Source organism: Streptomyces flavochromogenes, assembly GCF_000717595.1.
In the GTDB taxonomy this organism is placed as follows: domain Bacteria; phylum Actinomycetota; class Actinomycetes; order Streptomycetales; family Streptomycetaceae; genus Streptomyces; species Streptomyces flavochromogenes.
Genome location: NZ_JNZO01000015.1, coordinates 57,287 through 114,327 on the forward strand (window position 1 = coordinate 57,287; position 57,041 = coordinate 114,327).

The following is a 57,041-nucleotide window of genomic DNA, read 5'->3' on the forward strand; positions in this document are numbered from 1 at the left end:
CCCTCCCAGCTCGAACGAGACGGGGGCCAGTCGCGCGGCGGCGGCCCGCATGATCGTCCCGCCGGTGCGCGACTCGCCGGTGAAGGCGATCGCGTCCACCCCCGGGTGCTCGGTGAGCCACTGCCCCGCGCCGTCCGCGCCACCACCGTGGACGAGGTTGAAGACCCCCGCGGGCACGTCCGCGTCGGCCATCACCTCGGCAAGCAGGCAGGCCGTGCCGGGTGTCAGCTCGGACGGCTTGGCGATCACCGTGTTGCCCGTGGCGAGCGCCGGAGCCACCTTCCAGGTGAGCAGCAGCAGCGGCAGGTTCCACGGCGAGATCACCGCGACGACGCCGAGCGGCTTGTGCACGGTGTAGTTGAGCGCGCCCCGGCCGTCCGGGGTGGTCGTGTGCCAGGACCGCTCACCGCGCCCGGCGAGGAGGTCGGCGTACGAGCGGAAGTTGGCGATCGCACGCGGGATGTCGACCGTCGAGGCGAGCTCGCGGGGCTTGCCCGTGTCGGCGCACTCGGCGGTGACGAACTCCTCGAAACGCCCCTCGATGCCGTCGGCGATCCGGTGCAGGAGTCGCGACCGTTCCGCCGGGCTCCAGGATGCCCACGGGCCGAGTGCCTCCCGCGCCGCACCCACCGCACGGTCGACCAGCTCCCGCGGGGCCGCGGGCGCTTCGCCGACGACGGTGCCACGGGCCGGGTCGACGAGCGGGAACGGGACGCCCGAGGCGTCGAACTCGCCCCCTACGTAATGCCGCACAGGTGAGCGCACCTTGCAGACCTCCGTTGCGTGGCCGGGGATTCGGTTCTGGTCCCCCGGCGTGTGCCGGTATCGTGCACCCACCGAGCCATACCGATCCAATGCCAAACGGCACTCAGCCCATACCGATTCAGGTATGCGTGACTCCGGCTCGGCTGACCGCTCCCGGAAGGAGCCCCGGCGATGGACCTCCTGGACGGCCGGCTGAAGTTCCGGCACCTCACCCTGCTCGTCGCCATCCACGACCACGGCAGCGTGGGGCGTGCGGCCGAGACCCTCCACCTCACCCAACCCGCCGCCACCCGCACGCTCCGCGAACTGGAGGGGGTCGCCGACCTTCCGCTGTTCGTCCGCATGCCGCGCGGCATGCGCGCGACGCTCTACGGAGAGGCGCTCGCGGAGCACGCCCGCGCCGTGATCGCCGAGATGCGTCGGGCCGGGGAACACCTCACCGCGCTGCGCCAGGGCCGGGAGGGCACCGTGACCGTCGGCGCGCTCCTCGCCGGCACGAACGTGCTGCTCCCCCGGGCCATCGCACAGCTGAAGCGCGAACGGCCCCAGGTCACCGTCGTCGTACGGGAGGGCACGCCGGACGCCCTCCAGCCGGCCCTGCTCGCGGGCGAACTGGACGTCATCGTCGGTCGGGTGGGGTCGGCCCCCAAGGAGGGGGACGGACTGCGCCACCGAAGGCTCTACCGGGAACGCATCCGACTCGCCGTCCGGTCCGGTCACCCGCTGCTGGAGACCGCCGGCGCCGCTCTCACCGACACCCTCGACTTCCCCTGGATCCTGCCGGTCGAACAGACCGCCCTGCGCCAGGAGTTGGGCGCCCTCTTCGCCGACCGGGGCCTCGCGCTGCCCGCCGACCGGGTCGAGTGCACGTCGATCCTCACGATGCGCGCGCTGCTCCTGCAGACGGACATGGTGGCGCTGCTGCCCGAGCTGGTCCTGCACGCCGACGAGCAGCTCGCCGCGCTGCCCATCGAACTTCCCTCGGTGGGGCGCACGGTGGGCACCACCGAGGCGGCTCACCGCACCCGCACCCCGGCCCTCCAGGCCCTGCTCCACCACCTCGACCACGAGGCGGCCCTGCTGCGTGAGACGCTCTGAGCACTGCCCCCTCGGTCGGCGGAACAGCGAGTCCTGGCCAGTTCGGCGCACCGGGAGGCGAGGGCGGCCTGCCGCTCCGCCTGCTCCTCACGTTCGGCGGCGTGGCTTGCGATCAGCTCCTCGTAGGGCCTGCGGTCGGTGAAGACGAGGACCTCCAGCGCCGTCTCCGACGGCTCTACCTCTGCTTCGGAGCGACGGACGGCGATTTCGGCCCCTTCCTGGAGGCCGCTCTGAGCAGTTTCCAACGCCTCCACGACATACCGGAGGAGCGAGGCGTGTACGGGCCCACGACGCGCGCCGCCCTTGAGGCCAAGACCGGACGCGGAGGCCGGGGCAGCGGGAGTGGAGGCCGGAGCGGCATCCGGTGAGCGGCGGGGCACGAAGGGCACCGGGAGCAGCCGGCGGACGTCACCGCGCGGCCCCGGGCCGTTCCGCCGCCGCCCGGCCGCCGGAAGGGCCGGACGTCACCGCCGAGGCCCTGCGGGTCAGTCGGCGACGACGCCCTCACCGCCCGGTGCTCCCTGAAAGCGGGATGGCGGCTCAGAACACGGGCGGCTGCCCGGGATTGAAGGCGGGGCGGGACAGTCTTCCCGCCCGTGAACGCGGTAGACCGGTACGGCCGCACCCGGGAGGGGCGGTTTGCGGCGGGTTGTGTGGGGAAGTCGTGCGGACTTCGGTACAACATTGCACGGGGCTGGTGGATGCGAGACGGTTGCGGTAGGAAATCTGTTTCCCAGCGGCAGAGAGGTGGTGGGGTGCGCGCGATGCGTTCCCCTGTTTGTGATCCGTTCCCCGGGTACCCCTGACCGTCCGCACGGTGGTGGCGTTCACGTCAGTACGGCGTGGGCCGAGGCCCCCTACCCCGTTCTCGTCACCGACAGCGTCGGCGACGTCGTCGAAACCAATGAGGCCGCCTCCCATCTGTTCGCCCAGGCGGGCGAGGATGTGTTCGTCGGCTCGCTGCCGGACTGGCTGGCCCAGGCCCACCGGCGGCCGACCCCAGCGGTCGGCCCGCCCGAGAGCGCCTCGGGCACGGTGGCGGGACGCACGTTCGAAGCGCATCCGTCGCCCGGCGAAGACGGGTGTGTGGTGTGGTGGCTGGTGGAGAACACCGATCTGCACCTGGCCCAGCAGGCACTGCAGGGCGAGCGCGAGCGCACCACGATCCTGGCCGACATCTCCAGCGCCCTGTTCTCGTCACTGAACGTCGAACGCTGCACAGAGGTGACCGTACGCATGGCCGCGGACCACCTGGCCAACGCCGCGGTCGTCGTCGCCCCGGCCCAGGGACGTCGCCACAGCCTGACCTACACCCAGGTGGGCGGCGAGGTCGCCCACAAGACGGCGGCGATCGATCCGCGCGCCGTCCCGGGTCTGACGGAGGCTCTGCAAGGTTTCCCCCCGGTGCCCACACGGTGGATCGACCCCGGTGACATCCCCGACTGGGCGGTACCGCCCGGCTTCACCGGTCCGATCGGATCGGTGATCGTCACGCCGCTGCCCGGTTACGGCATGCCCGCCGGCGTGCTCATCCTGCTGCGTTCCAGCACGCACCAGGCCTTCAGCGACGGCGAGGAGGTCTTCGCCCGCCTGTTCGCCGCACGAGCCGGCGCCGCTCTGTCGGCGGCACGGCTGTACGCGGAGCAGGCCTCCATCACGACGACCCTGCTGCGCGAGCTGCTGCCGCCGAAGCTGGAGAGACTTCACGGGGTGGAGTACGCGGGCATCTACCGGGCGGCGAAGGACCACGAACGCGTCGGCGGCGACTTCTACGACGTCCACCCCGGCACCGGCGACTCCAAGGAGACCTTCGTCGTCCTGGGAGACGTGGCGGGCAAGGGCCTGGAAGCAGCCGTCCTGACCGGCAAGATCCGTAGCGTGCTGCACGCGCTGCTGCCGCTGTCCGGAGACCACAAGCATGTCCTGACCCTCCTCAACGACGCCCTCATGAACTCCCACCACACCCGTTTCGCCACCCTGGTCCTGGCCTCCGTACAGCGCCGTCAGGGAGAGGTGCGGATCAGGCTGACCAGCGCCGGCCACCTGCCCCCGCTCATCGTCCGCACCGACGGCCGGGTGGAGGAGGCCGCGACCAGCGGCACTCTCATCGGCGCCCTCCCCGAGATCCATGCACAGAGCACGGAGGTGGTGCTGGCGCCCGGGGAGACCTGCCTGCTCTACACCGACGGAATCACCGAGGCCCGTGGCGGACCTCTGGGGGATCAGCTCTATGGCGAGGAAAGGCTGCGAACGGCTTTGCGTGAGTGCGTACGGATGCCGGCGGAAGCAGTCGTGGAGCGGGTGCAGATGCTGGCCTCGCAGTGGCTCGGCGGCCGCGAGCACGACGACATGGCCACCCTGGCGATCACCACCCCGCTCGGCGGAGGCGGCACACCGCACCTCGTGGGCGAGCACGACGACTCCCGGCCGCACGACAGGGAACAGTGATGACCAGTACGACAACCCCCCACCCCCTGCACGAGCTGTCCGAGCGGCTGTGGGCGGCGGCGATCGACCGGGACGAGCCGGCCGCGATGCGGCTGGTGACGGCCGCGGCCGATGCCGGAGTGGACGCCGAGGCCCTCCTGCTGGATGTCGTCGCCGGCGTGCAGCACAGGATCGGCGTCGAATGGGCCGCCGACCGGATCAGCGTGGCCGCCGAACACGCCGCCAGCGCGATCACCGACCGTGTCCTGGCCGCCCTCGCCCACCACCAGAACCCCCACCCACTCCACCTCCGCACGCGCGGACGTGTGACGGTGGCGTGCGTGGAGGGCGAGTGGCACGTCCTGCCCGCCCGGCTGCTGGCCGAGGTCCTCACCCACCGCGGCTGGCACGTCGACTTCCTCGGCGGACACACCCCCACACCCCATCTGGTCGCCCACGTCCACCAGACCAACCCCACGGCGGTGCTGCTCTCCGCCTCCCTGCCGACCCGACTGCCCACCGCCCACAACGCGATCAGTGCGCTGCAGTCCATCGGAGTCTCCGTCATGGCCGGCGGCGCGGCCTTCGGCGCCGACGGCCGATACGCCCGTCTTCTGCGCGCCGACGCCTGGGCACCCGATGCCCGGGAAGCCGCGGCCCGCCTTGACCAGGGCCTGACCCAGCACCACGCGGGGCGGCGCCAGCAGATCGACGACGACCTCCCCCACCTCACCGACCAGGAGTACACACTGGTCGTCACCCGGCGTACCGCCCTGGTGAAGCAGAGCCTGGCAGCACTGGACGCGCGCTGGCCGGCCATGCGGACCTACAGCACCGCCCAGCGGGAACGCACCGCGGAGGACATCGCCCACATCGTCGACTTCCTCGCCGTCGCCCTCTACGTCGACGACGCCGAGCTGTTCACCGGCTTCACCACCTGGACGGCCGGCATCCTCCACGCCCGTCATGTTCCCGCCGCCGGCCTGCACCTGGGCCTGGAGGTGCTGGCCGGACAGCTGCGCGACTTCCCCCGCACGCTGACCTTCCTCAAGACCGCTACCGAGGCCCTGCAGGCCGGCTCCCATCACACCGGCCCGGGAATCACCGCATGACCCCCTACCTGCCGGCCGACCTCACCGTGACGGTCCACAGCGTCGAGCCGTACTCGCTGTACCTGGCCATCGCGGGAGAGCTCGACTACACCACCACTGCGCAGTTCACGTACGAGGTCAACGAGGCGCTGGACAGCCACCGCGCACAGCAGGGGCCGGTTCTGAAGGACCTGCACCTGGACTGGAGCAGTCTCACCGGCATCGACTCCAGCGCCCTGACCGCCCTCCTCCTCCTGCACCGCCGCGCCCACCCTGAAGGCATCACCCTGCACCTTCATCGTCAGCCCGCTCAGATGACCCGCATACTCGAACTCACCGGTGTGGCCGGCTACCTCACGCAGGACGCCCCCACCGTCCACCCACCTGGTGACTCCACACCGGACGAGCCGACGGAAACGGACGTCACCTCGTGAACACCCACCGGCCGGTGCGCCGCGCTCGCAAGCACGGTGAGCACTGACTGCAGCCCATCCGCCCTCCGTACGGTCCCGCTCGTCGAGCCGCTCGTCATCCGGCCGACGCGGCTGGGCGGCGGCCTTCACAGCGTACGAACGTTCCTGACGCTCGCTCACGCCGGTGCTCCGCGGCGCACCGGCGTGCGGCAGCGCGCAAGTGGCGCGTTGTGGGTGTCCTGGTCATCAGGCCGGGATCGCCTGACACCGGGCCGCACCGCCCGTCAGGCGGGGAAGGAGAAGTAGAGAGCCTCGCTGTAGAAAGACCCGAAGTGCGCTTGCCAGTCGGCTCGGACCGAGGCCAGCCAGTCCTCGTTCTGACCGGCGATCGCGGCCTCGGCCTTGGCGACGGCGTCTGGGATGTCATCGGACGCCAGACGCCGCACACTCGCTGTCGGATCGTCGTCCGTCATCGAGACGATCTCCCCGGTCTCCAGGACGAAGTACTGTGCCTGCTGCTTGTCGAGGTGGGCCGTGGTCCGGGCAACGCATTCGGCGAACTCGGCGTCACTCTCCAAGCCTCTGCCGACCGCCTGCAGAAGGTCGCGGAGCAGGGCCGCCCCCTCGGCGTAGTCCGCGGCGATGCCGATCGGAGGGTTCCAGATCATGGACGGGACGATCGTCGTTCCGCGTCCCACCATGAGTTTGTGCGCGAGCGGGATGTCCCAGTTGTGCTCCGAAATGCAGCGGATCCGCTGGGGGACCTCTGCCTCATTCGGCATCGAGTCTGTGGAGTAGAGATACGAACGATTAGCCATGCTCACGACGCTAACACCGAGCACCGACAACGCCCGTGACTCAGGATCACTTCAAGGGGACGCCGCCTCCCGGACAGGTGCGCCGGCGGCCCGGCCCCTCTGGCGGGGTCGGGCCACCGGCACACGGTACGAGGTCTGTTGGGCTACCAGCGGTACCAGCGGCCGCTGCTGCCCTTCGGGCGGGCGACGAACCCGACAAGCCACAGCACCAGCACCGCGATCGCGACCCACCAGAGGACCTTGACCGCGAATCCGGCACCGAACAGGATCAGAGCGAGCAGAAGAACAAGAAGCAGGGGAACCATCGTTATCAACCTCCGCAACACCGCATGCCCGGCCGCTCTCCGTACATGCATCCGATCCTTGTTCGTCCGTCGACGGCATCGAAGTCCGAGTAGGCGGGGTGGCTGGGGTGCTCACACTGACGGCGATTGCCGATGATCCGCTGGTGTTGACGCGGCGGCTGGTGCTGAAAGGCGGGGCGGAGGTCGTGTTCCGCCCTCTCACCGTGGCCGACGCGGAGCGTCTGTCGGGCTTCCTCGAAGGGCTGTCCCCCGAGTCCAGGCGGTTCAGCACCCACGACGGGCACGATCTCGCGGCCGCCCGCGAGCTGTGTGCCGCGATCGCGCGCTACGACAAGCTCCGGCTGGTACTCGAAGAGGCATCGTCCGACAGGATCGTCGGCCTCCTCGAGTTCAGTCTCGATCTCCACCCCGACGACATCACGCGCTATCAGGAGGCCGGCATCCGCCTCGCGGCGACCGACTGCCGCTTCGGCCCCACGCTGGCCGACGACTTCCAGGGGAAGGGGGTAGGAACACACGTCTTCCCGCTCGTCGCGGACGTCGCACGGCGTCTGGGCAGGAACCGGATCGTTCTGTGGGGCGGCGTGCTCGCCGACAACCCGCGCGCCATCCGCTACTACGAGAAGAACGGCTTCCGCCGAGTCGGCTCCTTCACCGGGGCGGACGGCACTCGGTCGATCGACATGCTCCTGGACCTCGATCTGGTGCCGGGACCGTAGAGATCCACGACGGAGACCACACGGCTGAGCGTCATGCCGGCCGGGCGAGTCCCGCGGCCACGGCATCGAGAACCCGGTCCAGGCCGGTCTCGAGGGCCGGGCGGCCGCCCAGCAGGTCGGACAGCCACGTGTACTGCACCGCCACGGCTGCCCCGTCACCATCCTCGACCGCAACCCCGCCACCCGACATCGGTCCCCCGGCGGCACGCTCGACCTGCCCGAAGGACCGGGCCGGCTCGCGCTGAGCAATGCGGGGCTGCTGACGGAGTTCCAGGCGCTGCTGCGCCCCGAGCGACAGGCCCCCTCGACATCGGTGGGAGGAGCGTGACGGAGGTGGTGCCGGGGGCGGCAGGAGGCAGCAGTAGCCGTCCGTTTCGCCGACGGGCGACAGGCGGCGTTCGACCTCGTGGTCGGCGCGGACGGCGTCCGGTCACGGACACGCCAGGAAGTCTCGCAGGTTGCACCGCACTACGCCGACACCTCCGTCGAATCCGCCCTCGACGACGTCGACACCCGCCACCCCGACCTCTCCCGACGCTCCTGGGCGACGCGGCCCGTCCGAGGGCCCCAGTGGGGGCGGGCACGAACCGCGCGATGCTGGAGGGAGCCGGACTTGCCGAGTCCATCGCCGCCGGCTCTGGGGACCTCGACCAGGCCGTCCGCGCCTTCGAGGAACAGATGTGGGCACGAGCCGGCAAGTGGGCGAAGATCACCACGGCCGGTCCGGAACGCCTCGTCCGCCCGGATCCCGCCGCAGCCCCCGCCCTCTTCGATCGAGTCCAGCCAGCCTGACGGCCCAACACCAGCGCCGGCACCGGGGCGGCGAACCGGTGAACCCGGCCGCGTGGGAGGCGGCTGTTGTGGTTGTCTGTGGACCCAGCACCCCAGGCCGAAGGAGTAGCCGATGAGCAGCGTCCCCGTCCCCTTCCAGGTGTATGAGGAAGGGACGTACCTGCACGGCACGAAGGCGGACCTCGCCGCGGGGGATCTGCTGATTCCCGGCCATGCGTCCAACTTCGAGGAAGGACGCGTGTCGCGGAACGTCTACTTCTCCGAGACCCTGGATGCCGCCGTCTGGGGCGCCGAACTCGCGGCCGGCGACGGCGCCGGGCGGATCTACGTAGTGGAGCCGACCGGCGTTGTGGAAGACGATCCCAACGTCACCGACAAGAAGTTCCCCGGCAACCCGACCCGCTCCTACCGCACGACCGATCCCGTGCGCGTCCTCTCGGAACTCGAAGGCTGGGTCGGTCATTCCCCCGAGCAGATCAAGGCCATGCGGGACGGGCTGGCCGACCTTCGACGCCGCGGCATCGCCACGATCCTGGACTGACAGCCGTCGGCGCCATGAGCGCCCTCGCGTGGAGTGGCTGCCGAGGCCAGAAGCAGGAACGGTCGTACGGATCAGCCGACGGACCGTCGAGGCCGCCGTCGTTCTCCTCATCGGCCGCTTCAGACACAACCGGCCGTCGACCGGGCCGATCCCGCCTCACCGGGAGCCGGTCCGGCTCGCCGGCTCCGGGGAGTCCGTCGCGATCTCGGGCTCCAGGCCCTCGGCGGGGGTGGTGCGGGAGCGGCCGATGTCGACGCGCCATCCTTCGAAGGCGAGCGTGGTCGCGGTCACCACCGCCAGTCCCAGCAGCCAGCCCCCGACCACGTCGCTCACCCAGTGCACCCCGAGCGCGACGCGCGTGTAGCTCACCCCGAGCACCGCCACCGTCGCCAGGAGCCACGGCAGCGGCCGCCAGGGGCGCGGGACCAGGGGAAGCAGGACCAGCAACAGAACGGCACACGAGGTGGTGGCCGTCATGGCGTGCCCGGACGGGAAGGAGAAGCCGGGCGCGTGGGCGACGGGATCCGGCAGGTGTGGACGGGCCCGCTCGACCACGTTCTTGACCAGCAGCCCCATCAACCCGCCGGCGGTCGCGGTGACGGCCGCCCAGGCGGCGAGCCGGAACGCCCGCCGCCGCAGGAGCCACACCACCACACCTGCCACCAGGAGCCGCATCGTCACCGGCCCCCACGCGACGTGCGTGAAGAAGTCGAGCACCCGTACCAAGGCCGGACTGCCGAGTGCGGAACGGTGCAGCCGATCGGCCACGTCCTGGTCGAGGCGGTACAGCGGAGCCCAACGCGACTCCACCAGCACCAGGGCGAGGGAGAACGGGACGGCGGCGAGGGCAGTGAGGGCCGCACCCACCAGCAGCCGCGCGCCGAACCTCGTGTCGGGCCCGCCGTGGCCGGTCACGAGCCGTCCGAGACGGTGCCGCCAGGTCCGGGTGGAACGTTCGGTCATCGTCGTACGGTTCCTTTCCGTCGGGGGGTGGCCGGGAGGTCGGTCAGACCCCTGGGTCCTCGGTGATCGGCGTCGCCACCCCCGCTCGTACGGCCTCCAGCTGGGCGGCGAAGGAAAGCCCGAGGAACAGCGCGAGCGAGGTGAGGTACGACCACAACAGCAGCGCCACGAACGCGCTCAACGGTCCGTACACGGCGGTGAACGAACCTTCGGAACCGACGTACAGGCTCAGCGCCCAGGTCGCGCCCAGCCACAGGAGCAGATGGACGGTGGCGCCGAAGGCGAGCCAGGTGTAGCCCGGTTGGGCGCGCCTGGGCGACCGGCGGAAGACGGCACTGGTGGCGATCACCGCCAGCAGGATCCCCACGGGCCAGCGCAGCACGTCCCAGGCGCGGGATGTGGACGGGTCCAGGTGGTAGACCTCGATCAGGGCCTGGCTCAGGTCGGATCCGAGGACGGTGACGCAGAAGCTCAGTCCGAGGGGCACCCCGGCCAGCACTGCCATCACCAGCCCGCGGGCGTACTTGTGAAGGAACGGCCGGTCGCGCTCCACGCCGTATATGCGGTTCGCGCCCCGCTCCACCTGGCACATGCCCGTGGTGACGTTCGCGACGGAGAAGAGCAGGCCGAGCCACAGGGCCACCGCGCCGCCCTCTCCGGCGTGCCGTCGGCTCTCCTGCAGCGCGTCGTCCACCACTCCCTGGCTCGGACCGCTGATCCGGCGGATCGTCAGCTCGGCGATGCGCCCGACGTCCTCGGTGTGCAGCACTCCGGACAGTCCGATGACGGCGATGGCCATCGGCAGGATCGCCAGGACGGTCTGCAGGGCGAGGGCCCGGGAGTGGCTGAACCCGTCGGCGTACCGGAAGCGCACGAAGGAGTCCCGTACGAGGGCCCAGCCTCCGTAGTGGCGGAGCGCTGCCCAGGCCTCCTCACCCGACAGGGCGTCTCCCTGCTGACGCAGTTCGGCCTCGACGGCCCTGACCTCACTGCGCTGCGGTACGCGCGTCGCGGTGCCCACGGCCTCCTCCTTCCCGTCCGGCCCCGGCCGGGGCCTCCGACCCCGCCGGGGTGCCTGCCTGTGCCGGGATGTCCGACGCCACGTGGGTGCTTGCTCCCGTCGGCGCGCCTGTCCGGGCCGGGGTGGTGTCCGTGTCGGTGTCCGTGTCCGTGTCCGTCAGGGCGTCTGCCCGGGCCCGGGTGCCGGTTCCCCTCGGGCCGTCCGCCGGCGCGGAGGCCGGCAGGCACACCCGCAGCGCCGCCGGCTCGACGTCCGCGGTCAGCCAGGTGCCCTCGGGGAAGGCGTCACCGTCGATCTCGCGCGGCTGCGGCCGGGCGAAGCGGAGGTCGATCCGGGCCGCGCCGAAGTACTCCAGGGCGCCGTGCGCGCGGGACCGCTCCCGCGTGCCGGACGCACGGTGCCGCCGTCCGCCCGGTGCGCGCGAGGCGAGGTACCCGGCTGCGGCGAGCCAGCCGGTGACCCCGCGCGGATCGAGCAGGACGACCTCCAGGCTGCCGCTGTCGGGTCGGGCCTCCGGAAGGAGCGGCAGCCCGCCCTGGAGGGTTCCGACGTTGCCGATGACGACCATGCGGGCCCGGCGCTCCAACGGGGCGCCCCCGTCCAGCCGGATCGACAGCCGCATCCGGGCGTCGGCCAGATGCCGTAGGGCCGAGACCACGTACGCGGCCCAGCCCAGGCTCTCCTTGAGCCGTGCGGAGGTGTCGCGGACCATGGCGGCGTCGAACCCCGCACCCGCCATGACCGCGAACCGGGTCGGTGCGATCCCGTCGCCCCGTATGCGTCCCACGTCGAGTCCGACGACCTGCCCGCGGAGAGCCTCCCGCAGAGCGGGCACGGGCTCGGTCGGCAGCCGCAGGTTCCGGGCGAGGAGGTTCCCGGTGCCGCAGGGGACGATCGCCAGAGGGACCCCGGTCCCGGCCACCACGTCCGCGCAGGCGCGTACGGTGCCGTCGCCGCCGCAGACGACGACCAGATCGGTGTCCCGTCCCGCATCGGTGTCCGGTCCTTCATCCGTGTCGGTGTCCCGCTCTCCGAGGTGTTCGGCCAGGGCACCGGACGGATCCCCGACCGTGGTCTCCGTCCACCGCTGCTCCGCGAAACCGTGGTCGCGCAGCAGCGTCCGTACCCGGGTTGCGGTCGCCTCGTCGCACGCGCGCGGGTGGCGCACCACCACGGCCCGTCGGGCGCCGTGGGCGGACGGTTCCGGAGCGGGCGGTGCCGCCTCCTTGCGGGAGCGCGGCAGCAGGGCGGCCGCCACGAGGGCCAGTGTGCAGGCGCCGTTCAGCAGCCCTGCCACCACGTCGGACGTGTGGTGCATGCCGCGGTACACCCGTGAGTACGCGACGAACAGCGGGATCACGAGGAGCAGCCCCACCGTGAGGTGTCGCCGGAAGCCGTGCAGCCGCCGGGACGCGAGGACGGCGAGCCCTCCGAAGAGGGCGACGGAGGCGCCGACGTGGCCGGAGGGGAAGCCGGATGTCGGCGGCGCCGGGTCCACGTGGGGTACGTCGGGGCGTTCGCGGTCCACGACGAGGGTGACCAGCAGGAAGACGGCGGACTGCGCGGCCACCGCCACGGCGAGGAATGCCGCCTCACGCCATGGGGGCACCCGGGGCACCAGGAGCAGGACCAGCGTGCACACGAGGGTGAGGGCGATCACGCTCTCCGTGCCCGCCAGCAGGGACGCCACGTCGGTGAGCGCGGTGACGAAGGGGGTGCGACGGTCGGCGAGGGCATCGTTGACGCCGTCCTCCGCCGACAACGGCCAGTGGTGCGCGAGGGGCCCGGTGAGCAGCAGCCCCACCCCGGCGACCACGGCCGTCTGCACGGGCAGCAGAAGGAGCAGGCGAACCCGCCCGGCACCCGCCTCATGTGTGTTCGTCATTGAGGCCGTGTTACCTGCCGGACGTGGGTCATGCGCGCGGCGGGACGATTCGAACGTGACCAGGGCCTCGCGCCATCATGGACGACGCTGGCCTCCGGTGGATGAGAGCGGTGACACCGGGCAGGAAGGCACCGTGACATCGACCCTGCGCCGCACGCACCAGAAGACTCCGGGAGACCGGCTCGTCCAACCGCTGAGGCGGGGACGCTCGAACCTACGGACCACCGCCGTACGCCTCTGGGACGACAACGTCGCGGACTCCGCCGCAGCACTCACCTACTACGCGGTGCTGGCGCTCGTGCCCGCCCTGCTCGTCTCGGTCTCCCTGGTGGGACTGGCCGGGACCGACACCCGCGAGCATCTGATCCGCGACCTCACGTCCTACGTCCCTCCGCAGTCGGCCCAGGTGCTTCGGGAGGCCCTGGAGGGCGTCACCTCGGCGCCCTCCTCCCTGTGGGCACTGCTCGTCAGCGGTGTCCTGAGCGCGCTGTGGTCGGCCTCCAGCTACCTGGCGGTCTTCCGTCGCGCCCTGCACGCGATGCACAGGCTGCCCGACACGCGGCCGCCGCTGCGCGCGGCGCACGTCCTCGTGCTCACCGCCTGCGCGCTGCTGGGCCTGCTCGTCGCGGGCGCCGCCGGCCTCGTCGCGACCGGTCCCGTGGCCCGTCAGCTCGCCGCGGCCGTCGGCCACTCGAGCACGGCCGCCATCGCCGTGCTGCGTTGGCCCGTGTTGCTGGTGATCGTCACGGCGCTGATCCTCATCCTCTACCGGACCGGGCCCGTCCAGGCCCGGGGCGCGCGCCGGGGGTTCCCGGGCGGTGCGCTGGCGGCCTTCCTGTGGCTCAGCGCTTCGGCGCTGTTCACCGTCTACACACAGTTCGGGACCTACAGCCGCCTCTACGGTTCCCTGGCGGGGGCCGTCGTGTTCCTCGTGTGGCTGTGGTTCAGCAATCTGGCCCTGCTCACCGGCGCGCAGTTCAACGCGGTGCTCGCCCAGGCCGGTGAACGGACCGGTGAGGCGCCGGCGAACGCCGGGACCGCCTCCTCCTACAGGTAGCGGCGGATGGGGAGCACCGCGGTCTCCCGTGCGCGCTGCAGCAGCGAGCGCCGCTTCCAGCGGTCCGGCCGGATCAGTTCGCTGACCTTGAGGTCCTCGTCGTAGTGCGCGTCGAGGGAGGCCGTGAACTCGGTGTCCATGACGGCGAGCATGACCTCCTCGTCGTGGTCGAGGGAGCGGCGGTTGAAGTTCGTGGAGCCGATGAGGGACACCACGCCGTCCATGGTGATGATCTTCGCGTGCATCATGGTCGGCTGGTACTGGTGGATGCGCACGCCGCAGGCGGTCAGCGCCTCGTAGCGGTGCTGTCCCGCCAGCTGGCACACCCGCTTGTCGGTGTGAGGGCCGGGCAGCAGGATCTCGACGTCCACGCCTCGGCGGGCCGTGGCGCAGAGCAGTTCGATGAAGTAGTCGTCGGGGGCGAAGTAGGCCGTCGCCAGCCGGATGCGTTCCTCGGCGGATTCGAGGATCACGCGCATCAGGGTCTGCATGTCCTGCCAGCCGAAGCTGGCCGAGCCGCGGACCACCTGCACGATGGCGTTCCCGCTCGGGCGGTGGCTGACGAACCGGTCCCGCTCGTCGAACAGTTCCGTATGGCATTCGGCCCAGTTCTGGGCGAAGGCGGCGGCGATACCGTCCACGGCGGGGCCCTGGACCTCGACGTGCGTGTCCCGCCACTCGTGGGAGTTGCGCGCGTCTCCACACCATTCCTCGGCGATCCCGACGCCTCCGGTGAAGGCGGTCTGCTCGTCGACCACGAGGACCTTGCGGTGGCAGCGGTGGTTCTGCTTGAGCGGCGAGAGGTAGAGAGGCTTGCGGAACCAGGCGACCTCGACTCCGGCTTCGCTCATCCGGTCCAGCAGGTCCCGCTCTATCAGGCGGCTGCCGAAACCGTCGAGCAGCAGCCTCACCCGTACACCCGCACGCGCCCGGTCGGACAGGGCCTCGGCGAAACGCCGCGCGATGTCGCCCCGCCAGTAGACGAAGGTCATCATGTCGACGGTGTGACGGGCGCCGGCGACCGCGTCCAGCATCGCAGCGAAGATCTCGTCCCCGTTGCGCAGCGGGCGCACGGCGTTGCCCTCGGTCGCCGCGACGCCGATGAGTCTTTCCAGGCGCCGGCGTATGCGGTGGATCCGTTCGTCTGTCGGGCCGCTGTCGGCGGTCACGGTCGTTGCACCGCCGAGCGGCGACTCCCTGTCGGGCATACCGGTACTCCTCAGTCGGGGGCCATGGGGCGCTCAGGACCATATCCGACGGCGTCCGGCACCCGCGGCCTGATCCATCGGAGCCGGTCGGGGCGCGCGCTCGTCCCTGTCTCTGCCCCACCCGAGCACGGCAGGCGTGCAGCATCCTCACCGCTCACCGCTCAGGCTGACACCCGGCCCGGTCCCGTGTTCATCGCGGGCCGTCCCTGCCCTGCCGCCGCCCGGCGAGGACTGGCAGGTGAGCACCTCATGGCCCTCGCCCCTCGCGATCTCACCCCGCCACCTGACCGTCGACGAGGTCGTCGGGGATGTCCAGCCGGCCGGCCACGGTGGTGAGTGCCGCCCCCAGAGGCAGGGCCACCCGCGTGACCGCGTGCCGGTCGCCCCGGGTCGGGTCCCGGTTGACGATCAGCACCGGCTTTCCGGCCTGGGCCGCCTGGCGGACGAACCGGAGCCCGCTCATCACGGTGAGGGACGACCCCAGAACCAGCAGCGAGGCCGCCTGACGTACCAGCTCACGGCAGCGCTCGACCCGCTGCGGCGGAACCGCTTCGCCGAAGAACACCACGTCGGGTTTGAGGGTGCCCCCGCAGACATCGCAGGGCACCACCTGGAAGTCGCCGACCTGTTCGTCGGTGAGGTCGGCGTCACCGTCCGGGTTGATTCCGGCCGCCACCGGCTCGAAGCCCGCGTTCGCCTCCTCCAGCCGGCGGGCGAGCTCGCGGCGCGGACTGAAGGCACCGCAGGAGAGACAGACCACCCGCTCCAGGCTTCCGTGCAGTTCCACGACGCCCTCGCTGCCGGCCGACTGGTGCAGGCCGTCGACGTTCTGGGTGATCACTCCCGCGAGCAGGCCGTGCCGCCCGAAGGCGGCCACCGCCCCGTGCCCGGCGTTGGGACGTGCGCGGCCGAAGGTACGCCAGCCGAGGTGGCTGCGCGCCCAGTACCGGCGACGCGCCAGGGCGTCGGCGGTGAATTCCTGGTAGGTCATCGGGGTGTGCCGGCTCAGGCTTCCGCCCTCGCCCCGGTAGTCGGGAATGCCTGACTCCGTGGAGATGCCCGCCCCGCTGAGCACCAGGACACCTCCGGCGCTCAGTGCGTCGGCGACCGGCGCCAGACTGGTGGTGCCCGGCAGCAGGTCCTCGGTGGGGGTCCAGCTCAGAGTGGGGCGCATACGCATGCCACCAGGGTACGGAGCCGACGCCCCCACCCGCCTTCACCGCGGAGGCGCGTGGTCCACAGCGCACCTCGGAGGGCATGGTCCACAGCGCGCCGCGGAAGCGCCGCTCTCCGTGATCGGGCCGCTGTGTCCTCCGCGATCCGCCGGCGGTGGGGCGCGGGCACCAGAGCGGTCCAGCGTCGTGTCACCGTCCTGCCCGAACGTGCGGGGGGTACGGCCCCGGCACTGGGGCCGCACCCCTGTTTCCGATGCCGGCTACGGCTTGCGCCCGCACCACGCGACGAGGCGGTCGATGGCCGGCGCGTCCGCGGCGACGTCCACCGCGGCTCCGAACGGCGCACCGTCGCGCGGCCCGGTGGGCAGCCCGCGCCTCATGGCGGCGTACGAGATCGCCACGAGCTCGGGGTCCCAGTCCGGGTGCTGACCCGTAGCGGTGGCCATGTCCCAGGTGTGCACGGTGAATTCCGAGGTCCAGACGGCCGCCGCGGCAGCACCCGGAACACTGCCGAACGGCAGGGTCAGCGTCCTTCCCAGGATCTCGGGATCCGCCCACGCCGCCTCGACGTCACGCACCGCGGCGTCCCACGCCTCCTGCCATGCGGTGTCCGGGAGGTCGTCGGCGACCGTGGGGAGGCTCGTCACGTCGCCGCCGCGCCCGGCCAGGGCGATCCGGCGCAGCACGGCGACGAGGTGCCCGGCCAGCCGCCGGACGGTGAATTCGGTGCAGGGCGTGGGCCCGTCCAACTGCTCGGGCCGGACGGCGGCGACGGTACGTCCGGCCAGCGCGACGGCCTTCAGCAGGCCCTGGCGAGGGTCGCCGGTGGTGTCGGGGGTGACAGTGGTCTGCGGGGTGTTCTCGGTGTGCGTCATGACCTCATCCTGGAAGCTGAACAGGTCATCTCCTGGCCACTTTCCGGAAGAGAATGATCGGCATGAGAGCCGATCGCCTGGTGGCAACCCTGCTGTTCCTGCAAACACGTCCTCGTGTGACCGTGGCCGAGGTCGCCGCCGAGCTCGAGGTGTCGCCACGGACCGCACGCCGCGACCTGGAGGCCCTGTCCACGGCGGGCATCCCGGTCTACTCGCAGCGTGGCCGCGGCGGCGGGTGGTCGTTGGTCGGCGGCGCTCGTACGGACCTCACCGGGTTGACCTCCGAGGAGATCAGGGCGCTGTTCCTGCTCGCGGGCCCTTCGTCGACCACGCCCGAACTCCGTACGGCATTGCGCAAGTTGGTACGTGCGCTGCCCGCGCCGCTGCGTTCGGGCGCCGAGGCCGCCTCGCGGGCCGGCCTGACCGACGGCACGGACTGGTCGCGCGCCGACGTCACGGCCACGGGGCCGCACCTCGATGTGCTCCGGCGGGCCGTGGTGGACGGGATCCAGGTGCGGCTCGGGTACGCGGGGCCCGGCAAGCCCGTCGGAGTGCGCACCGTTCATCCGCTCGGGCTCGTGGCCAAGGCGGGGCGCGACTACCTCGTCGCCGGGACGGAGCAGGGCCTGCGGACCTTCCGGCTCAGCCGGGTCGCCTCGGTCGAGGCGACCGGTGAGCCCGTCGTACGGCCGGACGGCTTCGACCTCCCCACGGTCTGGCGTTCGTTCGCCGCGCGGTTGGAGCAGCGGCTGTACGCGACGACGGTTCGGGCCCGGGCGGAGCCGGGTGCCATGGCGATCCTGGAGCGGCTGTTCGACGGACGCCTCCACGTCGGTCCGGTGCTCCCCGACGGGTGGACGGAGATACGGGTCGACGGGCCGACGCCGGAGGTCGTCGCGACACAGCTGGCCGGGCTTGGGGCACGTATCGAGGTGCTGGACCCGCCGGAGGCAAGGGAGCGGCTCGCACGTCTGGCGGTGGAACTGGCCGGTGTGTACGGCCCTCCGGAATCGTGCTGAGCGGGAGGGAGCGCGCCGGCGCACCGGGCAGGCCCACGAACCGCGACCGCCGTGGCGGGCGTCGTACGGTGCCCGGGGGCGGACTTTGCGGGCCTGGTACGTCGGCTCGCCTTCTCGTGTCGACGAATACGGTGGGCCTGCGCGCTCATCCGTCAACCTGACCTGCCGGTAGGGGCCTTGGGAAGGCCCCTACGCGACGTCCCAGTGGTCGTTGGTGTCCCACCGCCAGGCGGCCCCCACCGCGGCACCGAGGCACATGGCTCCGAACCGGACGGGGACTGCTCCTGGGCTCACGCTTGCTGCTGGGCGCGAAGGGTGTCACGGTCCGGGCTGGTCGCCGTCGTCGCCGACGGTGTGGTGCGGGGCCAGGTCCAGGCGTACCGCAGGATGAGGGCGAGAACGATCACTTCCAGCGCGACGCCGAGGCCGTAGAAGTACGTCCAGGACTCGCCCAGCGCGTTGAACGCCGCGAAGGGGACCTGTACCGAGGCCACGATGAGGTTCGTGATGCGGTTCGCCCGGGCGGGCAGCGTCATCGACAGCACGACCATGAGGACCGGGATCGCCATGAGGACGAGGAAGGTGGTGAACAACGTCTGGCTGATGGTGAACTCCCAGACGATGCCGGCCTCGATGTCCTCGATGACGCCGGGCTTGAAGAAGGCGAGAATGTCCACGTAGACGTACAGGAACATGAAGCTCGTCCACGCTGCGGCGAGCTTGGCTCTCACCGGGATCCGCTGGTCTTCCAGTGCGGTCGTGGTGGGTTGACGCGTTCTCATCGTGGGCTCCGTTGTCGTGGCGAGTGGGGACTGGTAGGCCCACGATCGCCGAGCCCGGCGGCGGGCACATCGGCGTCGAGGCCGGACCCGCGTCGGCCGTTCGGAGGAGCGGCGACTCGTTCTTTCGGTCGGTCCCCGATGCCTCGGCGGTCCCTAAGCTGGGTGTGTGACCACCTACGCCCTGAGCTCACTGTGGGCCGAGCCCCGCGCCATGGACGCTCCCGAACGGGTATCGCGCGACTGGGTGCTGGTCGGGGTGGTGATGGTGACGGCGCTGCTCGAAGGAGGCCTCCGCGACGACGTCGCCTGGCGGCCGTTTGCGACGATCGTGGCGGTCGGACTTGCGCCGGTGCTGCTGTGGCGGCGCACCCACCCGTTGGCCTGCGTCGTGGTGGCCTTCGGCACCGCGATGGCGTTGGGACTGGCGAGCCTGCTGGGCGGGGCCCCGAGCGTGGGCCTCGACACGATGATCTACCTCCTGGTGTTCGTCTACGCGCTGGTCCGCTGGGGCTCAGGGCGCGAGATCACGATCGGGCTGGCGGTGGTGGCAGTCGCTGCCGGAATCGGCACGGTCGCCGACTACACCGGACCGGCCCAGGCCATCGGCGGGTTCGCCGTCCTGGCTGCGGCGGCGACGGACGGAGCGGCGTTCCGCTACCGCGCAGAGAGCTGGCGCCGGGCGTTGGAGCAGAGCCGCAGCCAGGAACGGGTCGGCCTCGCTCGCGAGCTGCACGACATCGTCGGGCACCACGTCTCGGCGATCGCCGTGCAGGCGCAGGCGGGCCGGGCGATGGCCGGGCAGCGGCCTGAAGCGGCGCTCGAGGCGCTGGTGGTCATCGAAGGGGAAGCGTCGCGGACGCTCGCGGAGATGCGGGCGATGGTCCGGGTGCTGCGCGACGGAGCGCCGGCGGAGTGCGCGCCCCAGCCCGGCGTTGCCGACCTGGTGTCCCTCGCCCGACGCGCCCCGGTCCCGGTCGTCGACGTAGAGTTGCCAGAGGACATGAGCGAACTTCCGCCCCAGGTCGACGCGGCGGTCTACCGGCTGGCGCAAGAGGCGCTGACCAACGCCCTGAGGCACGCCCGCAACGCCTCGCGTGTGGAGATCCGGGTCGTAGAGAGCGCGGGAAGGCTGCGACTGCGCGTGACCGACGACGGACAGATCGACCCGGCACGGACGGCGAACCACGGCTTCGGGCTGCTGGGGATGACCGAGCGCGTGCAGCTGCTCGGCGGCACGCTGCGTGCCGGACCGGCGCCGGAGGGCGGGTGGACGGTCGACGCCCAAATGCCGACGAAGGTACGCCGATGACGGTACGGGTGCTGGTGGCCGACGACCAAGATCTGGTGCGCACCGGCCTGTCGATGATCCTTGACGCGCAGCCCGACATCGAGGTCGTCGGCCAGGCCGCCGACGGCCACGCCGCCGTCGAGCTGGCGCATCGGCTCCGCCCCGACGTGTGCCTGGTCGACATCCAGATGCCCGGGCTCGACGGCATCGAGGTGACCAAGCTCCTCGCAGGGCGGGGCGTCCCGGACCCGATCGCGGTCGTGGTGATCACGACGTTCGACCTCGACGAGTACGTCCACGGCGCGCTCCGGGCCGGCGCCCGAGGCTTTCTACTCAAGGACGCCGGGCCGGCGCTGCTCGTCCAGGCCGTCCATGCCGCCGCCGTCGGCGATGCCCTGATCGCGCCGAACGTCACCCGGCGGCTGTTGGCCACCCTCGCCGCCAGGGAACCGTCGAGCCGACGGACCCAGCCGATCGAGCCGCTCACCGAACGCGAGGAGGAGGTGCTGACGCTGGTCGCCCGTGGCCGCACGAACGCCGAGATCGCCGCCGAGCTGTTCATCGGCTTGACGACCGCCAAGACCCACGTCGCCAGCCTGCTGACCAAGATCGGCGCCCGGAACAGGGTCGAGATCGCGATGTGGGCGTACGACACCGGCCGGGTGGGGGCCTGATCCCGGCTCCACCGCGCGGTAGTCGGTCTGTGGACGCGAATCGACAAGCGGTGCCTGCTGAGCTGGGATGACGGGAGTTCCTACGCCAAGGCCGCGAAGGGGACCGCGGCGATCTCGGCCTGGTCGCCCGGGCGACCACACACGGGGCCGCGGCAGGGGCGACACGCAGCCCCGCCGGGAATCGGGGCCCGGTGAGGGCTGTCCGGATGGCGGACGGCCGGTTGTAGGGTGTCCGCCATGCCCTGCGTACTCGTGGTCGAAGACGACCCCAGCATCCGTGCCTCGCTGATGGAGATCCTCGCGGAGCACGGCCATGCGGTGCGCAGCACGGGCGATGGGTTCGGCGCGCTGCGCGAGGTCGCGCAGGGCTCGCTGGACGCGGTGGTGCTGGACCTCGGCCTGCCCGATCTCGACGGCGGCGACGCGCTCCGCATGATCCGCGGGATATCGAACGTGCCCGTGGTGGTCGCGACCGCCCGCGACGACGAGAGCGAGATCGTCAAGCTCCTGAACGCGGGCGCCGACGACTACCTCGTCAAACCGTTCTCCGGGGCGCAGCTCCTGGCCCGGCTCTCGGCGGTGCTGCGACGCACCGCGGTCCCCGCCTCGGTCGCCGGGCAGGCCCCACCGGCCGATCCTTCGAGTCTGGTGACGGTCGGTGAGCTGACCGTGGATCCGCCGGCGCGCTCGGCCTATCTGGCGGGGCGTGAACTGGTCCTCACGCGCCGGGAGTTCGACCTGCTGGCCTTTCTCGCCCGGCACGCCGGCACGGTGGTGTCCCGGCACCGGCTGCTGGCGGAGGTCTGGCAGGAGGCCTACATCGAGGACCAGACCATCGATGTGCACGTGTCGGCGCTGCGCCGCAAGCTCGGCGAGCGGGCCTCGGCACCGCGCTATCTGCGCACCGTGCGCGGGGTGGGCATCAAGCTGGTGGCGCCGCACTGAGGAGGGGCTCAGGAGGGAGTGCCGAAGTCCTGGGTCCACCAGGGGCCTCCGTCGGTGCTGACGCCGACGCCGATCTCGGTGAAGCCGCAGTTGAGGATGTTGGCCCGGTGGCCGGGGCTGTGCATCCAGGCGTCCATGACGGCGGCCGCGTCGGCCTGTCCCTTGGCTATGTTCTCGCCGGACCGTGACCAGGTGTATCCGGCCGCCTCGATGCGGTCCTGCGGCTGGGAGCCGTCGGTTCCCGTGTGGGAGAAGTTGCCGGTGGCGGCCATGTCGTCGGTGTACTCCTGGGCCGCCTCGGTGAGGTCGGCGTCGACCGTCAGGGCCTTGCAGCCCGCCGCGGCGCGTTCGACGTTCACGAGGCGGACGACCTCCTCGGCCGCGCCGCCGCCCGCCGGGCGCGCACCGCTGTCGGGCTCGGTGGTCGGCGGCTTCGCGGTGGCCGGGGGCGCGGGCCTGGGCTTCCGCGCGCCCTGGGACGCGGAAGGTCGGGCCGCCCTGGTGGTGGCCGAGGGCGGTGGGGTGGCCGAGCGGGTCGTCGGCGTGGCGGAGAGGGTCGTCAGGGTGTGCGGGGCGGCCGGCGGGGACGTCGGTGCGGTCGGCGGTGCGGTGGTCGGCGGCCCGGTGGTCGGCGTCGGGTCGGGCGTGTCGCCGCCCATGGCGACGGACTCGGCCTTGTCGTGCGCGGAGCCGGCGAGTTCGGCGCCCGCCAGACAGGCGGCGGCGACGGCCAGGACACTGAGGCCCGCCACGGTGGCTGTGACGCGCGGGCGACGCGGGGCGCGGTGTCCGCGACGTCCGTGGGCGGCTCGGGAGCTCATCTCGGTTTCCCTTCAAGGGGTTCGGTTCCGGGGGGGGCGGTTCCGGGGTGTACGGGCCGGGTGGCGGGACCATGGGCCGGGCCCGGCGGGGCGCGGCGGCGCGGCGCGGCCGTCCCTGTCGGCTCGGCCGGGTTCGTGCGGCGCAGAGGGACCGCCGGTTGCCGTGACGGGAGCGTAGGCGTGCCGGAGCTGCGAAGACGCCGTCTGAGGGATGCGCTCAGGAGGCCCTAAGCATCAGCTCAGGTTCGGGCCCGGCCCGCGGGTCGGACCGTGGGGCGGTCTGCGGGTCGGACCGCGGGGCGAACTGCGGGGCGGACCTCAAGGCGGTCTGCGGGCGGACCACGGTCGCCCCGACCGCGTCCGCCGCCTTTCCGTATGCCGCCGGGCGGAGGCGGGTCCGCGAGCCCGGCCGATCGCGGCAGGCCCGTACGGGGCGCGTGCGCCTCTCCGTGAACGAGGGCGAGGTGGGTGGTGCGGTGGACGTCGGCCACACTGATGCGGTGCCACGCCTCCTGCGCTATCTCCTCATATGGCTGTCGTGCACCGCGGCCAGCGTCACCGCGGTGATGCTCACGGTGTACTTCGTCATCGGCCTGACCCGACCGACCCCGCCCGCCGCGCGGTCGGTCCAGGCGGTGTACCCCTCTCCGTCCGTCCTCGTCGGTGTGCCGGCCTCGTCCGTCGCGACCACGCCGAAGGCGCCCGCCACCACGCCAGCGCCCCCCTCGTCACCGCCACCGACCACCCGTACGCCCTCGCCGTCGCCCTCGGCCACGCGGGCGCCCGTCACGTCCGCGCCCCGGCCGTCGGCTTCGAAGTGCAGCGGCGGTCCCGGGTTGCACACGGTTCCCTCCGAAGGAGGCAAGGTCACCGTCCACTACGGCCGCGACAGCGTGTGCTTCGTCTCGGCCGTTCCCGATCCGGGGTTCCGCACGAGCACCGGTCAGAGCGATCCCGGCACGCTGGTGGTCGTCTTCACCAGCGACGACCACCGTTCGCAGGTCACGGCGACCGTGGTGCCGACGGCGCAGGCCAGCGTGCGCGAGACCCGGTTGTGAGTCCTCGGCAGGCGCCGCGGACGACCGGAGAACCCCTGGTGAAAAGCCTGCGGTCGCGAACCTGAGCAGTTCCTTAAGCGTGCCTGATGGGTGGCATCAGGACGGTCCAGGAAGCGAGTTCGGCACCTAGGCTCACGGTCGGTCAGGACGATCGCTCCGGCTCCGGCGGACAGGACGCCGGGCCGCGTCCTGCGCCCGCTCCGGCATCGGCCGCCTCCAGGCCCCGGAGAGCTCACCGACACAAGGGGTTGATCCGTCATGGCCGCACACCGGCGCAAACAACGCACCGCCGGCATACAGGGCCTCGTCCGCTTCTCGGCCGTCTCCCTCACGGTCGCCTCCGCCGCCGTCGCCACGGCCTGCGGCGTGGGCGGCTCGAAGAACGACGCGGCGCAGAACGTGTCCGTGGCGGCGGCCCCGGACGCGCCCGCCGAGCAGACCACCAGTGCCCCGGCGCCCATGCAGGCGGCGACGGCATCCGCCTCCCCCACCGCCGCCGCGACGTCGGTCCCGCCGACGTCCCGGCCGAGCCCTTCCACGTCCTCGCCCATCGCCAAGCGTCCCGTGGAGACGACCAGGGCCGCCCCTCGCCCCGCCAGGACGACCGCCGCTCCCGCACCGTCCAAGCCCGCCGTGAAGAAGAGCGCTCCCGTCTCCGGCTCCTCGGGCTTCACGAGCGGCTACCCGACCGGTGCCGACGCCCGCGGGGCCGTCGAGGCCGCGGTCGCCGCCGCCAAGGCCGACGGCAGGAAGGTGCTGATCGACTTCGGCGCCAACTGGTGCGGCAACTGCAGGGCCGCCGACCGGGTGTTCGCCACGAGCGGCGTGGGGGCGCTCCTGGACGCCTCGTACCACGTGGTCAAGGTCGACATCGGCAGCCAGGACTCCTCGGCCTTCGGCCTCCTGCGTGACTACTGCTCCGGCGAGGGCGCGTACAAGATGCCCGTGCTGGTCGTCCTCGACGGCAACGGCAAGGTGGTGACCGAGACGCACTCGACCGGCAACCCCGAGCTGACCGACACGGGCCTCGGCGCGTTCCTGCGGAAGTGGGCCTGATGACGGCCCGCGGCACTGCGGCGACGGTCGCCCTGCTCCTCCTCGCCCTCGCGGCCACCGGCTGCGACGCGGGCGCCGTGGCGGGGGCGGACGGCGGCGTGCCGGGAGCGGGCACCGCCGGGACCGCGGCGGTGCTGCCGGTCGCCGAACGCCCTTCCGCGCCCGACACCTCCGGCCGGGACCTCACGGGCCGGGACCTGGCCCTGCGCTCGTACCGCGGCAAGGTCGTCGTCCTGAACGTGTGGGGCTCCTGGTGCGCCCCCTGTCGCGACGAGGCCGCAGACCTGGAGGCACTGCGCGGTGCGGCGGCGCCGCGCGGCGTGGAGGTCCTGGGAGTCAACGTTCGCGACCGTTCCACCGGGCCGGCCAGGGAGTTCGAGAGGACGTACGGTCTGCGGTACCCGAGCATCCACGATCCCGACGGAAAGCTGCTGCTGGCCTTCCCTCCCGCGCTGCTCAACCCGCAGGCCATCCCTTCCACGCTGGTCATCGACCGGCAGGGCCGGATCGCCGTCGCCGTCTCCGGTCCGGTCACCCGCGCGCGGCTGGAGCCCCTCGTGGACCGGGTCGCCGGGGAGGACGCATGACCGGCCCCACGTGGGCGGCGCTCGCCGCCGGGCCGGCCGCCAGCGCGGTGTCGGGCACCCTGCTCCTCGCCGTGCCGGTGGCCGCGGCCGCGGGCCTGGTGTCCTTCCTCTCCCCGTGCGTCCTGCCGCTCGTGCCGGGCTACCTGAGCTACGTCACCAGCCTGTCGGTGTCCGACCTCGCCGAGGCGGACGGCGGACGGCGCGGGCGGATGGTCGCCGGAGCGGCGCTGTTCGTGCTGGGTTTCAGCGGTGTCCTGGTGTCCGGGGGCGCCCTGTTCGGCTTCGTCGGGCGCAACCTGCTCGCCTACCAGGACGGCATCACGCTGGTCCTCGGCCTGTTCACCGTCGTCATGGGCCTCGCGTTCGCGGGCTGGCTGCCCGGCTTCACCCAGCGCGAGCTGCGCAGCAGCCGCCGGCCCTCCTTCGGCCTGGCCGGCGCGCCCCTGCTGGGCGTCGTCTTCGGCGTGGGCTGGACCCCGTGCATCGGGCCGACCCTGGCCGCCGTGCAGGCCCTGGCCTGGAACGAGGCCAGCGCCGGGCGCGGGGCCCTCCTCATGGTCTGCTACTGCGTGGGGCTGGGCGCGCCCTTCCTCCTCACCGCACTCGCCTTCCGGCGGGCCCTGCGCGCCTTCCGATGGGTCAGGAACCACCACGGGACCGTCATGCGGGCCGGCGGCGCACTTCTGGTCCTCGTCGGCGTCCTGCTGATCACCGGCCTGTGGACCGACCTGGTGTACGCGTTGCAGGTAAGGCTGCAGGGCACGACCGCGGCCCTGTGAGCACCGGCACCCGAGTGCCATCGCCAGGCGTCCGGAAGGGCCCGACTCCCCCTGCCCACCGGGCGGCTCCCCTCCCCCGTACCCCAGAAGGCCAGTCGCGCCCCCGGCGTGCGGCCACCTCCCCGAAACACGAGAAAGACCCGGAAAGACGACATGAGACATCCCGTGACCTCCCCCCGCCTGCCCCGCGCCGCGCGCACGCGCCTCGCCCGGGCCGCGGCCGCACTGCTGGCCGCCGCCTCGCTGACCGGCTGCGGCCAGGAGTCCGCGCCGTCGCACGCCGCCGCCATGACGGAGTTCAACGAGAACGGCGTCACCGTCCGGCTGAGCGTGGCCGACTGGAAGTCCGACGCGGGGACCCTGGTCGCCACGTTCACACCCGACGACGCCGGCTTCCACCTCTACAGCACCGCGCTCCCCGCCGAGGGCATCGAGGGGGTGGGGCGGCCGACCGAGGTCCGTCCCGTCGGATCGGTCGCCACCGCCGGTGAGACGACGGTGGACAAGCCGGTCAAGAGCATCACGGTGCCGGGCGTGCGCGCCGCCGTACCGGTCTACCCCGACGGCCCCGTCACGGTGACGCTGCCGATCCGGGCGACCGCTCCGGGCGAGGCGAAGGTGCTGATCGGCTATGCGAGCTGCAGTTCGACCGAGGGGTGTACGATCCCGGTGGCCGACCGGGCGGTGTCCCTGCGCACCGGCGAGGACGGCCTGTCGTTCGGCGCCTCCTGACGGCCCGTCGTCCCGGATCACGGGGCCGGTGACGGCACCACTCCCGGAGGACGTCGTACCGGGAGACCCTCCGGCGGTCCGTCGCCCGGGCCCCTGACTCGAATCCCCGACCGTGGCGCTGGGCGCACGGCTACCCGTTGGAGCGCTGCACCCGTGAACCGAGCGCCCCGAAGACGCCGCGCCGAGCCCGGGGCCCCGCGGTGAGGCGCTCCCTGGCGGGGGTGGCCCTGGCCGTCACCTCCATGGTGGCGCTGTCGTTCCTGATCCCGCTGGGGCTGCTCGTGATGTCGCTCGCCCGCGAGCAGAGCATCACGGCGGCCGAGCAGAGCGCGGCGGCGATGGCGCCGATCCTGGCCCTCACCACGGACGCGGCCGAGCTGCGCGAGGCGGGGGCGGGGCTGCGCGCGGCCGAGCACATGGTCATCCATCTGCCGGACCACACCACGGTCGGCGGCGCGGGGCACGCTCCGCCGGATCTGCTGGGCCGGGCCCAGGAGGAACGCGAGTCCATCTCCCGGGACGTGCCCGGCGGCTGGATCTACCTGCAGCCGGTGATCCTGCCCCAGGACCGGGTCGCGCTGGTGGAGAACTTCGTGCCCGACGACGAGATGACCCGTGGTGTCGTCCTGTCGTGGAGCGTCATGGCCGGTCTGGCGGTCGTCCTTCTCGGCGGCTCCGTCCTGGTCGCCGACCGCCTCGGCTCCGCCGTCGTCACGGCGGCGAAGCGGCTGGCCGAGGCGTCACGCCGGCTCGGCACGGGCAACCTCGACACCCGCGTCCAGCCGAAGGGGCCGCCGGAACTGAAGGAGGCGGGCACGGCCTTCAACACCATGGCCGACCGCATGACGGACCTGCTCGCCGTCGAACGGGAACTGGTCGCGGACCTGTCCCACCGGCTCCGCACCCCCCTGACCGCCCTGCACCTGGCGGTCGAGCGGATCGCGCCGAGCGCCGACACCGGTCGCATCCAGACGGCCGTCGCCGAACTGGAGCGGGAGCTCAACGCGATCATCGCCGAGGCTCGCACACCGCTCGCCGTCGGCCCGATGGGCCGGGCGCTGCGGGGCGAGGAATCGCCCGACGGTCCGCGGGAGGGCGGGGACCGCTGCGAGGTCGCCGACGTCGTCCGTCGGCGCGCGGCCTTCTGGGCCGTGCTCGCGGGTCAGCAGGACCGTCCCTGCACACTGCAGATCACGGACGAGACCACCCCCGTCTGCCTCCCGGAAGCGGACGTCACGGCCGTCGTGGACGCGCTCGTGGGCAACGTCTTCCGGTACACCTCCCGGGGCACCGCCCTGGAGGTCTCCGTGTGCCGCACCGCCCACACCGTGGAACTGACCGTTCACGACGCCGGCCCCGGCATCGCCGACCCGGACGGTGCCCTCGCCCGCGGCGGGAGTACGGGCTCCACGGGCCTCGGGCTCGACATCGCCCGTCGCGCGGCCCTCGCCGCCCGGGGCGCCGTCCGCATCACGCGCGGCCCCCTGGGCGGTGCCCGCGTGGCGGTCACGTTCCAGCTGTCGACGGGCCCGGCGCCGGGGCGTCCGCGCTCGCGCCGCAGGGGGCGGAGAGCAGCCGGGACGGCGCCGGGTGCGGCGGGCGACTGACAGCCCGGGGAGTCCGGCGTCCGAGGTCGGGGGCCACCGCACCGGGTCGGTGCCGACTGGACCTCGACGCGCGGCACGAGCACTGCGGTGACCCGAGCCTCACCCGGCCGGCCGGGTCAGCCGGTACCGGCACGTGTGTCGTGACGCCGTCGGAGAAGAGTCCGGGTGCGTCGGCCCGAGCGGCCTACCTCCGTGGAGTGGGAACGAGGCGCAGCAGCCCGTGGAGGACAGCGTCGACGGTGTCCTGCGCGGGCTCGTCGGTCACATGGGTGAGGAGGCGTGCCAGGGTGCGCAGCACGGGGGGTGAGGCCATCACCCGGGGGTGCAGGACCGGCCGGAAGCCGTAACGGGAGAAGACCAGATCACCGGCGAGGTTGCCCAGCCGGTAGTAACGCGCCCAGCGTCGCTCGATCTCGGCCGGATACTGGTGCAGCGCGTGTTCGCGGCGCGGCCCGGCCGGCCGGGCCAGCGCCAGCGCGATGATGTCCGCCGCCACCTCGGCGGCCTCCATCGCCTGGGCTATGCCCTCGCCGCTCCACGGACTGACCATGCCGGCGCTGTCGCCCACCAGCAGCACGCCCCGCCGGTACTGCGGACGCCGGTTCAGTCCCATCGGCAGCGGCGCGCTGCGCAATGGGGAGTCGGCGTTCTCTTCACTCAGCCCCCAGCCCGAGGGCAGGCGGGGCAGCCAGTGTTCCAACGCCGCTCGCAGGTCCACCGGCCTGCGTCGCCTTTGCTGTGGCAGGACGCCGAGGCCCACGTTGACACGCCCGTCCCCCAGGGGGAACACCCATCCGTAGCCGGGCAGATCGCGTCCGGTACGAGGACAGCGCAGGTCCGCCCAGAGCTCCAGGTAGGGATCGTGCGTGCGGGCCTCACTGCGGTAGTACCGTCGGGCAGCGGCCGCGACGGGTCTCCTGCCGTCTCGTTCGAACCCCAGACCGAGAGTCGTGCGTGCCGAGGCTCCGTCGGCAGCGATCACCAACGGCGCCCGGTAGTTGACGGGCTCCTGCTCTGGTCCGCGGGAGGCGGACACGCCGATGACGTGTCCTGCCCGGTCGGTCAAGGGGCCCGTCACCTTGACCTGGGTACGGAGGCGTGCGCCGGTTGCGCGGGCGTGCGTGGCGAGCAGGTCGTCGAAGTCGTGCCGACTGCGGGTGAGCCCGAAATCGGGAAGGGCGCCCAGGCGCGGCCAGTCCAGCTCGGCCTGGTGGCCGCCGCAGACCCAGCGCATGCCCTTGTTGCGCATCCAGCCCGGTGCGTCGATGTCGATGCCCATCCGCACCAACTGGTACACGCTGCGCGGTGTCAGGCCGTCGCCGCACACCTTCTCCCGGGGAATACCGCTCTTCTCCAGGAGCAGCACGTCCACGCCCGCTCTCGCGAGGTGCACCGCGGCGGCAGAACCTGCCGGCCCCGCGCCCACGACGATGACCTGTGCCTCCTCGTCACCGGCGCCCTCACAACCCGAGCTACCGGCGTCGGGGCCGCCGCCGGCCCCGTCACTATTGGCGATCACTCCACCACTATGCCCACGGCGGGAGTCGGTGGAACGTGCGGCACGGGCCGAAGCGGCCCCCGTTCGCACCAGGTCTCCCGAGGCGCCCCTGAGGGGCAGTGCCGGGCCGCCGCGGCCGCACGCACCTCGCGCTCCCGGCCCGCGCCGCCCGGCTGCCGGGAGCGCCGGATCCACGCGGTCCCGGAGATCGAGGACCTGGGAGCCCGCCCTACTCGGCGATCTCCGTACGCTCCCACCATTCGTACACGCGCAGGGTCCCCTCTGCGGTGTCCTGCCGGCGTTCGGTCTCCGTGAAGTGCTCGTATCCGCCGAGGTGCGGGATCTTCACGTCCTCACCGGGCGTCTCGACCGCGACGATCCGCTCGGGGAGGTCGTGCGGCCCGCCTTCCAGCAATACCTTGTGCGCCATGGCACCAGTCTCACCACCCTCGGTGCGCATCGCACCCGGGAGGCGTCCGCCGGGCCTACACGCCCGTACTTCGGGCCGGGGCAGCCGGTGGGGTGCGCTCGGCCGGTGATTACGGGCACCACGTCGGGGGCCGGGCGATCGTACGGGGCCGAGAGCTCGCTGATCATCTGCTCCGTGAAGGCGTTGCGCCTGGCGGGGCGGTCCGGTCCGAGCAGCAGCACGTGTCCGTGGGTCGGTCCGTTTCCTGCCCGGGCCACCCGCTCGCCCACTTTTCGGGCCGGTGCTACACATGGACTATGGCCGGATTCCTCGGCCGCCTGCGCTCCGCGTTGAGCGTCCGCACCGTCGCCCGCCAGGTCTTCTCCCTGCAGGCGGCGATCGTGGTGCTCCTCGTCGTGGCCGCCGTGGTTGCCCTCGTACTGCAGTCCCGGGCCGACAGCGAGCGGGAAGCGCGCAACCGGTCCCTCGCCGTGGCCGAGACCTTCGCCAGCGCGCCGGGCATCGAGGAGGCCCTGGCCGCTCCCGACCCGGCCGCGGTGCTCCAGCCGCGCGCCGAACGAGCGCGGAAGGCGTCCGCCGTGGACTTCGTCGTGGTGATGACCACGGACGGGATCCGCCTCACCCACCCCGATCCGGCCCAGATCGGAGGGCCTTACATCGGCACGATCGGCCCTGCGGCAGCAGGCGGGATCGTCAGGGAGACCGTGACCGGCACCCTCGGTCCGTCCACCCGCGCCGTGGTCCCCGTGACCGACGCCGAGGGCAAGGTGATCGCCCTGGTGTCCGCCGGGGTCACGCTCGAAGCCGTGAGCGGGGTCGTCGAACACCAGCTGCCGCTGCTCCTCGGTGCCGCGGCGGCCGCGCTGGCGGTCGCCACCTTCGGTACGGCTCTGGTCGGCAGGCGGCTGCGCCGCCAGACTCACGGCCTGGAACCCGCCGAGATGACCCGCATGTACGAGCATCACGACGCGGTGCTGCACGCCGTGCGCGAGGGCGTTCTGATCCTCGACGGCGACGGTCGGCTTGCGCTGGCCAACGACGAGGCACGCAGGCTGCTCGGTCTCAGCCCGGAGGCGGAGGGTCAGCTTGCCCGGGAGCTGGGCCTCGCCCCGGACATCGCCCGGCTGTTGGCTTCCGGACGCCCGGCCACCGACGAGGTGCACCTGGCCGGGGACCGGCTGCTGGCCGTCAACCAACGGCCGACCGACTCTGGAGGCGGCCCGTCCGGCTGTGTCACGACGCTGCGCGACACCACGGAGCTGCAGACCGTCACCGGCCGGGCCGATGTGGCGCAGGAACGCCTGAAGCTCCTGTTCGCCGCCGGCTTGGAGATCGGTACGAGCCTCGACGTCGAGCGGACCTCCCAGGAGCTGGCGGACTTCGCCGTCCCCCGGTTCGCCGATTTCGTCACCGTCGACCTGGCCGACCCGGTCCTGCGGGGCGAGGAGCCGTCGCAGCGCGGCGCGGCGATGCGTCGTGTCGCGTTCCGGGGTATCCGGGACGACACACCGCTCTACCCACCCGGAAAGCTGATCCATTTCGTCCCGTCCACCCCGCAGAGCCTCGGCTACGGCTCGGGCGAGACGGTCCTGGAGGCGGACATGACCGCCTTCTCCGGCTGGCAGGCCCAAGACCCCGAACGGGCCCGGGGTCTTGTCGACGCCGGCATCCATTCGATGATCGCGGCTCCGCTGCGCGCCCGCGGCGTCATCCTGGGTGTCGTGACGTTCTGGCGGTCGCGCAAGCCCGAGCCGTTCGAGCACGACGACGTGACACTCGCGGAGGAACTGGCCGCCCGCGCGGCGGTCGTCATCGACAACGCCCGGCGCTTCACGCGCGAGCACACCATGGCGGTCGCCCTGCAGCGCAGTCTGCTCCCCCGCGCCCTGCCGGAGCAGAACGCGCTCGACGTGGCCCACCGTTACCTGCCCGCGCAAGCGGGCAGCGGCGGTGTCGGCGGGGACTGGTTCGACGTCATCCCGCTGCCCGGCGCCCGCGTCGCGCTCGTCGTGGGGGACGTGGTCGGCCACGGGCTGCACGCCGCCGCCACCATGGGCCGGTTGCGCACCGCGGTCCACAACTTCTCCTCCCTTGACATGGCTCCCGACGAACTCCTCTGGCACCTCGACGAACTGGTCACCCGGATCGACCAGGACGAGAGCGGCGACGTCGCGCCGGTCACGGGCGCCACCTGCCTGTACGCGCTCTACGACCCGGGCTCACAGATGTGCACGATGGCCCGCGCCGGCCACCTGGAGCCCGTCGTCGTGCGTCCCGACGGCAGCGCGTCGTTCGCCGCCGTACCGGGCGGCCCACCCCTCGGGCTCTCCGGTCTTCCCTTCGAGACCGCCGAGATACGACTCCCCGAGGGCAGCAGCCTCGTCCTCTACACCGACGGTCTCGTGGAGGACCGCACCCGCGACATCGACGAAGGGCTGGAACTGCTGCGGCGTACTCTGGCTCACCCCGGCCGCACGCCCGAGCAGACCTGTGGCGCGGTTCTGGACGCGTTGCTGCCCGAGGAGTCCTCGGACGACATCGCGGTGGTGGTCGCCCGCACGCGTGCGCTCGCCGACGCCCGTACAGCCGTCTGGGACGTCGCGTCCGATCCGTCGGCCGTCGGCCAGGTTCGAGCCGCCGTCACCCGTACGCTGGCCGAATGGGGTCTGGAGGAGGCGTCCTTCACCACCGAGCTGATCCTGAGCGAGCTCGTCACCAACGCCATCCGCTACGCCGCCGAGCCCGTCCGGGTACGTCTGATCCGCGACCGCGTTCTGATCTGTGAGGTCTCGGACGGCAGCAGCACCGCTCCACACCTGCGGCGCGCGGCCACCACCGACGAGGGCGGACGGGGCCTGTTCCTGGTGGCCCAGTTCGCCGACCGCTGGGGCACCCGCTACACCGCGGACGGCAAGGTCATCTGGACCGAACAACCGCTTCTCACCGGCACGTCGGACAACGACGGGTGATGATCCCTGGCTGCCCGGGGGGTCGCCCGCCCCCGTCGGCACGCCGACATCAGCCCATCGTCAGGTCCGGTCGAGTCGGTCCAGAGCGGAGAGGATCGGTGTGACCCCGTCCTCGCTCCGGATCCGTTCGGAGAGTGTCCGGGCACGGCGGGCGTAGAGCGGCTCGCCGGTCACCTCCTCCAGAGCTGCGGCCAAGGCCGCTGACGTGAGCCTGCGGAGGGGGACCGGTCGAGGAGCCACCCCGACGGCGGCCAGGCGCGAGGCCCAGAACGCCGCGTCGAACTGAACCGGTACCGGCACGGCGGGGACTCCCGCGCGCAGGGCCGCGGCAGTGGTGCCGGCGCCCGCGTGGTGGACGATCGCCGCCATCCTCGGAAAGAGCAGGGAGTGGGGAACCTCGTCGATGGTGATGACGTCGTCGCCGTCGGCGTGCAGTCCGGCCCAGCCGCGCTGGATCACCCCACGAAGGCCGGCTGCGCGCAGGGCGCGCACCACGGCGCGGCTGAGACGCTCGGGTTCGGGCACGGTGGCGCTGCCGAGGCCGACGAAGACCGGCGGCGGGCCGGCGTCCAGGAAGTCCCGCAGGCGGGTCGGCAGCTCGGCCCGCGGCGGGTCGTGCGACCACCAGTAGCCCGTGATCTCCAGTCCGGGACGCCAGTCGCGCGGCCGGGACACGAGCTGCGGGCTGAAGCCGTGGAAGACCGGCCACCCCCGTTCTCGTGTCCTGCGGGCGGCGTGCGAGCCGGCAGGGGGCATGCCGAGCCGGCTCCGGAGAGCACGAGTGGCGTCGACGAAGATGCGGTCGACCGCGGCGTTGACCGCACGCCCTGCCAACCGGTTCCCCGTCGCTCCCCACGAACGCGTTCCGGTCACCGGCGGCGGGAATTCCCTCGTCGGGGCGAGAGGCTGCAGGAACACGCCCATGGAGGGCAGCCCCAGGCCTTGGGCCATGGTGTGCCCCAACGGGCCCAACGAGCCGGACACCAGCACGACATCACTGGCCTGCGCAGCCTGCAGCAGATCATCGGACATCCGGCCGACCGCCGCCCTCGCCAAGCCGACGAGACGCGCCAGTTTCCCCGCGTCGGTGACGCTGCGCTGCATGACCTGGCCCCGTGCGGAGGCCAACTCCGCGCGCGGATCGACGGGTACCGCGTGGAATCCCAGCCCGGCAGACGCCGCCAGTGGTGCGAAGCACGCGTGGCTGACCAGCGTCACCTCGTGCCCCGCCCGCATCAGCCCGTGCCCGAGACCGGTGTACGGCGCGACGTCCCCACGCGACCCGGCTGTCATCACCGCTACCCTCATGGCCGCAGTATCCCGCCCGTCGGCGGTCGACGGCGTCTGGCGCACCGGATGCCGTGAGTGCCGCCGACGACCGGTCTCGGGCATCATCGAAGGTGGGGACCGTCGACGGGAGTGGCGATGAGATTGTCGTTCCTTGAGCCCCTCTACGCGGAGCCGGGCCCGTACGCCTCCGTGTATCTGGACACCTCCCGGGACGTCGAGCATCCCGAGCGGGCGATCGCGCTGCGCTGGGAGCGGCTGCGGGAGAGCTTGTCCCGTCAGGGCGCGGACCGGGCTCTGACGAACGTACTGGAGGAGGTCGTCGGCACCGACGCCGAGGTTCCGGGGGTGCACGGGCAGGCCGTCTTCGCCGCCCACGGCACGATCGTCCTGGACGGGGAGCTCCCGAAGCCGCCCGAGCGCGACTCCGCGCGGTACGGCACCCTGCCCGACGCCATGCCCCTGGTCACCCAGCACGTCCCGGAGATCCCGTACATGGCCGTGGTCGTCCACTACGGCGGTCTTCCGACCGCCGAGGCCAACGGCTGGGTGGAGCTGGAGGCGGAGACCGGCACGTGGCCCACGTCCACGGTGGCCCCGGGTGAGCGGCTGCGTCACAGGGTCGCGGTGGCGACCTGGCACCGTACCTGCGTCCGGCTCGGCCACCGGCTGGACGAACGGGCGCGGCGCGCCCATGCCGACGCCGTCGTCGTGGGCGGGGACGAGTGGGCGTGCAACGTACTGCTCCGCCGCCTGCCGCACACCGTGCGGGACAAGACCGTACGCGTGGGCGGCCCGACCCCCACCCACACCGGACGCGCCCTGCTGGAGCCACAGCTCGACGGCGTCTTCCGCGGCCGCATGGCCGCGCACGACCGGGAGCTCGTGGACATCTTCATCGGTCGGCGCGCCCTGGACGGGCCCGTGGCGGAGGGTCTGGCCGCCACCGTCACCGCCCTCCAGCGGGGCCAGGTGGCAGCACTGCTGCTGAACCGGCCGCCCGGGGCCTCACCGCGGCTCTGGGTGGGCTCCCAGCCCGCCCGGCTCGCCCTGACCGACGCGGAGCTGACGTCCTTCGGTGTGCGGGCCCCACGGGAGGAACGCGCCGACGAGGCCCTCGTCCGGGCCCTCGTCGGCACCCGTGCCGAGCTGGTCGTCGTACCGGAGAGCGAGCTGAGACTGTACGAGGGCATGGGCGCCGTGCTGCGGTACGCCGACCCCGGCGTCCCGTCCTGACGCCGACGCGGGACACCGCCCGACACCGCCACCACCCCCGCTCCGCCTCCGGCGTCGCCGAGCCGGACCCTCACCCTTCACGATGTCGCCGCCTACTGGGAGCACCGGGCGCAGCTCGACCGGTGGACGGCGCCCGCTTCGCGACCCCTGCCTGACCCGGCGCGGGCGGGGGACGACGGGAGGCGACCGGCCGGGCACGACGTGCCTGGGGGACGTGCGGTGCGGGGTGCGGCGACGGCGGTGCGCCGAGCTCTACGGACGTTCGAAGGCCTGCAGTACCCCACCGACGGCGAAGCACAACGCACCGCACAACGTCCCCCAGTTGGCGATGTCGGCGTTGACCAGGCTCTGGGTGCTGGGCCGGGTGAAGGCGGCCAAGGCGGCGACCATGAAGAGGACCGACCCGAACTGGTTCACCGCGACCACCCACCAGCCGAGGCTGCGCGAGCGGAGGCAGGGCCGGGAGCGATGGCAGATCTCGGCGAACCCGAGATGACCCGAGATCAGGAACAGCACGCAGCCGATCACGTCGGGGGTCCAGATCAGCCGATTGATCTGCTGGACGCTGAGCCCCTGCAGGAAGGAGTCCAGCAGGTTGACTCCGAACACGAGCGTCCCGGCGAACAGCACGAACGTGCTGAGCCAGTCCAGACGCATCGGCTCGTACCCCCACCACCGCCGGCGGACCGCTGCCAGTGGGCCGCCCCCTGGGGAGTGGCGAGGCGCGTTCAGGACCTGCAAGAGCGAGGTGTAGCCCCCGATGGAGAAGAACACCCCGCCCGCGAGGTAGATCGAGGCGCTTTCGACCGGGTCGCCCGAGCCGAACTGGGCGACCCCGGCGCCGAGAGCGAAGAGCGTTCCGCCGAGGAAGAAGGCACCCGATGCGACGGAGTTGAGCCTCCTGAGGCGATCGAGGGCATCGGTGTCGGCGGTCGGGGACATGGCGACCGTGCCCCCGGGGTCGCGGACGGACAGCGCCCCGCGTTTGCGCGCGGGCCGCGACTCCCATACGACCGTCCCCCCTTCCGGGCGGTGCCAGGTGAGACGGGTGGTGAACGGTCCTGCGCCTTCGGCGCGGTGCTCGGGCGGTTCCACGACACGAGCCTAGTTCCAGCTCCTCCGCCCGCCGGACAGTGAAACGTGGAGGTTGGACTGTCTCCCCCGAGTGACCGCCGTCCCCGTCGAACGACCGGTGTCCCCGTCCGTCAGGTGTGCGGCACGACGGCCACAGGACAGGAGGCGTGATGGATGACGGCGTGGGTGATCGATCCGATATGAGCGCCCCTGGCCGCCCTGCGCCGACCGACGACCACCAGGCGCGCATCCGACGCGGCCTCGATGAGATGCTCGGCCGCCCGTCCCGGAGCGGACACCTCGACCACCTCCGTCCCCGCGAACCGGTCCCGGAAGGGCCGAACCGCGTCGGCGAGCGCTACCGCCCTCTCCTCCTTCGCGGCTGCGCTGGGGTGGTGAACGAAGGATTCATGCCAGGTGTGCACGATCTCCAGCGGGACGCGGTGCCGCCCTGCGAAGTCGAACGCGAAGTGCAGCAGCTCGTCCTTGACTTCGTTCACATCCAGACCGAGGACCACCTTCCTGCGGCCGTTCCTCCCGGACGCACCGGAGCTGTCCTTCTCGTATCCGGGGCGAACGAGAACCACGGGGCGCGCCGCTTCCGCGACGACCTCCTGCCCCACCGAACCGACGATGAACCCACGGACGCTCCCCAGCCCATGAGAGCCCACGACGAGCAGATCCGCCTCGGCAGCGGCGGCGAGCAGCACGCTGACGGGAGCGTCTTCGACCTCGTCAGCGGTCATGGCAAGGCCCGGCTGCCGGGACCCGACCTGCCGCTCGGTCTCGGCCAGCACGCCTTCCGCCGCGCCGGCACGGTCCTCGTGCGACACCTTCATCGCACCCAACTGATGCTCCGCCCACCGTGTGGCGTACACCAGTCGCAGGCCGTCGCCGCGCAGCGCCGCCTCGTCGGCGGCCCAGTCCACCGCCGCCACGCTTCCTTCAGAGCCGTCCACTCCCACAGTGACAGGTCGGGACACGCTGCTCTCTCCTCGCCTCGGGCCAACGTCGACAGGCCCTCACAGGGGCGCCGATGGGCATCCGTGTGCGAGGGAACCTGGTCAGGAAGCTACCGAGTCGCTGCAGCGATGGTGTGCACGGCGTTCGGCGACGCTGCCGAAGTACTCCGTCCGGCGGAGGACAGGGGCACGCCTGCCCTTTGGCAGTACGGGCGGGACCGCTCGTTCAAGAGACCTCTGCCCAGCCGTTTCGCACGGCGTGGGCTCCGAGCTGCATCCGGGTCCTGACTCCGGCCAGGTCCATGAGGTGACGCAGGCGCCGGTGCAGCGTGCGCGGTGACAGACCGAGTTGTGCCGCTGCGGTGAGGTCCGTCAGGCCTGCCAGGAGCAGGGCGAGAATCCTTCGGTCGAGGTCGGTGGGACCCTCCGTAGCGACCTCGACGGTGGGATCGGTCTCTCCGCCGGTGCCCGACAGTTCGAGGGGACGGGCTGTGCGCCACACCGTCTCGAAGAGCGCGTCCAGGGCGTCCAGGAGGCCACTGCGGTGCAGCAGCACGGCGCCGGGTTCTCCGGCTGCCGTGACCGCGAGCGGGACGAGGCCGAGGTCGGCGTCGGCCAGGACGAGTTTCATCGGCAGTTCGTCGGCGACCCGCAGGTGCACGCCCTTCCCCAGGGAATCGATCGCGTCGTCGACGATGCCGGGTTCCGCCAGCACGGCCCGGTCTAGCACGGCGCGGAAGTGCACCCCCCGGCCGATGGCCAGGGGTTCGGCCGTGTTCTCGTCGGGGGGCAGGGCGACGAACGGCGCGGTGATGAAGGAGCGGACCTGTGTGCGGGCCGCCTGCTGTACCTGGAGGAAACGATGCCGGATGGCGTCGACGCCCGTGACGACCTCGATCAGGTCGCTGATGCTGCTCCCGGTCATCGCCGCCCGGTGTTCCTCGGCGAAGGTCACCAAGGCGTGCTCGGCCATGCGCAGACCGTCCCTGCGCTGGCTGATGAGGGCGCCGAGGGCCATGGCCGGCGGCGCGGCGGTGAACCGCTCGTCCGCCGACCTGGTCGCCAGTCCCCACTCGACGAGGCGGGACAACGCCTTGTCGACGTGGGCCTGCGACAGGACGGCAAGGCCGGAGAGAAGGATCGCGGTGGAGTTCGGCCGTCCGAGCAGCGCCCGGTAGACGCGCTCGTCATCGGGTTCGAGGCCAAGAACATCCAGCATCGGCGATCGACTCTCTTCCGCTTGCCGCAGCGGGGAGAGTATGCGCCATGGCGGCAGACCTTGAATAGTCCCTGCTGGGAGCAGGTCTGAGGGGAAGGGCCCCGGGAAGTCGCCTCCCCGGGGCCCCACTGTTCTGTTCATCGCAGGCCGTACGCCCGGATGATCTCGTTCTTGACGCCGAAGCCGCTGTCCGTCCCGGCGCTCGCGCGGAGCGAGACGAAGCCGCCGGGCTTCCTGGCCGTCCTGAACGCACCCGTCCAGGTGCCGTCGGCCCGCTTGGTCAGGGTCACCCTCTGCCAGCCGGCGCCGTCGTCGTACGAGACGTCCAGCGTCACCTCGGTGACGTTGCCGGGCACCGTACCGAGGTTCATGGACACCGGCTTGAGCGTGATCTTCTGGGTCGTCCCGGCCTTGACGTCGCCGTGCAGGTCGGTCTCCAGACCGTAGTCCAGGTTCAACACCGAGAACGGCTCGAAGAAGTCCGAGTCGACGGTGCCGGACATGAAGTCCCACTCGGTGCGGGTGCGGGTCGACAGCCGGAAGAGGTCACCGGGCCGTTCCACGTCGAGCACGGCGCGATAGGGCCGGTTGCCGGCCGGTACCTCGACCCATTGCATGTCTCCGCTGACGGGGTTGTCGTGGATCAGGGTGTCGCCCTGGAAGATCTGCAGGTGGGACGGTGTCTCACCCCACGGCAGATAGCCGCCGAGACGCATGGTGTCGCTGGCGGAGGCCCAGGCCTGCACGTTCCAGGTCATGTAGTTCTGCCAGCGGGAGTTGTACACGCCGAAGGACTCGCTCTGAGCGGGCCGGGTCGCCGGGGCGAACCAGTCCAGGCGCGTGGTGCTGCCCTTGGCGTACGTGTTGTCCCCCGACACCATCGACCACGGCAGCGGTCCGTCGACGCCCTGCGTGTGGAACTCCCTCCAGACCTGGCCCGGGGTCACCCACTCCGTGCGGGTGCCCGGGTGCCACTCCAGCTCGGGCATGTTGAAGGACGGGCTGAGGGTGAAGTCGGACCGGTAGCCTTCCGCGAGTCGGCCGCCCGCCGCCGCGTAGTAGCGGGCGTCGATCCGGGCGAGGTCGCTCTTGCTCGGCTTGTAGGCCAGGGCTCGGTCCGGCACCTGGCCGGGGTAGTCCCTGGTCAGGTCGTAGACGAACGGCGTGTACTCGGTCTGCTTCACGGTCAGCTTGAGGACGCCTGTCCTGGCCATGGCGACAAGGCCCTTGCCCGCGTCGCGGTGCACGGTGGCGACGGGGATGGCCGACTCGCCGACGTACTCCATCAGGCCACCGACACCGTCGTTGACCACGATCAGGGCCTTGGCGCCGGCCGCGACCGCGGCCTCGGTGCGCTCCTGCGGCGCGACCTCGTCGCTCCGCTCGACGACGACGATCTTGCCCTTGGCCGTGACCTTCTCGTACGCGTCCGCCGCTCCGTCGCCCGCGTAGACGGCGTGCAGCGTGTCCGTGCCGGTGCCCAGTGCGCTGCCCGCCTGTACCCGCGCCTCGAACTGGAGCCGGCCGCCCGACGCGCTCAGACCGAGCTGCGGCTCGCCCTTGCGCCAGCGGGTGATCAGCATGAACTCGCCCTGCTTCATCGCCTCCGTCGGCGAGACGTAGACGTCGTCGTACGTCGGCGGCAGCACGTACGCGCTGCGGTAGTCCATGTACGGGTCGAGGCCCTTGTAGTGGACGTTGAAATCGACCTTTCGCTGGCGGTCCTCGGTGCGCTGCGGCGCCTCGGTCTGGAGCAGGCGTGCCTTGCTCGCGTCCAGCACGACGTCCGCGGGGCCGTCCTGGAGGACGGTCTCCGGGTCGACGAGCACGGCCAGACCGGAGCGGTCCGCCTTCTCCCCCGCCACGTCGACGTACCCGGAGACGGTGTACAGGCCGGGTGCCATGCGCATCGTGGTCGATCCGTCGACGTACACGTTCCACGGCCAGGGGTCGCCGGCGAGGTTGATGCCGACCCAGCCGCTGGCGGGCTTGCCGTCCTTTCCGACCAGCTTGATGTTCAGGTCGTAGCGCTCCTCCTCCTTGAGCAGTGCCACGGAGGTGCGGGTCACGGGCTGACCGGTGGCCGCATCGGTGGCGGTCACGTAGCCGGCGTGACGGCCCGCCGGGGCGGTCCGCGGGTCACCGGTGACGGGAACGGCGGCGGTGCCGCCCGCGGGGACGGTCACCTCGGCCGCTCCCAGCGTGAACGGCCCGTCGTCGTCGGTCAGCGCCAGGTTCAGGGTGACGTCGGCGGAACCGGCGTTGGTGAAGGTCAGGTCCTTCGTGACGGCGACATCGCTCGGCTCGTGCGGCCAGGTGTGGTTGCCGAAGAAGAGCGACCCGGTTGCCCGGACCGTGGTGCGCACGGCGGCGGCCACGTCGAGGCGGCCGGTGCCGACCTCGTACGGCGAGTACGCGCCGTCCAGGCTCTTCGCGGTGCTCGTCAGGTGTTCCTTGAGCTGCGCGCCGGTCCAGTCCGGGTGCTGCTGGGCAAGGATCGCCGCCGCGCCCGCGACGTGCGGGGTGGCCATCGACGTACCGCTGATGGTGCGGTAGAGGCCCTCACCGCCGTCGGTCATCGTCTGTGAACGGGCGGCGGTGATGTCCACGCCCGGCGCCGCGATGTCCGGCTTCATGCCGCCGGACCAGGCGAGCGGGCCGGTGCTGGAGAAGGAGGCGAGTCGGTCCTGCTTGTCCGTGGCGGCCACGGTCAGTGCCGCGGCGGCCGCGCCCGGGGCGGAGATGCTCTCCGGCCCGGAATTGCCGGCGGCTATGACGAACAGCGTGCCGTACTGCGCGGAGAGCGCGTCGACCGCCTGCGACATCGGGTCGCTGCCGTCGGTCGGATAGGAGTCGCCGAGGCTCATGTTGACGACGTCGGCCCCGGACTCCGCGGCCCACTGCATGCCGGCCATGACCCAGGAGTCCTGGCCGGATCCCTCGGCGCCGCCGAGCACCTTGCCGACGTACAGGTCGGCGCCGGGTGCGACGCCCTTGTTCTCGCCTCCGGAGGCGGCGCCCGAGCCTACGATCGTGCCGGCCACATGGGTGCCGTGCCCGTTGACGTCGGTGACGCCCTCTCCCGGAACGAAGCTCGCCGTGCCGTCGATCAGGCCGGCGAAGTCGGGGTGGCCGGCGTCGATGCCTGTGTCGAGCACGGCCACCTTGACGCCCTTGCCGGTGTATCCGGCCGCCCAGGCCTCAGGCGCGCCGATCAGCGGCACGCTCTCCTTCAGGCTGGCCTTCACGCGACCGTCGAGCCACAGCTTCGCCACACCCGCGCCCAGCGACGGGCTGCCCTGCTGCGCGACGGTGTTCCAGAAGGTGCGGGTCTGCCGCTTCTCGGTGCTGAGCGCGGCGCCTCGGATGCCCTTGAGCTCTCGGGTCAGCTTGCTGCCCCTGGGGGCAGTGGGTTCGACGGCCGCGCGGGACTTCGACTGCGTGTACGTCGCGATCAGCGGTACCGCGGCCGACTTCGCGTCGTCGTACCCCATCTCGATCAGGTCGGTGACGTTGAACAGCCGCCGGTCCAGCTTGTCCGCGCCCACGAGCGGCGCGGCCTCGTCCGGGAGGACGAACAGGTCGCCCTTGATCTGCTGGATCTTGACGCCGCCGACGGCACTGTCGGGCCGGTCGACCTCGGCGGTCTGCTTGCCGTCGGCCATCGTGGTGACCGTGACGACGTCGCCGGTGACCAGGGTGACCTTGTGGGTCGCCGAGGACTTGGCGGGGACGGTGGGCTTGACCGGAGCCGCCTGCGCGGGCACCTGCAGAGCTACGAGCCCCGAGGCCAGCAGGGGCACCACAGTGGCCGCCACGGTCAGCTGCCAGCGTCCACGCCGGAAGGCGGAGGGATGGGAAGGGGAGTTCATGGCATGGGTCTATCGACCGGCGAACACGGTCGTGAAGGTCTCACGACGGCAAGTCCTCGCCATGGCAAAGGCTTGTCAGCCGTGAACCGCGCCATTCCGGGCGGAAAGACGCGGTACGGCCTTCCCTCCGTGCCGGAGGTCGCGGGTGCCGACATGCGCCGGGGGACGTCGGGGGTCAGATTGGAGATACCGAGCCGCCGGACGGGGATGTCTCGGCGGGCGGACGACATGGAGGAGCCTGTCAGACCATGGCTCGCGAAGAAGCGCCAGGTGAGCCGCCGCGGCTGGTTCTCGTCGTCGGCGTGGCCGGGTCGGGCAAGTCGACGGTGGGGCGTCTTCTCGCCGAGCGGCTGGGTTCGACCTACGGGGAAGCGGACGCCTTCCACTCCGAGGCCGACCGCGCCAAGATGGCCGCCGGCCATGCCCTCACGGACAGCGACCGGGAACCGTGGCTCGACGCGATCGGGGACTGGATGGACCGGACGACCTCGGCCGGTCAGCGGGCCGTGGTCACCTGTTCGGCGCTCAAGCGTCGCTACCGGGACAAGCTGCTCGCAGGGCGTCCCGACGCCGTTCTGGTGTACCTGCACGGCTCGCGCGAGCTCCTGGAGTCCCGGCTGGCCGCGCGCCGCGGTCACTTCTTCCCGGCGGACCTGCTGGACAGCCAGCTCGCGGACCTCCAGGAGCCGGGGCCCGACGAGCACCCGCTGGTGGTGGAGATCGACCAGCCTCCGGAGGCCGTCGTCACGGCCGTGCTGTCGCTGATGCGCCGCGCATCCGCTGCCGGGGTACCGGTGGACCGGCCGGGCGCGGAGCGGGCGCCTCACTCCGTCGTGCCCGACGGCCCTTCCGCGTCTCCCAGCCCCACAGGCGGGTCGTGGCTGTTGGTCCGGGGAGAGCAGAGCGCGGAAGTGGTCCAGCTCGGCGGCGCCCTGCGCGACTACGTCGTGAGCGGCCGACCGGTGCTGGACGGGTTCTCCACGGGCGCCGCCATCACCGGCGGGCGCGGGCAACTGCTCGTCCCCTGGCCGAACCGCGTGGGCGGCGGTCGCTACCGCTTCGACGGCAGGGATCTGCAACTCCCCCTGACCGAGGTGGAGAAGGAGAACGCGATCCACGGACTGCTTCGCTGGACCCTGTGGGAGCGGCTCGCCCGCACCGACGACTCGGTGACGCTCGGCACCACGCTCTGTCCCCAGCCCGGGTATCCGTTCCTCCTCGATGTCCGTGTCGAGTACCGGCTGGGGGCCGAAGGGCTCAGTGCCACGGTCCGGGCCACCAACACCGGTACCGGCCCCGCACCTTACGGTGTGGGCCAGCACCCCTACCTCACGGTCGGCACCGATCTCGTCGACGGCGTCGTGCTGACCGTCCCCGCGCGGAGCCTGCTGCGTACCGACGACAGGGGCCTGCCCATCGGCCAGGAGCCCGTCGACGGCACCCCGTACGACTTCCGCACCGCCCGCCCCATCGGCGACCTGCGGCTGGACACCGCCTTCACCGGACTCGACCGTGACCCTGACGGGCGGGCGGTCGTAAGGCTGGCGCACCCCTCAGGACTCCGGGGCGTCGATCTCCGGCTCGGCGAGGGCACGCGCTGGGTGCAGGTGTACACGGGCGACACCCTGGCCGAACCCGAGCGGCGGCGACGGGGGGTCGCCGTGGAGGCGATGTCCTGTCCACCGGACGCCTTCCGGAGCGGAACGGACCTCACCGTCCTGCAGCCGGGCGCGACCCACGTGCTCCGCTGGGGGCTGAGCCCCTGGGGGTACGCGTGACCGCGTCCGTTGAGCCGCCGGGGGCGGGCGACATGACCGTGCGCGATTTCCGGGCACTCTACGAGCGGCTCCGGAACCAGGCGGCGCCGCCGGCGGTGAACGGCCGGTGTGGCGCGCTCCGCCACCTCACACCCGAGCGGGTGGCGGCAGCGGCCTCGGAGGTCCGGCTCGGACGCACCGTGTCGATGGCGGCTCCGATCGAGACCGTACCTGGCCCCGACGACCCTGAGCCCGCGGTGCATCGCATGACCGGCCCCAGCCCGCGCGATCTCGGCTCCGACGCGCTCCACTTCGCCACCGACCGTTTCGCCATGAACGTGCACGGCGACGCGGACAGCCATCTCGACGCCCTCTGTCATGTGGTGTTCGACGGGGAGCTGTACGGCGGAGTGCCCGCGAGCACCCTGACGCCCGAGGGTGCCCGTCGGCTCGCCGTCGACCTGCTCGGGAACGGCATCGTCGGCCGGGGTGTCCTGCTGGACATCCCGCGGCTGCGTGGCGTGCCCTGGCTGGAACCGGGCGACCATGTGACCTCGGGCGACCTGACGGCCGCCGAGGCCGCGCAGGGAGTCCGTGTCGGACCGGGCGACCTCCTGTTCGTCAGGGTGGGGCATCGTCTTCGGCGCACCGAGCTCGGGCCGTGGGACTCGGCGCGGGCACGGGTGGGTCTGCACCCGACCGCCGTGGAGTTCCTGGCCGAACGCGAGGTCTCCGCTCTGGGCGGAGACGGCAACAACGACACCGCGCCCAGCGCCGTGGAGGGCATCGCCTTCCCCGTGCACGTCCTGGCCATCCACGCCATGGGGGTCCATCTCATGGACTATCTGCGGTTCGAGGATCTCGTCCCGGTCTGCGCGCGGGCCGGGCGCTGGAGTTTCCTCTGTGCGGTCGCCCCCCTGCGGCTGACGGGAGCCACGGGGTCGCCCGTGAACCCCATCGCGGTGCTGTGAACCGGCCCGGCGCCAGGGCCCGCCGCTCCGGTCGCCCTCCACGTGGAGGACGGCTACTTTCGAGACAGGTGGGGCCGCCTGACCATCGCCCCGCGGGGCACCAGGTGCCCGACATCAGGTCGGGGCCACGATTCCAAGGACGGTGGTCGCCGTGGGCGACGCCCCTCACTATGACGTCATCATCATCGGCACCGGCGCCGGCGGAGGTACCCTCGCCCACCGGCTCGCCCCGTCCGGCAAGCGCGTCCTCCTGGTCGAACGCGGCGGCTACCTTCCGCGTGAGCGGGACAACTGGGACTCGACGGCCGTGTTCGTCAGGGGCAAGTACCGCGCGCCGGAGTACTGGCTCGACAGGAACGGCGACGAGTTCCCGCCCGAGGTCAACTACTACGTCGGCGGCAACACCAAGTTCTACGGGGCCGCCCTCTTCCGGCTGCGCCCGGAGGACTTCGGCGAGATCCGTCATCACGGCGGCATCTCCCCCGCCTGGCCGATCCGGTACGAGGATCTGGAGCCGTACTACACCCAGGCCGAGCACCTCTATCTCGTCCACGGACGGCACGGCGAGGATCCCGGCGAAGGCCCGGTGAGCGCGCAGTACGCCCGTCCGCCGGTGGAACACGAGCCGCGCATCCAGCAGTTGAGCGACGATCTCGAGAAGCGCGGCCTGCACCCGTTCCACCTGCCGATCGGCGTCGATCTGAGCCAGGAGAACGGGGGGCGGGCCACCCACTCCAGCGTCTGCATCCGGTGCGACCGGGTGGACGGCTTTCCGTGTCTGGTGCGCGGGAAGTCCGACGCCGAGGTGATCTGCGTGGAACCGGCCCTGAAGCACCCCAACGTCGAGATGGTCACGCACACCCAGGTGGTCCGGCTGGAGACGGATGCCCGGGGACGCAGTGTCAGCGCGGTCGTCGGCCGGCTGGCGGACGGTTCCGAGGTCCGGTACACGGCGGACGTGGTGGTCGTCTCCTGCGGGGCGGTCAACTCCGCTGCTCTGCTGCTGGCCTCGGCGAACGAACACCACCCCCGTGGCCTCGCCAACAGCTCGGACGTGGTCGGCCGGTTCTACATGCGGCACAACAACCTCGCTCTGATGGCGGTGTCGAAGGAACCCAACGACACCCGGTTCCAGAAGACCCTCGCCCTCAACGACTGGTACCTCGGCGCGGACGACTGGGACTACCCGTTGGGCGGCATCCAGATGCTGGGCAAGTCGGACGCCGAACAGATCCACGGCGAGGCCCCCCGATGGGCGGGTGCGGTGACGCCCGACATGCCGTTCGAGGTGCTGGCGCGTCACGCCGTCGACTTCTGGCTGTGCGGTGAGGATCTCCCCCTGCCCGACAGCCGTGTCACTCTCGACGGCGACGCCCGGATCCGGCTCACGCTCGACGAGAAGAACAACATCGAGGGCCTGAAGCGGCTGAGGCACAAGCTGCAGGGAATGCTGGGCCACCTCGGCATGCACGAGCATCACCTGCTGTCCCGCAGCATCTACCTGCACAAGGGCATGCCGATCGGTGCGACGGCGCACCAGGCGGGCACCGTTCGCTTCGGCACCGATCCCGCCGCCTCCGCGCTGGACGTGAACTGCAAGGCGCACGACCTCGACAACCTGTACGTCGTCGACACGAGCTTCTTCCCGAGCATCGGCGCGGTCAACCCCTCCTTGACGGCCATCGCGAACGCCCTGCGGGTCGGGGACCACCTCGTGGCCCGGCTGGGCTGAGGTCGGCGCGGCCGGGTCCGCAGATGGCCCGTCCGGACGAAGATGCTGGGCTCAACGGCCCAACGGCGATGTGGAGGAGATGCCGACCGCCTCATCGGGTGATTGCGTGAGATGCCCGGCCGCGCCGGCTCCGGGCCCAGGGTGAGCGCGCAGCGAGGAGGCAGGGAATGGATTCCACTGTGGGGGCACCTCGGGATGTGATCCCGGCGCGTTTGCTCCAAGGCCAGAAGGCTCTGGTCACCGGTGCCAATTCGGGCATCGGCAAGGCCACGGCCATCGGTCTGGGCCGAGCCGGTGCCGACGTGGTCGTGAACTACGTGGCGGGGCGCGAGGCCGCCGAGGAGGTGGTCGCGGAGATCGCCTCGTTCGGGGTCCGCGCCGCGGCGTACGAGGCCGACGTGTCCCAGGAGGACCAGGTCGTCGCCATGATGGACCGGATGGTCAAGGAGTTCGGCACCATCGACGTTCTCGTGGCCAACGCGGGACTGCAGCGGGACGCCCGGCTCACGGAGATGACGCTCGCCCAGTGGCAGAAGGTCATCGACGTCAATCTCACCGGTCAGTTCCTGTGCGCCCGGGAGGCCGCCAAGGAGTTCCGGCGCCGAGGCGTGGTCACGGAGGTCTCCCGCTCCGCCGGGAAGATCGTCTGCATGAGTTCGGTGCACCAGCTCATCCCGTGGGCGGGTCACGTCAACTACGCGTCCTCCAAGGGCGGGGTGCAGATGATGATGCAGACCCTGGCCCAGGAGCTGGCACCCGAGAAGATCCGGGTGAACGCGGTCGCCCCGGGCGCGATCAGGACGCCGATCAATCGCGCGGCCTGGGAGACGCCGGAGGCGCGGGAGGACCTTCTGCGGCTCATTCCGTACGACCGGATCGGCGACCCGGAGGACATCGCGAACGCCGTCGTCGCGCTCGCCTCCGACCTCATGGACTACGTGGTGGGAACCACCCTCTACGTCGACGGCGGCATGACCCTCTTCCCCGGTTTCGCCACGGGCGGTTGACCGTCCCCCGGCCTGTCACGTTCACGAACAGCGAAGGCTTGCATGTCCACCTCGCTCCACCTGCTGGCGGATGCCCCGGCCCAACTCCTGCCGGCCCGGGAACTCATGGCCTTCACCCTGGCCTCTCACATCATCCTGGTCCCCCTCGGCGTCGCCTTCCCCTTCATCACCCTGGTCATGCACTACCGCGGGCTGCGGCGCAAGGACGCCACGGCCTTGCTCCTGGCGCGGCGCTGGTCGGCGGTGATGGCGGTGCAGTTCGCCCTCGGCATCGTCACCGGCACGGTGCTCTCGTTCGAGTTCGGGCTGCTCTGGCCCGGCCTGATGGGGCGGTGGGGTGATGTCTTCGGCATCGGATTCGGCGTCGAGGCCTGGGCCTTCTTCCTGGAGGCCGTGCTCATCGCCATCTACCTCTACGGATGGCGGCGGCTGAAGCCGCGGACGCACTTCCTCCTCGGCCTGCCCCTGCCCTTCGCGGCACTGCTCGGAGCGTTCGGCATCCTGGCCGCCAACTCCTGGATGAACACACCGCAGGGCTTCTCGCTCGACTCCGGCGGCAACCCGGTCGATGTGAACGTCTGGAAGGCGATCTTCACACCGATGTTCGGGCCGCAGTACTGGCACTTCGTCGTGGCGATGGTTCTCACCGCGGGCTTCGTGGTGGCAGGTGTCTACGCGACGGGCTGGCTGCGCGGCCGCCGGGACCGCTATCACCGGCTCGGCTTCGCCGTCCCGTTCACCATCGCCGCCGTCGCCACCCCGGTCCAGTTCGTCCTGGGCGACTCCATCGCCCGGTCGGTGTTCCACAAGCAGCCGGTGAAGTTCGCCGCGCTGGAGATCGTGTGGCAGACCGACACCCGGGTGCCGGAGTACCTCTTCGGGCGCCTGCACGAGGACGGTACCGTCTCGGGCGGCATCAAGATCCCCCTGCTCGACTCGGTGCTGGCCGGATTCAGTCCGGACACGAAGGTGGTGGGGCTGACCTCCGTCCCGGCGGACCAGCGCCCCACGGCCACTCAGGCGACCATCGCCCACTGGGCCTTCGACATCATGGTCCTGATCGGATCCGTGCTGGTGCTGCTCGCCCTCTGGTACGGGTTCGTCTGGCTGCGGCACCGTCGGCTGCCCGCCTCGGCGTGGTTCTACCGCTCGGCGGCCTGTGCGGGCGTGGCCTCCGTGGTGGCCGTCGAGTGCGGCTGGATCGCCACCGAGGTGGGACGCCAGCCCTGGATCGTGTACCAGAACATGCGGGTCGCCGAGGCGGTGACCTCGACCCGCTCCACCACCCTGTGGATCATGCTCGCTGTCGTGATGGTGGTGTACGTGTTCCTCTTCGGCTCGTTCCTCGTCATCCTGCTGAAGATGCGCACGCGGTGGCGCCTGACCGACCTGCAGCAGGCCTCGGCGGATACGGGCCCCCCGGAGGAGGACCTCCCCTACGGTCCGCGCGCCCCCGTCCCCGTGGGAGACGTCCCCGCGGGAGACGGCCCGCCCGCCGGAGACGGAGCCGGACAGTCCGGAGGTGACCGACCGTGACAGCCGACCTCATCGCCGTGGTCCTGCTGCTGGCCGTGACCGCGTACGCCTGCGCCGGTGGTACGGACTACGGGGCCGGCTTCTGGGACCTGACCGCCGGCGGAACGGAACGCGGTCGGCGCCCCCGGTGGCTCATCGACCACGCCATGGCTCCCGTGTGGGAGGTCAACAACGTCTGGCTGATCTTCGTTCTCGTCATGATGTGGACCGGCTTCCCCGTCCTGTTCCAGACCGTGTTCTCCGCGATGTGGCTCCCGCTGGCCCTGGCCGTCGTCGGCATGGTCCTGCGCGGTGCCGGATTCGCGCTCCGCAAGCCCTCTCGACAGCTCGCCGGCCGTCGCCTGTACGGTGCCCTGTTCGCCGTCGCCTCGCTCGTGACGCCGTTCTTCCTCGGTGCGGCCGTCGGCGGTATCGCGTCGGAACGCGTGGCACCGGGCACCGAGGCCTCGGCCGACATCTGGACCAGCCCCACTTCCCTGGTGTTCGGGCTCGTCGCCGTCGCGACCACGGCCTTCCTCGGCTCGGTGTTCCTGACCGGGGACGCCCGACGGTTCGACGCGCCCGATCTGGTCGACTACTTCCGGCGGCGGGCGCTGTGCAGCCTCGCCGTACTCACCGTGCTCGCGGTGGTCACCGGGTTCGTCACCCACGAGGACGCCCCCTACGTGTGGCGCGGACTCACCCACGGCCTGGGGTTGTTCTTCGTCGTCCTCGCCGGAGCGGCCGCCCTCGTCACCGTCTTCATGCTCCTGCGGCCTCCGAGCACCTGGATGCGCGTCACGGCGATCGGGGTCGTCGCGTCCGCCGTCATCGCCTGGGGTATGGCCCAGCGCCCCTATCTGCTCCCCACCTCGCTGACCGTGGCCGACGCCGCGGGCTCGCCCGCCACACTGACGTGGCTGGCGATCGTCACCCTGGTCGCCCTGGTGCTCGTCATGCCGGCCGTGGCCCTCCTCTACTGGCTCGACGCCCGCGGTGAGCTCGAAGAGCTCACCGACGCCGAGCTGCGCGGGGGGAGCAGCACCACGGGGGACGGTCCGTCACCCGGCCTCTGATCGCCCGTTCGCACGGCGTTCTGGCCGCCCCCGCACTCGCATTCCGAGGAAGGAAGCCGCTGTGACCGACGACGAGATCCTTCTCGGACTCGCCTTGACGGTGGTGCTCGCCACCGGATCGCAGATCCTGGCGAGCAAGCTGCGCGTCCCCGCCCTGATCATCCTGCTTCCCGTCGGGTTCACCGCCGGCGCGATCACGGACGTCATCGACCCGGAGAAACTGCTCGGACCGGACTTCTCCGCCATGGTGTCGCTGGCCGTCGCGGTGATCCTGTACGACGCCGGTCTCGGACTCGACCTGCGCAAACTGGCCCACCACACCCGGGGCATCGTGGGCAGGCTTCTCGTGTACGGCGTGCTGCTCACCTTCCTCGTCACCGGGGCGGTGGCACCGGCGATGTTCGACATGCCGCTGCGCGTGGCCGCGATGCTCGGCATGATCCTCGTCGTCTCGGGGCCCACGGTGGTGGGGCCGATCCTCGACTTCGTGCGGCCCAGCGACAAGGTGCGGCGCATCCTGATCTGGGAGGGGACGCTGACCGACCCGATCGGCGCCATCCTCGGCGCGCTCACCTTCCACGCGGTCGCCTCGTCGCACCACATCGACATCGGCCGGGGCTACCAGTTGGGCCAGTTCATGCTCAGCCTCGCCTTCGGGCTGGCGGGCGGGATCGTGGCAACCGCGCTGCTGTGGTTCACCCTGCGCACCCTGCGGCTCGGCGAGACCCTGGGAACGCTGGCGCAGCTCGCCATCGTGATCGGCGTGTCGGCGGGCTGTGACATCGTGCGGGACGACACGGGGCTCATCGCCGCGATCGTGGCGGGCCTCGCCGTCTCCAACATCCGCGGCTTCGACATGCCCGCGCGCCGCCCTTTCCTGGAGACCCTGGTCCAGCTGATCATCGGCCTGCTGTTCGTCTCCATCTCCGCCACCGTCACCCCGTCGTCCCTCGTGCCGGTTCTCCTTCCCGCGCTCGGCCTGGTCGCGATCCTCGTCCTGGTGGTCCGCCCGATCGTGGCCTTCGGCGCCGCGGCACGCACCGACCTCACCCGCGGCGAGCGCGCCTTCGTCGGATGGATGGACCCACGCGGCATCGTCGCGGCGGCGACGGCCTCGGCCTTCTCCGCCGGCCTGGTGCAACGGGGAGTGCCCGGGGCGGCGAAGATCCTCCCCGTCACCTTCCTGGTGATCGTGGGGACCGTTCTGCTCTACTCGCTGACGGCTGCGCCGATGGCCAGACGGCTCGGGGTCGTCAAGGAGGAGGGCACCCGCGTCCTTCTCGTGGGCGGTGAGCCGTGGGTGGTCGACCTGGGCAGGGCCCTGAGATCCGCCGGCCTCGACGTGCTGATGTGGGCGGGACTCGACGAGGAACGGGAACTGATCAAGCAGGCGGGCCTCGACCTGGCCAAGGGCGATCTGCTGGCCACGGCCATCAACCCCGGTGCTCGTCTGGAGGGCGTGACGGCCGTCTTCCTGGCCACCGACGACGACGACTTCAACGCGCTCGCCTCGATCGTGATGCAGGACAACGTCGAGGGCCCCGTCTACCGGGTGGGGCCGCCGCACGACAGTCACGGCGTGGTCGCCCCGTACACCGGCGGCGACATCCTCTTCGGGCGCTCCCTGGTCCGCCACGTCCTCGCGGAACGCTACGGGCAGGGCGCCCGGTTCATGGTGCAGCGGGCGGGCGACCCGACTCCGCCGGAGCACGACACGCTGTTCGTCGTACGGGCCGACCGCCGGCTCGACCCCGTCACCGAGCGAGGGGAGACCGTGCCGCAGGAGGGTGACACCGTCGTCCTCCTCGGGCCCGCGCCCACCACGACGACCGCTCCCCCGCTGTGAGAACCCGCTCGGCGTGTCCGCGGCCCTGGGCCCTGTCGTCACACTCCCGCCTGCCGCGAGCGACGACGGGAGTGTGACGACGGGACCTAGACACCGTCCGGCCGGTTCTCCTGGAGCATCGCGTCCAGGGTGATCGCCGCGTCGATCAGCGCCAGGTGCGTGAAGGCCTGGGGGAAGTTGCCCAACTGCCTTCCTGTCAGGTCGATCTCCTCGGAGTACAGTCCCAGGTGGTTGGCGTACGTGAGCATCTTCTCCAGCACCAGCCTGGCCATGTCGGTGCGTCCGGCGCGGGCCAGGGCGTCGACGTACATGAACGTGCACAGGGAGAAGGTTCCCTCGGAGCCGCGCAGCCCGTCGGGCGACGCCTCGGGGTTGTAGCGGTAGACGAGGCTGTCGCTGACCAGCTCACGCTCCATCGCGTCCAGAGTGGACTTCCACATCGGGTCGTCGGGGGTGATGAAGCCGACCGTCGGCATGCGCAGCAGCGACGAGTCGAGCACGTCGTCCCCGTAGTGCTGCACGAAGGCCTGCTTCCCCGGGTCCCAGCCACGGTCGTACACCTGCGCGTATATCTCGTCCCGCGCGTCGACCCAACGTCCGCCGGCCGCGGGACGGCCGTCGTCGTAGGCGATCCGCAGGGCGCGATCGAAGGCCACCCAGGACATCACCCGACCGTAGGTGAAGTCCTTCCGGCCCCCTCGCGTCTCCCAGAGCCCTTCGCCGGGCTGGTCCCAGTGGTCGACCAGCCAGTCGAGCAGGGTGTGCAGAGCCTTCCAGCCACCGTGGTCGAGATGCATGCCGTGCTCGTGCGCGAAGAAGATGCTGTCGAGGGCCTCGCCGTAGATGTCCAGCTGAAGCTGGGTCGCCGCTCCGTTGCCGATGCGGACCGGGGCGGAGCCGCGGTACCCCTCCCAGTGGCCGAGGGTCTCCTCGACCAGGTCGGCGGAGCCGTCGACCCGGTACATGATGTTCAGCGGCCCGGAACCGTTCTCCCGGCCGGCCTCCTGCTTCACCCGCGCGTGCAGCCAGTTGATGAACGAGGACGCCTCTTCCTTGAATCCCAGGCCCAGCAGGGCGTACACCGAGAACGAGGCGTCACGGATCCAGGTGAACCGGTAGTCCCAGTTGCGTTCCCCGCCCAGTTGTTCGGGGAGCCCCGCGGTGGGGGCGGCGACCAGGGCGCCGCTCGGCGCGTAGGTCATGAGCTTCAGCGTGATGGCCGAACGCTCCACCGCCTCCCGCCAACGGCCGGAGTAGGTGGACTGCGCCAGCCAGGAGCGCCAGAAGCGGACCGTCTCGTCGAAGAGGCTCTCGAACTCCTCCAGGCGGATCTCACGCGGCGGCCCACCGGGGGCGGATTCCATGACCAGGCCGCGCTGCTGGCCCGCCCGGAGGGTGAGGGAGAAGCGCAGGTCGTCGCTGGCGCCCGGGAGGACGCTCAGCAGCCGCTCGTCCTGCGGCTCACGGACGGCGTGGACGGCCAGAGCCAGGCCCTCCGAGACGAACAGGGCACCCTCCTCCGAGATGTGCAGTTCGTGCGGCTTGCGACCGTAGTCGAAGCGTGGAGCGATCTCCCCTTCGAACGTCATGCTGCCGCGCACGCAGCGGAGCATGCGAACGATGCGGTGCCGGTCCGTCGCGGTGCTTCCGGTCACCGGCATGAAGTCGACGACCTCCCCCGCCCCGCCCTCCGTCATGAAGCGCGTCACAAGGACAGCCGTGTCGGGGTGGTAGAGCTGTTTGGTCGTGTACGTGTCCGCCACCGGCCGCACGGTGAAGTGGCCACCCTTACGCCGGTCGAGCAGAGAGCCGAAGACACTGGGCGAATCGAACCGGGGGCAACAGAACCAGTCGATCGTCGCATCGGTCGTCACGAGCGCCGCGGTCTGCAGATCACCGATCAGACCGTGGTTCTCGATCAGGGGGTATTCCTCCATCGCGGGCCCCTTTCAGCCGCGGTCGACCCCATGCCGACGCCTGCGCGCCGGGGGGTGAGGCGGACCGGACGGCACCCGATCAGCTTAAGTCGACGGTGTCGCCCCGTCCTGGCGAGAGCGTGACGCGGGGTGACGACCCCGCCGCTGCGCGCGGGTCCGGGTATCGCCCTACCGTGAGGTGAAGCAAGTCCCTTCGGGGGAAGCCGCCGTCACGTGGCGCCTCACGAGTACGTACTCCTCCCGACAAGGAGCGTGGCATGGGTGTCGTGACGTCCTGGGCGGACAGGTTCAGGTTGCGGCAGTACGTCAAGGCCAGCCTGTGGATCGTGCCGATGATCGGTCTCGTCCTCGGCGCTCTTCTGGCCGAGGCCGCCCTCGCCGTCGACAGCGCGGACTGGCCCAGCGGCTGGCACTACTCCGCCACGACCGCGAGCGGCGTGCTCACCGCCATCGTGGGCGCGATGGTGGCGCTGCTCGGGTTCGTCGTCACGATCGGCGTACTGGTCGTGCAGCAGGCCACGGGGACCCTCTCCCCCCGGTACATGCGCCTGTGGTACCGGGACCGGCTCCAGAAGGCGGTTCTGGCGACCTTCACCGGGACGTTCGCGTTCTCCTTCTCCCTGCTGCGCAGCGTCGAATCCGCATCGGTCCCCGACCTCGGGGTCACCCTGGCCGGCGCGGCGGTGGCCGTCAGCCTGGTACTCCTGCTCATCTACCTCAACCGGTTCACCCACAGCCTCCGACCGGTGGCCATCGCAGACCTGGTCGCGCGCATGGGAAAGAACGTCTTCACCGGCGGCGCCGCGGCGATCCGGGGCGCCGCGCCCCACGGAGACGGAGCCGTACCCTCCGACGGTTCGGTGCTGCAGATCCGTACGGAGCGCGGCGGGGCCATTCAGGCCTTCGACGTGCCCGGTCTGATCGCGGAGGCGGCCCGTCACGAGTGCGTCTTCGTCGTGACCCGGCTGATCGGTGACTTCGTACCTCCCGGCACCGTGCTGGTGGAGGTCCGTGGGGGCACGTCCAGGCCCGACCCGGAGCGGGTGAACAGTCTCGTCGCCCTCGGGGCCGAGCGCACGATCGAACAGGATCCCGCCTTCGCGCTGCGCATCCTCGTCGACATCGCGATCAGGGCCCTCTCCCCCGCGGTGAACGACCCCACGACCGCGGTGCAGGTCATCAACTACATCGAGTGGTTCCTGCACACGGTCGGAAGAACACGGCTCCCCGGACGTTACGTCCTGGCCGACCGCGACGGGGACGCCCGGCTCGTGCTCCCGGGCCGGGACTGGGACAACTACCTCGAGCTCGCCGTCTGCGAGATCCGTGAGTACGGAGGCTCGTCCGTGCAGATCTGCCGGAGGCTGCGGGCCATGCTCGACGGTCTGCTCGACGCTCTGCCGTCCTCGCAGCACCCCGCCGTGCGCGCGCAGTCTCTGCTCCTGCAGGAGGCGGTCGAGCGCGAGTTCACCGACCCGGCCCGCCGGGCCGTCGCGGAGCAGGCCGACCACCAGGGCATCGGCGGGCGGCAGGACGGTCCTGGAGGGGCCAAGTTCAGGGACGCGTGACCATCCGCTGCGGGCGGGAACGACCGCCGGGCAACCGCGATGCTCGCGGGAGGCGCCTGGTCCCGACACCCCCGGCGAGCCGGGAGAGGCCCTTTCTCACGGTGTCGACCGTCCGCCGCGCGGACCCGGCGGACCTGTGCGACGTCATCCTCGCCAGGTCGAACCGGCCGTCAGTGCCGCGGGAACGCCACTGCCGTCGGAGCCGGCCCCAGCGTCGTCGTGCCAGGGGGTGACCTGTGCCCAAGACCCGTGCGGTACGCGTCCAGAGCGGCCTCGGTACGGCCGCCGCGGCGCAGAAGGTCCCCCAGCAGACGGCACAGATCGGCGAGGTCGCCGCTCGCTCCGCTGCGCTCCAGCAGCCCCAGCGCCATGACGTAGTGCTCCTCGGCGGTCTCGCTGTCCCCCCTCTCCTCGGCGATCAGCCCGAGCAGCCTGTGCGCCCCTCCCGCGTGCACCGCGCCGTGCCGGTCACCCGGCTCGAGAAATGCGGAGAGCAACTCCGACGCCTCGCCGTGCCGCCCGAGCCGCCGCAGGACATCGGCGAGCTCCACCTCCACGTGCGCGGTGAACAGCGCAGCGCGCTT

At 71.7% G+C, this 57,041-nt stretch carries 49 protein-coding genes and 1 pseudogene (2 of these 50 running past the window's edge); 29 read left to right on the forward strand and 21 right to left on the reverse strand.

Annotated elements, in window-relative coordinates; translation table 11 throughout:
- On the reverse strand, window positions 1-753 hold the 5' portion of the coding sequence (locus tag IF00_RS0120030; protein WP_245234588.1) for a 2-hydroxymuconic semialdehyde dehydrogenase. It extends 660 nt beyond the left edge of the window; the window shows 753 of its 1,413 coding nt (coding positions 1-753); the start codon lies at window positions 751-753; its stop codon lies beyond the left edge, outside the window.
- Window positions 754-936: 183 nt separating this feature from the next.
- On the opposite strand from IF00_RS0120030, the gene IF00_RS0120035 reads away from it, so the two are divergent.
- The 5 genes from IF00_RS0120035 to IF00_RS0120055 all read left to right on the forward strand — a co-directional run bounded on the left by IF00_RS0120035 (window position 937) and on the right by IF00_RS0120055 (window position 5,815).
- Window positions 937-1,863: a LysR substrate-binding domain-containing protein gene (locus IF00_RS0120035; RefSeq protein ID WP_030319892.1), complete on the forward strand. Its 927-nt coding sequence runs from the start codon at window positions 937-939 to the stop codon at window positions 1,861-1,863.
- Window positions 1,864-1,964: 101 nt separating this feature from the next.
- Entirely contained in the window at window positions 1,965-2,231 is a 267-nt protein-coding gene (locus IF00_RS43915; protein WP_158710502.1) for a peptidoglycan-binding domain-containing protein, read from the forward strand.
- A gap of 412 nt (window positions 2,232-2,643) precedes the next feature.
- Entirely contained in the window at window positions 2,644-4,311 is a 1,668-nt protein-coding gene (locus IF00_RS0120045) for a PP2C family protein-serine/threonine phosphatase (protein WP_051820502.1), read from the forward strand.
- Entirely contained in the window at window positions 4,311-5,402 is a 1,092-nt protein-coding gene (locus tag IF00_RS0120050) for a cobalamin B12-binding domain-containing protein (protein ID WP_051820503.1), read from the forward strand. The genes IF00_RS0120045 and IF00_RS0120050 overlap by 1 nt, the downstream gene beginning before the upstream one ends.
- Entirely contained in the window at window positions 5,399-5,815 is a 417-nt protein-coding gene (locus IF00_RS0120055) for an STAS domain-containing protein (RefSeq protein ID WP_051820504.1), read from the forward strand. The genes IF00_RS0120050 and IF00_RS0120055 overlap by 4 nt, the downstream gene beginning before the upstream one ends.
- A 263-nt stretch (window positions 5,816-6,078) precedes the next feature.
- On the opposite strand, the gene IF00_RS0120060 is transcribed toward IF00_RS0120055, so the two are convergent.
- The gene (locus tag IF00_RS0120060; protein WP_030319901.1) at window positions 6,079-6,612 is read right to left on the reverse strand and encodes a DUF7822 domain-containing protein; all 534 of its coding nucleotides are present in this window, start codon (window positions 6,610-6,612) and stop codon (window positions 6,079-6,081) included.
- Between the two features lie 143 nt (window positions 6,613-6,755).
- Window positions 6,756-6,917, reverse strand: coding sequence for a hypothetical protein (locus tag IF00_RS0120065; protein ID WP_030319903.1), 162 nt, complete (start codon window positions 6,915-6,917; stop codon window positions 6,756-6,758).
- 98 nt (window positions 6,918-7,015) lie between these two features.
- Here IF00_RS0120065 and IF00_RS0120070 point away from each other — a divergent pair, with 98 nt between their 5' ends.
- The 3 genes and pseudogenes from IF00_RS0120070 to arr all read left to right on the forward strand — a co-directional run bounded on the left by IF00_RS0120070 (window position 7,016) and on the right by arr (window position 8,969).
- Window positions 7,016-7,636, forward strand: a complete 621-nt coding sequence (locus IF00_RS0120070) for a GNAT family N-acetyltransferase (protein ID WP_245234589.1) — start codon at window positions 7,016-7,018, stop codon at window positions 7,634-7,636.
- Window positions 7,637-7,669: 33 nt separating this feature from the next.
- Window positions 7,670-8,428: pseudogene (locus IF00_RS43230) on the forward strand (FAD-dependent oxidoreductase).
- Between the two features lie 112 nt (window positions 8,429-8,540).
- A complete protein-coding gene (gene arr, locus IF00_RS0120085; protein ID WP_030319906.1) occupies window positions 8,541-8,969 on the forward strand; it encodes an NAD(+)--rifampin ADP-ribosyltransferase in 429 nt (142 codons plus the stop codon).
- Window positions 8,970-9,125: 156 nt separating this feature from the next.
- Here the strand turns inward: arr and IF00_RS0120090 are convergent, their stop codons facing one another.
- Genes IF00_RS0120090 through IF00_RS0120100 form a run of 3 tightly spaced genes read right to left on the reverse strand, consistent with a single transcriptional unit; the run spans window position 9,126 to window position 12,838 of the window.
- Window positions 9,126-9,932, reverse strand: coding sequence for a phosphatase PAP2 family protein (locus tag IF00_RS0120090; RefSeq protein WP_051820506.1), 807 nt, complete (start codon window positions 9,930-9,932; stop codon window positions 9,126-9,128).
- A gap of 43 nt (window positions 9,933-9,975) precedes the next feature.
- Window positions 9,976-10,953: a YihY/virulence factor BrkB family protein gene (locus IF00_RS0120095; RefSeq protein ID WP_030319910.1), complete on the reverse strand. Its 978-nt coding sequence runs from the start codon at window positions 10,951-10,953 to the stop codon at window positions 9,976-9,978.
- Window positions 10,919-12,838, reverse strand: a complete 1,920-nt coding sequence (locus tag IF00_RS0120100; RefSeq protein WP_051820507.1) for a bifunctional phosphatase PAP2/diacylglycerol kinase family protein — start codon at window positions 12,836-12,838, stop codon at window positions 10,919-10,921. Before IF00_RS0120100 ends, IF00_RS0120095 begins: the two co-directional genes overlap by 35 nt.
- A gap of 133 nt (window positions 12,839-12,971) precedes the next feature.
- Here IF00_RS0120100 and IF00_RS0120105 point away from each other — a divergent pair, with 133 nt between their 5' ends.
- Entirely contained in the window at window positions 12,972-13,895 is a 924-nt protein-coding gene (locus tag IF00_RS0120105; protein WP_051820520.1) for a YihY/virulence factor BrkB family protein, read from the forward strand.
- On the opposite strand, the gene IF00_RS0120110 is transcribed toward IF00_RS0120105, so the two are convergent.
- The 3 genes from IF00_RS0120110 to IF00_RS0120120 form a co-directional block, all read right to left on the reverse strand.
- Window positions 13,886-15,103 carry a phospholipase D-like domain-containing protein gene (locus IF00_RS0120110; RefSeq protein ID WP_051820508.1) on the reverse strand — a complete coding sequence of 406 codons (1,218 nt, stop codon included), beginning with the start codon at window positions 15,101-15,103 and terminating at the stop codon, window positions 13,886-13,888. The genes IF00_RS0120105 and IF00_RS0120110 overlap by 10 nt on opposite strands.
- A 271-nt stretch (window positions 15,104-15,374) precedes the next feature.
- Complete coding sequence (locus IF00_RS0120115; RefSeq protein WP_030319917.1) at window positions 15,375-16,283, reverse strand: NAD-dependent protein deacetylase; 909 nt, start codon at window positions 16,281-16,283, stop codon at window positions 15,375-15,377.
- 255 nt (window positions 16,284-16,538) lie between these two features.
- Entirely contained in the window at window positions 16,539-17,153 is a 615-nt protein-coding gene (locus tag IF00_RS0120120) for a TIGR03086 family metal-binding protein (RefSeq protein ID WP_030319918.1), read from the reverse strand.
- Between the two features lie 62 nt (window positions 17,154-17,215).
- Between IF00_RS0120120 and IF00_RS0120125 the strand changes: the two genes are divergently transcribed.
- Window positions 17,216-18,172, forward strand: a complete 957-nt coding sequence (locus IF00_RS0120125) for a helix-turn-helix transcriptional regulator (RefSeq protein WP_037638703.1) — start codon at window positions 17,216-17,218, stop codon at window positions 18,170-18,172.
- A gap of 290 nt (window positions 18,173-18,462) precedes the next feature.
- Here the strand turns inward: IF00_RS0120125 and IF00_RS0120130 are convergent, their stop codons facing one another.
- Window positions 18,463-18,954: a DUF6326 family protein gene (locus IF00_RS0120130; RefSeq protein ID WP_030319922.1), complete on the reverse strand. Its 492-nt coding sequence runs from the start codon at window positions 18,952-18,954 to the stop codon at window positions 18,463-18,465.
- Between the two features lie 166 nt (window positions 18,955-19,120).
- On the opposite strand from IF00_RS0120130, the gene IF00_RS0120135 reads away from it, so the two are divergent.
- From IF00_RS0120135 to IF00_RS0120145, 3 genes are all read left to right on the forward strand, one after another.
- On the forward strand, window positions 19,121-20,263 hold the full coding sequence (locus IF00_RS0120135) for a sensor histidine kinase (protein WP_030319923.1): 1,143 nt from the start codon (window positions 19,121-19,123) through the stop codon (window positions 20,261-20,263).
- Window positions 20,260-20,916: a response regulator gene (locus tag IF00_RS0120140; RefSeq protein ID WP_030319925.1), complete on the forward strand. Its 657-nt coding sequence runs from the start codon at window positions 20,260-20,262 to the stop codon at window positions 20,914-20,916. Before IF00_RS0120135 ends, IF00_RS0120140 begins: the two co-directional genes overlap by 4 nt.
- A gap of 237 nt (window positions 20,917-21,153) precedes the next feature.
- A complete protein-coding gene (locus tag IF00_RS0120145; protein WP_030319927.1) occupies window positions 21,154-21,861 on the forward strand; it encodes a response regulator transcription factor in 708 nt (235 codons plus the stop codon).
- Between the two features lie 8 nt (window positions 21,862-21,869).
- Here the strand turns inward: IF00_RS0120145 and IF00_RS45735 are convergent, their stop codons facing one another.
- Both IF00_RS45735 and IF00_RS0120155 read right to left on the reverse strand, forming a co-directional pair.
- Window positions 21,870-22,682: a CAP domain-containing protein gene (locus tag IF00_RS45735; protein ID WP_051820509.1), complete on the reverse strand. Its 813-nt coding sequence runs from the start codon at window positions 22,680-22,682 to the stop codon at window positions 21,870-21,872.
- Window positions 22,683-23,199: 517 nt separating this feature from the next.
- Entirely contained in the window at window positions 23,200-23,526 is a 327-nt protein-coding gene (locus tag IF00_RS0120155) for a hypothetical protein (protein ID WP_030319930.1), read from the reverse strand.
- Between IF00_RS0120155 and IF00_RS0120160 the strand changes: the two genes are divergently transcribed.
- The 6 genes from IF00_RS0120160 to IF00_RS0120185 all read left to right on the forward strand — a co-directional run bounded on the left by IF00_RS0120160 (window position 23,519) and on the right by IF00_RS0120185 (window position 28,501).
- Window positions 23,519-23,740 carry a hypothetical protein gene (locus IF00_RS0120160; RefSeq protein WP_030319935.1) on the forward strand — a complete coding sequence of 74 codons (222 nt, stop codon included), beginning with the start codon at window positions 23,519-23,521 and terminating at the stop codon, window positions 23,738-23,740. The genes IF00_RS0120155 and IF00_RS0120160 overlap by 8 nt on opposite strands.
- Window positions 23,741-23,998: 258 nt before the next feature.
- Window positions 23,999-24,796: a thioredoxin family protein gene (locus IF00_RS0120165; protein ID WP_030319937.1), complete on the forward strand. Its 798-nt coding sequence runs from the start codon at window positions 23,999-24,001 to the stop codon at window positions 24,794-24,796.
- Window positions 24,796-25,383, forward strand: coding sequence for a TlpA family protein disulfide reductase (locus IF00_RS0120170; RefSeq protein ID WP_037638705.1), 588 nt, complete (start codon window positions 24,796-24,798; stop codon window positions 25,381-25,383). Before IF00_RS0120165 ends, IF00_RS0120170 begins: the two co-directional genes overlap by 1 nt.
- Window positions 25,380-26,162: a cytochrome c biogenesis CcdA family protein gene (locus tag IF00_RS0120175; RefSeq protein WP_030319939.1), complete on the forward strand. Its 783-nt coding sequence runs from the start codon at window positions 25,380-25,382 to the stop codon at window positions 26,160-26,162. The genes IF00_RS0120170 and IF00_RS0120175 overlap by 4 nt, the downstream gene beginning before the upstream one ends.
- Window positions 26,163-26,327: 165 nt before the next feature.
- Entirely contained in the window at window positions 26,328-26,894 is a 567-nt protein-coding gene (locus tag IF00_RS0120180) for a protein-disulfide reductase DsbD family protein (RefSeq protein ID WP_030319940.1), read from the forward strand.
- 200 nt (window positions 26,895-27,094) lie between these two features.
- Window positions 27,095-28,501, forward strand: coding sequence for a HAMP domain-containing sensor histidine kinase (locus tag IF00_RS0120185; RefSeq protein ID WP_030319942.1), 1,407 nt, complete (start codon window positions 27,095-27,097; stop codon window positions 28,499-28,501).
- A 184-nt stretch (window positions 28,502-28,685) separates the two neighbouring features.
- On the opposite strand, the gene IF00_RS0120190 is transcribed toward IF00_RS0120185, so the two are convergent.
- A complete protein-coding gene (locus IF00_RS0120190; RefSeq protein WP_425338337.1) occupies window positions 28,686-30,020 on the reverse strand; it encodes a geranylgeranyl reductase family protein in 1,335 nt (444 codons plus the stop codon).
- Between the two features lie 208 nt (window positions 30,021-30,228).
- Window positions 30,229-30,429 (reverse strand): DUF5988 family protein, encoded by a 201-nt coding sequence (locus IF00_RS0120195; protein WP_030319946.1) that lies wholly within the window; start codon window positions 30,427-30,429, stop codon window positions 30,229-30,231.
- Window positions 30,430-30,725: 296 nt separating this feature from the next.
- Between IF00_RS0120195 and IF00_RS0120200 the strand changes: the two genes are divergently transcribed.
- Window positions 30,726-33,398, forward strand: a complete 2,673-nt coding sequence (locus tag IF00_RS0120200; protein WP_030319947.1) for a SpoIIE family protein phosphatase — start codon at window positions 30,726-30,728, stop codon at window positions 33,396-33,398.
- Window positions 33,399-33,458: 60 nt separating this feature from the next.
- Here the strand turns inward: IF00_RS0120200 and IF00_RS0120205 are convergent, their stop codons facing one another.
- Window positions 33,459-34,706, reverse strand: a complete 1,248-nt coding sequence (locus tag IF00_RS0120205; RefSeq protein WP_030319948.1) for a glycosyltransferase — start codon at window positions 34,704-34,706, stop codon at window positions 33,459-33,461.
- Between the two features lie 117 nt (window positions 34,707-34,823).
- Here IF00_RS0120205 and IF00_RS0120210 point away from each other — a divergent pair, with 117 nt between their 5' ends.
- Window positions 34,824-35,921 (forward strand): baeRF2 domain-containing protein, encoded by a 1,098-nt coding sequence (locus IF00_RS0120210; protein ID WP_030319950.1) that lies wholly within the window; start codon window positions 34,824-34,826, stop codon window positions 35,919-35,921.
- 252 nt (window positions 35,922-36,173) lie between these two features.
- Here IF00_RS0120210 and IF00_RS0120215 read toward each other — a convergent pair whose 3' ends face one another.
- The 4 genes from IF00_RS0120215 to IF00_RS0120230 form a co-directional block, all read right to left on the reverse strand.
- Window positions 36,174-37,016: a hypothetical protein gene (locus tag IF00_RS0120215; RefSeq protein WP_030319951.1), complete on the reverse strand. Its 843-nt coding sequence runs from the start codon at window positions 37,014-37,016 to the stop codon at window positions 36,174-36,176.
- Window positions 37,017-37,126: 110 nt separating this feature from the next.
- Window positions 37,127-37,978: a universal stress protein gene (locus IF00_RS0120220; protein WP_030319953.1), complete on the reverse strand. Its 852-nt coding sequence runs from the start codon at window positions 37,976-37,978 to the stop codon at window positions 37,127-37,129.
- Between the two features lie 205 nt (window positions 37,979-38,183).
- Window positions 38,184-39,176, reverse strand: a complete 993-nt coding sequence (locus IF00_RS0120225; protein ID WP_030319955.1) for a TrmB family transcriptional regulator — start codon at window positions 39,174-39,176, stop codon at window positions 38,184-38,186.
- Window positions 39,177-39,313: 137 nt separating this feature from the next.
- Window positions 39,314-43,048, reverse strand: a complete 3,735-nt coding sequence (locus IF00_RS0120230) for a S8 family serine peptidase (RefSeq protein WP_078944782.1) — start codon at window positions 43,046-43,048, stop codon at window positions 39,314-39,316.
- A 248-nt stretch (window positions 43,049-43,296) separates the two neighbouring features.
- Between IF00_RS0120230 and IF00_RS43920 the strand changes: the two genes are divergently transcribed.
- From IF00_RS43920 to IF00_RS0120265, 7 genes are all read left to right on the forward strand, one after another.
- Entirely contained in the window at window positions 43,297-44,826 is a 1,530-nt protein-coding gene (locus tag IF00_RS43920) for a gluconokinase, GntK/IdnK-type (RefSeq protein WP_051820510.1), read from the forward strand.
- A gap of 32 nt (window positions 44,827-44,858) precedes the next feature.
- Window positions 44,859-45,776, forward strand: coding sequence for a cyclase family protein (locus IF00_RS0120240; RefSeq protein ID WP_030319964.1), 918 nt, complete (start codon window positions 44,859-44,861; stop codon window positions 45,774-45,776).
- Window positions 45,777-45,927: 151 nt separating this feature from the next.
- A complete protein-coding gene (locus IF00_RS0120245) occupies window positions 45,928-47,508 on the forward strand; it encodes a GMC oxidoreductase (protein ID WP_030319966.1) in 1,581 nt (526 codons plus the stop codon).
- A 167-nt stretch (window positions 47,509-47,675) separates the two neighbouring features.
- Entirely contained in the window at window positions 47,676-48,515 is an 840-nt protein-coding gene (locus tag IF00_RS0120250) for an SDR family oxidoreductase (protein WP_030319967.1), read from the forward strand.
- 42 nt (window positions 48,516-48,557) lie between these two features.
- A complete protein-coding gene (locus IF00_RS0120255; protein ID WP_030319969.1) occupies window positions 48,558-50,051 on the forward strand; it encodes a cytochrome ubiquinol oxidase subunit I in 1,494 nt (497 codons plus the stop codon).
- The gene (locus IF00_RS0120260) at window positions 50,048-51,106 is read left to right on the forward strand and encodes a cytochrome d ubiquinol oxidase subunit II (RefSeq protein WP_030319971.1); all 1,059 of its coding nucleotides are present in this window, start codon (window positions 50,048-50,050) and stop codon (window positions 51,104-51,106) included. The genes IF00_RS0120255 and IF00_RS0120260 overlap by 4 nt, the downstream gene beginning before the upstream one ends.
- A 61-nt stretch (window positions 51,107-51,167) precedes the next feature.
- On the forward strand, window positions 51,168-52,952 hold the full coding sequence (locus IF00_RS0120265; RefSeq protein ID WP_030319973.1) for a cation:proton antiporter: 1,785 nt from the start codon (window positions 51,168-51,170) through the stop codon (window positions 52,950-52,952).
- 86 nt (window positions 52,953-53,038) lie between these two features.
- Here IF00_RS0120265 and IF00_RS0120270 read toward each other — a convergent pair whose 3' ends face one another.
- On the reverse strand, window positions 53,039-54,889 hold the full coding sequence (locus IF00_RS0120270; protein ID WP_030319974.1) for a glycoside hydrolase family 15 protein: 1,851 nt from the start codon (window positions 54,887-54,889) through the stop codon (window positions 53,039-53,041).
- A 257-nt stretch (window positions 54,890-55,146) separates the two neighbouring features.
- Between IF00_RS0120270 and IF00_RS0120275 the strand changes: the two genes are divergently transcribed.
- Window positions 55,147-56,457, forward strand: coding sequence for a DUF2254 domain-containing protein (locus tag IF00_RS0120275; RefSeq protein ID WP_030319976.1), 1,311 nt, complete (start codon window positions 55,147-55,149; stop codon window positions 56,455-56,457).
- Window positions 56,458-56,627: 170 nt separating this feature from the next.
- Here the strand turns inward: IF00_RS0120275 and IF00_RS0120280 are convergent, their stop codons facing one another.
- A protein-coding gene (locus tag IF00_RS0120280) for a helix-turn-helix domain-containing protein (protein ID WP_030319978.1) crosses the window boundary here: on the reverse strand, window positions 56,628-57,041 show its final stretch. It continues 927 nt past the right edge of the window; only the last 414 of its 1,341 coding nucleotides appear in the window; its start codon lies off the right edge, out of view; the stop codon is at window positions 56,628-56,630.

What these genes read in the sequence shown, in the direction of transcription:
- IF00_RS43920 (WP_051820510.1), top strand. Translation starts at nt 43,297, where the DNA reads ATGGCTCGCGAAGAAGCGCCAGGTGAGCCGCCGCGGCTGGTTCTCGTC.
- IF00_RS0120145 (WP_030319927.1), top strand. Translation starts at nt 21,154, where the DNA reads ATGCCCTGCGTACTCGTGGTCGAAGACGACCCCAGCATCCGTGCCTCG.
- IF00_RS0120170 (WP_037638705.1), top strand. Translation starts at nt 24,796, where the DNA reads ATGACGGCCCGCGGCACTGCGGCGACGGTCGCCCTGCTCCTCCTCGCC.
- IF00_RS0120050 (WP_051820503.1), top strand. Translation starts at nt 4,311, where the DNA reads ATGACCAGTACGACAACCCCCCACCCCCTGCACGAGCTGTCCGAGCGG.
- IF00_RS0120200 (WP_030319947.1), top strand. Translation starts at nt 30,726, where the DNA reads ATGGCCGGATTCCTCGGCCGCCTGCGCTCCGCGTTGAGCGTCCGCACC.
- IF00_RS0120255 (WP_030319969.1), top strand. Translation starts at nt 48,558, where the DNA reads ATGTCCACCTCGCTCCACCTGCTGGCGGATGCCCCGGCCCAACTCCTG.
- IF00_RS0120225 (WP_030319955.1), bottom strand. Translation starts at nt 39,176, where the DNA reads ATGCTGGATGTTCTTGGCCTCGAACCCGATGACGAGCGCGTCTACCGG.
- IF00_RS0120125 (WP_037638703.1), top strand. Translation starts at nt 17,216, where the DNA reads ATGAGAGCCGATCGCCTGGTGGCAACCCTGCTGTTCCTGCAAACACGT.
- IF00_RS0120165 (WP_030319937.1), top strand. Translation starts at nt 23,999, where the DNA reads ATGGCCGCACACCGGCGCAAACAACGCACCGCCGGCATACAGGGCCTC.
- arr (WP_030319906.1), top strand. Translation starts at nt 8,541, where the DNA reads ATGAGCAGCGTCCCCGTCCCCTTCCAGGTGTATGAGGAAGGGACGTAC.
- IF00_RS0120065 (WP_030319903.1), bottom strand. Translation starts at nt 6,917, where the DNA reads ATGGTTCCCCTGCTTCTTGTTCTTCTGCTCGCTCTGATCCTGTTCGGT.
- IF00_RS0120240 (WP_030319964.1), top strand. Translation starts at nt 44,859, where the DNA reads ATGACCGTGCGCGATTTCCGGGCACTCTACGAGCGGCTCCGGAACCAG.
- IF00_RS0120195 (WP_030319946.1), bottom strand. Translation starts at nt 30,429, where the DNA reads ATGGCGCACAAGGTATTGCTGGAAGGCGGGCCGCACGACCTCCCCGAG.
- IF00_RS0120115 (WP_030319917.1), bottom strand. Translation starts at nt 16,283, where the DNA reads ATGCGTATGCGCCCCACTCTGAGCTGGACCCCCACCGAGGACCTGCTG.
- IF00_RS0120275 (WP_030319976.1), top strand. Translation starts at nt 55,147, where the DNA reads ATGGGTGTCGTGACGTCCTGGGCGGACAGGTTCAGGTTGCGGCAGTAC.
- IF00_RS0120090 (WP_051820506.1), bottom strand. Translation starts at nt 9,932, where the DNA reads ATGACCGAACGTTCCACCCGGACCTGGCGGCACCGTCTCGGACGGCTC.
- IF00_RS0120250 (WP_030319967.1), top strand. Translation starts at nt 47,676, where the DNA reads ATGGATTCCACTGTGGGGGCACCTCGGGATGTGATCCCGGCGCGTTTG.
- IF00_RS0120055 (WP_051820504.1), top strand. Translation starts at nt 5,399, where the DNA reads ATGACCCCCTACCTGCCGGCCGACCTCACCGTGACGGTCCACAGCGTC.
- IF00_RS0120210 (WP_030319950.1), top strand. Translation starts at nt 34,824, where the DNA reads ATGAGATTGTCGTTCCTTGAGCCCCTCTACGCGGAGCCGGGCCCGTAC.
- IF00_RS0120175 (WP_030319939.1), top strand. Translation starts at nt 25,380, where the DNA reads ATGACCGGCCCCACGTGGGCGGCGCTCGCCGCCGGGCCGGCCGCCAGC.
- IF00_RS0120140 (WP_030319925.1), top strand. Translation starts at nt 20,260, where the DNA reads ATGACGGTACGGGTGCTGGTGGCCGACGACCAAGATCTGGTGCGCACC.
- IF00_RS0120100 (WP_051820507.1), bottom strand. Translation starts at nt 12,838, where the DNA reads ATGACGAACACACATGAGGCGGGTGCCGGGCGGGTTCGCCTGCTCCTT.
- IF00_RS0120205 (WP_030319948.1), bottom strand. Translation starts at nt 34,706, where the DNA reads ATGAGGGTAGCGGTGATGACAGCCGGGTCGCGTGGGGACGTCGCGCCG.
- IF00_RS45735 (WP_051820509.1), bottom strand. Translation starts at nt 22,682, where the DNA reads ATGAGCTCCCGAGCCGCCCACGGACGTCGCGGACACCGCGCCCCGCGT.
- IF00_RS0120035 (WP_030319892.1), top strand. Translation starts at nt 937, where the DNA reads ATGGACCTCCTGGACGGCCGGCTGAAGTTCCGGCACCTCACCCTGCTC.
- IF00_RS0120130 (WP_030319922.1), bottom strand. Translation starts at nt 18,954, where the DNA reads ATGAGAACGCGTCAACCCACCACGACCGCACTGGAAGACCAGCGGATC.
- IF00_RS0120110 (WP_051820508.1), bottom strand. Translation starts at nt 15,103, where the DNA reads ATGCCCGACAGGGAGTCGCCGCTCGGCGGTGCAACGACCGTGACCGCC.
- IF00_RS0120270 (WP_030319974.1), bottom strand. Translation starts at nt 54,889, where the DNA reads ATGGAGGAATACCCCCTGATCGAGAACCACGGTCTGATCGGTGATCTG.
- IF00_RS0120060 (WP_030319901.1), bottom strand. Translation starts at nt 6,612, where the DNA reads ATGGCTAATCGTTCGTATCTCTACTCCACAGACTCGATGCCGAATGAG.
- IF00_RS0120230 (WP_078944782.1), bottom strand. Translation starts at nt 43,048, where the DNA reads ATGAACTCCCCTTCCCATCCCTCCGCCTTCCGGCGTGGACGCTGGCAG.
- IF00_RS0120120 (WP_030319918.1), bottom strand. Translation starts at nt 17,153, where the DNA reads ATGACGCACACCGAGAACACCCCGCAGACCACTGTCACCCCCGACACC.